Source organism: Achromobacter arsenitoxydans SY8 (genome assembly GCF_000236785.1).
Taxonomy (GTDB): Bacteria; Pseudomonadota; Gammaproteobacteria; order Burkholderiales; family Burkholderiaceae_B; genus Achromobacter; species Achromobacter arsenitoxydans.
Genome location: NZ_AGUF01000040.1, coordinates 1 through 56,948 on the forward strand (window position 1 = coordinate 1; position 56,948 = coordinate 56,948).

Below are 56,948 nucleotides of genomic sequence, written 5' to 3' on the forward strand. Positions count from 1 at the left end.
CCATGAAGTAGGCAATGCCCTTGCCGTCGAACTTGTAATCGCCCTTGGCCTCGGCCTTGCTTTCAGGCGTGCCGCGCACCATCAGCATGCCGATCAACGAGACCACGGCGGAGATGATGAAGATCCAGCGCCAGCCGACATTCGAGGCCATGAACCCGCCGAACAGCGCCGCAAAGCCCGATCCGCCCCAGGATCCCATCGACCACAGCGATACGGCGCGCTGGCGGCCGGCGCCATCCCAATAGGCTTTCACCAGCGCCAGGGAGGCCGGCATGATGAAAGCGGCGGATATCCCCTGCGCAATGCGCCCGGCCATGAGAAAAGGGGCGCCCATGGATCCGGTGGGCGCAAGGCCGATCAGCAATCCCCCGATGATGCTCAGGACAAAGCCCCACATGACGACCCTTACCCGTCCGACGCGATCGGCAAGGCCGCCCATGATGACGATGAAAATCCCCGAAAACAGCGCGGTGATCGACACCGCGATGTTCATGAAGCTCTGGTCCAGGCCGAGATCGGCGGCCATGATGGGAGACGTGTTGAGTGTGGTCTGGGCGAAGAGCCAGAAGGCCAGGACGCCCAGGATGATGCCATAGAGCAGCTTGTCGCTTCCCTGGTAGTGTGTTGCGGGTGTGTCAGTCATTTCTGCGTTCCTTATATCCGGCGCAGATGCGCCTATGCAAAGCAAGCAACGAAGACGGCCCTGGATTGCCGTGAAGATTCTTCGGGCCGTCTGACAACAAATACCTGACAACAACAGTTGCATGCAGCAACTGTTTCCAACAGTCTCGCCCGCGTAGTTCCGCCTGGTTACAGAGTTTGTAATGAGCGCTGATCTGATATCCAGCAATGCCAAGCAATGACGCTCAATGCTTCAATAAAAAATTTCGACCGCCGGATTGGCGGTCGCGACATAAAGGGCATCGGGTGGAAAAGCTCTTCAATAAGGAAAGGCTGACTTTCCGCCTCAATCTTCTCGCCAGCGAAGCGATCGAAGTCAACGACGAGACATTCAATCTGTTCCTGGGCCTGGCCATTCGCGACGTCCGGGTGCTTCGCATCATTGACGACAGGCCGGGAATCACGTTTGTCACGCTCACGCGCCTGGCCAATCTGGAGCGCAGCAGGACATCCCGCATCATCCAGAAGCTGATCAAGCAGAACCTGATCCGCCGCGAAAACGATGCCGGAGACGCACGCCGGTTTCAGCTGTTCGCCACGGACGCCGGCGCGATCATGCGCAAGCGAGCAGACCGGCTTTCGGACGCGCTTGAGGCCTTGCTGCTCGCGCCATTGACCGCCGCCGAGACGCGCGTCCTGAACGAGCTGCTGGCGCGGCTCAACGGCTGGATTCTGTCGAACGACTATCGCAGCCAGCTTGATGATTTTGATAAGGGAACGCACAGCGCGCCGGCATTGGAAGGCACGCGGCCAGCGCCCAGCAGCGCGGACGCGCACTCGGAATGAGCGCGCCCGCCGACCTGCCGGCCAGAGGCGCGGGCCATTGCGGCCCGCCCTCCGGATTCTCAGATATGCAGCGCGTGCCCCAGCGCCTTCAGCGCCGCTTCCTGCACGGCCTCGCCCAGCGTGGGGTGCGCGTGGATGGTGCCCGCCACGTCTTCCAGCGTAGCGCCCATCTCCAGCGACTGGCCGAAGGCCGTCGATAGTTCCGACACCCCGCGCCCCACCGCCTGCCAGCCGACGATCAGGTGGTTGTCGCGCCGGGCCACCACGCGGACGAAGCCGTCGGTGGATTCCAGCGTCATGGCGCGGCCGTTGGCGGCGAAGGGGAAGGACGCCGTCAGGCAGTCCAGCCCGGCGCTCTCTGCCTCCGGCGGAGACATTCCCGCCACCACGACCTCGGGGTCGGTAAAGCACACGGCGGGAATGGCGGCCGGCTGGAAGTGGCGGCGCTTGCCGGCCACCAGTTCGGCCACCATCTCGCCCTGCGCCATCGCGCGGTGCGCCAGCATGGGTTCGCCCGCGATGTCGCCGATGGCCCAGACGTCGCGCATGGACGTGCGGCACTGGTCGTCGATGCGCAGCGCGTTGCCTTTGCGGTCGAGTTGCAGGTTTTCCAGCCCCCAGCCCTGGGTGCGCGGACGGCGTCCCACCGAAATGAGCACGCGGTCGGCCGGCAGCAGGGTTTCGGCGCCACTGGCGTCCTGCACCCGCACCGCGTTGCCCGCGCCGTTCAGCCCCATCACCTTGCGTCCCAGGTGCAGCGCCACGCCCATTTTGGCCAGCGCGGCCGCAACGGGCTTGGTGAGTTCGGCATCGTAGGTCGGCAGGATACGGTCCTGGGCCTCCACCACGGCCACGTCGGCGCCCAGCTTGCGGTACACGGAGCCCAGTTCCAGGCCGATGTAGCCGCCGCCCACCACCACGAGCTGCTTCGGGATGCTGACGGGCGACAGGGCCTCGGTGGACGACACCACCATCCCGCCGAAAGGCATGGACGGCAGCGGCGTGGGCTCGGAGCCGGCCGCCAGCAACAGGTGCTCGCACTGGATGCGGACGCGGCCCGCGTCGGGCGTTTCCACTTCCGCGGTCTTGCCGTCCAGCAGGGTGGCCCAGCCGCGCACCACTTCCACGCCGTTCTTCTTGAGCAGCGCACCCACGCCGCCCGTGAGCTTGCCGACGATGCCGTCCTTCCACGCCACGGTTTTGGCGATGTCGATGCGCGGCGCGTCCACCGCGATGCCCAGCGCGGACTCGCCCGCATAATGGCGCGCCTTGTCGAATTCCTCGGCTGCGTGGATCAGGGCCTTGGAAGGAATGCAACCGATATTCAGGCAGGTGCCGCCCAGCTGCGCGCCTTCGACCAGGATGGTCGGCACGCCCAGCTGCCCGGCACGGATGGCGGCCACGTAGCCGCCGGGGCCGCCGCCGATCACCAGCAGCGTCGTTGTCTTTGTGGTCTGGCTCATGCTTACTCCACGAAAAGCAGCGCGGGTTGTTCCAGCAGCGCGCGCACCGCCTGGATGAAGCGCGCCGCGTCCATGCCGTCCACCACGCGGTGGTCGAAGGACGAGGACAGGTTCATCAGCTTGCGCGCCACCACGGCGCCATTGCGGATCGCGGGCCGCTCGACGATGCGGTTCACGCCCACGATGCCGACCTCGGGATGGTTGATGACCGGCGTCGTGACGATGCCGCCCAGGGGCCCCAGGCTGGTGATGGTGATGGTGGAACCGGACAGCTCGTCGCGCCCGGCCGAGCCATTGCGCACCGCCTGCGCCAGCCGCCCGATCTCGGCCGCCATGGACCAGAGGTCGCGGGCTTCGGCGTGGCGCATCACCGGCACCATCAGCCCGCCGTCGCTCTGCGTGGCGATGCCGATGTGCACGGCGCCGTAGCGCGTGACCACGCCGGCTTCGTCGTCGTAGCGCGCGTTGATCTGCGGAAAATCGCGCAGCGCCACCACCATGGCGCGCGCCAGCAGCGGCAGCAGCGTGAGCTTGCCGCGCGACTCGCCCCACTTGGCGTTGAGCTGAACGCGCAGGTCCTCCAGTTCAGTCACGTCGATTTCCTCGACGTAGCTGAAGTGCGGGATGCGGCGCTTGGATTCGGCCATCTTCTGCGCGATCTTCCTGCGCAGCCCGATGACGGGCACGGCTTCTTCGTCGTTGCGTTCGGCATAGGCCGAACCGGTGCGCGCGCCGCTGGTTCCACCCTGCCCCTGCAGATAGGCGTCCAGGTCTTCGTGCATGATGCGCCCGGCCGGGCCGCTGCCCTGCACAAAGCGCAATTCAATCCCCAGGTCCCAGGCGCGCTTGCGCACGGCCGGCGACGCCAGCGGCTTCTCGCCGGGCTGGCGGGCGGCTGCGGGCGCGCCGCTGGCATGGCGTGCGGCCGGCTGTCTGGACTGCGCCGCTGGCGCTGCGGACGCCGCGGCCTTCTCGGGCGCGGGCTTTTCTGGCGCGGGCTTGGCAGGCGCGGCGGCAGCAGGCGCCTCGGCTGCAGGCGCGGCCGCCTTCTGCGCGGGGGCCGGCGCGGCGGCACCCGCCTTCACGTTGCCCTCGCCTTCGACTTCCAGGCGGATCAGTTCACCGCCCACGGCCATCACCTGGCCCACGTCCCCGCCCAGCGCAACCACCTTGCCGACCACCGGTGACGGGATCTCGACCGTGGCCTTGTCCGTCATTACGTCGGCCAGCGGCTGGTCTTCGGCGACCGTGTCGCCGACCTTGACGTGCCAGCCCACCAGTTCGACTTCTGCGATGCCTTCGCCGATATCGGGCATCTTGATGATGTGAATCCCCATGTCATGCCTCCATCGCGCGTTTGAACGCTTCGCCGACCCGGCGCGGGCCGGGGAAGTACGCCCATTCCTGCGCGTGCGGATAGGGAGTGTCCCAACCGGTCACGCGCTCGACGGGCGCCTCCAGATGATGGAAGCAGTGTTCCTGCACCAGGGAAATCAGTTCCGCGCCAAAGCCGCAGGTGCGCGTGGCCTCGTGCACCACCACGCAGCGGCCCGTCTTCTTGACGGAATTGACGATGGCGTCCAGGTCCAGCGGCCACAGGCTGCGCAGGTCGATGATCTCGGCGTCGATGCCGGTTTCCTCGGCCGCGGTCAGCGACACGTGCACGGTGGTGCCGTAGGTCAGCACGGTGAGTTCCGTCCCCGGCCGCACGATGGCGGCGGATTCCAGCGGGACGGTGTAATAGCCCGTGGGCACCACGCTGCCCGGACGGCCCGTCCAGGGCGTCACGGGGCGGTCGTGGTGGCCGTCGAAGGGGCCGTTGTAGAGCCGCTTGGGCTCCAGGAAGATCACCGGGTCGTCATTCTCGATGGCCGCGATCAGCAGCCCCTTCGCGTCGTACGGGTTGGACGGCATCACCGTGCGCAGCCCGCAGACCTGCGTGAACATCGCCTCGGGGCTCTGGCTGTGCGTCTGCCCGCCGTAGATGCCGCCGCCGCAAGGCATGCGGATGGTCATGGGCGCGATGAATTCACCCACCGACCGGTAGCGCAGGCGCGCGGCCTCGGACACGATCTGGTCCGAAGCCGGATAGAAGTAGTCGGCGAACTGGATTTCGCACACCGGGCGCAGGCCGTAGGCGCCCATGCCCACCGCCACGCCGACGATGCCGCCCTCGGAGATCGGCGTGTCGAACACGCGCGAGCTGCCGTACTTGGCCTGCAGACCCTCGGTGCAGCGGAACACGCCGCCGAAATAGCCGACGTCCTGCCCGAACACCACCACGTTGTTGTCGCGCTCCAGCATCACATCCATGGCCGAGCGCAATGCCTGGATCATGGTCATCGGCGCCGAGGCCGGACCAGCGTTGTTATCAATTGCCATGGTCACACTCCGAGCTGCTGGCGCTGCCGGCGCAGATGTTCCGGCATGTCCTTGTAGACGTCTTCAAAAATGCTGGCGGCGCTGGGGACGTGGCCGTCCACCAGGGTGCCGTAGCTTTCCGCTTCCTTTTGGGCCGCCAGGATCTCGGCGTCGAGTTCGGCGCGGACCGCGTCGTGTTCGGCGTCGGACCAGATGCCCAACTGGATCAGGTGCTTCTTGAAGCGTTCTATCGGATCGCCCAGCGGGAAGTGGCTCCAGTCGTCGCCGGGGCGGTACTTCGTGGGATCGTCGGAGGTGGAATGCGGACCGGCGCGGTACGTCACCCACTCGATCAGCGTGGGACCGAGGTTGCGGCGCGCGCGCTCGGCGGCCCAGCACGAGGCGGAATAGACCGCCAGGAAATCGTTGCCGTCCACCCGCAGCGACGCGATGCCGCAGCCCACGCCGCGTCCCGCGAAGGTCGCGCCTTCGCCGCCGGCGATCGCCTGGAAGGTGGAGATGGCCCACTGGTTGTTGACCACGTTCAGGATGACGGGCGCGCGGTACACGTGCGCGAAGGTCAGCGCGGTGTGGAAGTCCGCTTCGGCGGTGGCGCCGTCGCCGATCCAGGCCGAGGCGATGCGGGTGTCGCCCTTGATGGCCGACGCCATCGCCCAGCCCACCGCCTGGATGAACTGCGTGGCAAGGTTGCCCGAAATGGTGAAAAAGCCGTTTTCGCGGTCGGAGTACATGACCGGAAGCTGGCGGCCCTTGAGCGGGTCGCGCTCATTGGACATGAGCTGGCACATCATGGTCACCAGCGACACGTCGCGCGACAGCAGGATGCTCTGCTGGCGATAGGTGGGGAAACACATGTCTCCCTTTTCCAGCGCCATGGCGTGCGCGGTGCCGATGGCTTCCTCGCCCAGGCTCTGCATGTAGAACGAGATCTTCTTCTTGCGTTGCGCCGTCAGCATGCGCCCATCGAAGATGCGCGTCTTGAGCATCGCCCGCATGCCGGCGCGCAGCATGTCGTTGCTGATCTGCGGCGCCCAGGGCCCGACGGCGCGGCCGTCTTCGTCGATCACCCGGACCAGGCTGTACGCCAGCGGGCCGGTATCAACGGCGGCAACATCAATGGGGGGTTTGGGCACCTCGCCGGGCGGCGAAAGATGCAGATAGGAGAAGTCGGTCTTGCAACCCGGGCGCCCTGTCGGCTCCGGGACGTGCAACTTCAGCGGCCCATATTGGCTCATGTATTGTCTCCACGCTTGATCGTGTCATGCGTTTTCTTCCTACCAGGGCGTTGCCAAAGGCGTGTGGCCTTGGGCGCTGCCGTCGTCGGTCCGCGCATTCGGATACGGATGCGCGGCCGTTGACGAGATTAGCACAGGGGACAGGGCGGATGAGCGGAGCCGGCGGCCTGGGGGGCCGCCTTTGGACTACGGGTTTTCCAGCGTTGCGCGCGTTGGGCCGAGCGCTTTACCAGCGGTAGCTCAGGGTCGCGTACAAGGTGCGCGGATCGCCGTAGCGGCAGCCGGTGCTGCCGGCGCACGCCAGGTAGCCGCGGTTGAAAAGGTTGCGCGCGTTCAGCGTGAGCGACAGGCCGGACATGGACGGATCCAGTGCGCCAAAGTCGTAGGCCGCCATGGCGTCCACCAGGAACTGGCCCGGCACGTTGGCGGGATAGCCAGGCAGGTTGGTCGAGCTGGCGTAGCGCACCCCCGCCCCCACGGTCAGACCGCTTACGCCCGCCCCCGTCAGGTTGTAGTCGGCCCATACCGACGCGCTGTGCAGCGGCACCAGCGCGATGCGCTGGTCCACCAGGGCCGGCGTATTGCTGCGCGTGGTGCGCGCATCGGTATAGGCGTAGCTGGCGGTCAGGTTCAGCGCGCCCAGGCGGGCCTTGGCCTCCAGTTCCAGGCCGCGCGACCTGGCCTTGCCGGTCTGCACCGAGTACGTGGCGTCGGCGGGATCGCTGGTCAGCGCATTGGTCTGCGTCAGGTCGTAGACCGCCGCGCTGAACAGCATATTGCCGCCGGGCGGCTCATAGCGCAGCCCCAGTTCGTACTGCGTGCCCTTGGTCGGCTTGAACGCATTGCCGGCGCGATCCACGCCGACCGTGGGCGCGAATGACTGGCTGGCGCTGAGGTAAGGCGCCAGGCCGTTGTCGGCCAGGTAAAGCAGGCCGGCGCGGCCGGTCGTGGCGGTGTCGCGCAGCCGGGTGGTTACGCCGCTGGCGTAGTTCTTCTGGTCGGTGTCGGCCCAGTCCTGGCGCCCGCCCAGCACCACCACCCACTTGTCCCGGATCTTGATCTGGTCCTGCACGTAGAGACCCAGCGCGCTGGAGCGCGTGTTGATGCCGTAGTCGGCGGCCTTGTTGATCACCGGCACGGCGCCGTAGACCGGGTTGTAGATATCGGCCAGCGGGGCCACCGTGCCGGAGTGGCGATGGGAGTCGTAGCCGCTGCGGTAATAGTCCAGCCCGGCCAGCACGGTGTGCTGCAAGGGGCCGCCGTCCAGCTTCAGTTCCAGCGAGGTGTCGGTCGCCACGCCATAGGAATGCTCGCTGCGGCTGACGACGCCGCGGCGCAGCGTGCGGCCATTGGGCTGCAGCGCGCCGAACGACAGGTAGTCCCAGTTGCCGTCGGCGGTGAAGTAGCGCGCGCTCTGGCGCAGCTTCACACGCTCATTGAAGGCGTGCTCGAAGGCGTAGCCCACGGTGTAGGTGTCGGTGTCGTAGCGGTCGAAATCCGGCTCGCCAATGAAAAGGTCGCGCGGAATCTGTCCGTTCAGCGTATTGGCGGCGGGCATGGGCGCGGCGAACTTCGTGCGGATGCGCTGATAGGTCGCCAGCAGCGTCAGGGATGTGGCTGCCGATGGCTGCCACGTCAATGCCGGCGCCAGATAGGTGCGGTCGTCGGGCACGTGGTCCACCCAGTTGTCGGCGTTGCGGGCCAGACCCGTCAGACGGTAGGTCCACGCGCCGCCCTCGGTCAGCGCGCCGGCGAAATCGCCCGACACCTGCCGGCGGTTGTAGCTGCCCGTCTCCAGGTTCAGTTCGCGCAGCGAGTCCGCAGTGGGCCGCTTGCTGACGGTGTTGACCACGCCGCCCGGACTCAATTGCCCGTACAGCACGGACGACGCGCCGCGCAGCACTTCCACGCGCTCCAGGCCGTACGGTTCCTGGCCGCCGTCGTAAACGCTGGACTGCAGCTTCAGGCCGTCGCGCAATTGCCCGGAATTGCCCGCGGCCACGTTGAACCCGCGCAGCATCAGGTCATCGACCATGCGGCTGAACGCCGGCGACTGCGACGCAACGCCCGGCGTATAGCCTAGCGCGTCGGCAACGGACGCCGCCTTCACCACGCGGATCTGGTCGCTGGTGACGACCGACACCGATTGCGGTGTTTCGATCAGGGGCGTGTCCGTCTTCATGCCCGACATGGCGCGCTGCGCGACATAGCCGTCGACATGGCCAGTGGGCGACTCGACTGCCCCCGTCACGCGCACGGGATCCAGCATCGTGGCGTTCTCTGCGGCGCGCCGCGCGCTCAGCGTGCCGTTAGCCGTCACCGCCAGTTCCAGCCCGCTGCCCGCCAGCGCCCGGCGCACGGCCTCCTCGGCGCTGAACTCGCCCGCAACGGCCGGCGCCCTGCGTCCCGCCACCAGGGCCGGATCCACCGAGACCGCGCGCCCGCTCTGGCGCGCGATGCGGGTCAGGGTGTCGCCCAATGGCGCGGCCGGCAGGTCGTAGCGCGCCGCCGCTGCGGACGGGGCCGGGGATTGCGCATGGACCGCAGGCGCGGTCAGTGCGATGAGCAGCGCGGCCGCCAGCGGCGCGACCGGATAACGTTGAAACATGGGATCTCCTGCAAACAGTTTGGCGTTTCAGGAGGTATGTCCAGCGAGGCCGGCAAAAGTGATCATCTTTTTTTGGCGCCGTCCGCACGCAGGTCGATGCCGACCAGCCAGCCGCCCAGCGAACTGACGTCGATGGGCAGCGTCTGGCGCAGGGATTCGAGCGTCTTGTCCGTATCGTCCAGCGGAAACGCGCCCAGTACGCGCAGCCGGGCGGCGGCCGGGGTAATCCTGATGACGCCGCGCCGGTAGGGGCGCAACGCATCCACCACCGCGCCCAGCGGTTCGTCATGCACGACCAGCATTCCGCTTTGCCAGGCGGCTGCGTCGCCAAGCAGCGCATCCGGCTGCCCCAGCCCCCCTGCGCCAAAGCGCACGCCCTCGCCTGCATGCAGGATCCTGCGCTGGCCGTCCGCGCGCACCTCGACGCTGTGCTCGATCACACTGGCAACGCTGGCGCCGCCTTCGCGCGCCACGCCGAACACGGTGCCCAGCGCCTGAACCTCGCCATCGGCGCTCGCCACCACGAATGGCCGGCTGGCGTCGGACGCCACCCGCACGTACACGGCGCCGCTGCGCAGCAGCACCCGGCGTGCGCCCAGGCTGAAATCCAGGTCCACGGCGGACCGCGCATTCAGGGTCAGCTCGCTGCCGTCCGGCAAGGTGTATACCCGGCGCTCCGCCGTGCCCGTGCGCAAATCGGCGGTCAGCGTGCGCAACGGCGTCTGGCGGTCGGCCAGCGCCGCCAGGCCGCCGGCGGCGAGCGCCAGCGCCAGCATCTTGCGCAACGCGCGGCGGCGGGCGGGCGGCGCCTGCAGCACCGCTCCCGCGGCGCGCCGCTGCCCGCCCTGGCCCAGGGCATCGAAGGAATTCTTGACGGCGGCGTTTACCGTTTCCCACGCCTCGGCATGACGCGGATCCGACTGGCGCCAGCGCTCGAAGCCAACCCGGTCCGCGGCGGCGACGCTGCCCGAGGACAGCAGCACCATCCAGTCCACCGCCGACTCGAGCTCGGGCGTCAACAAAGGCGCCGTCATAGCGCCAGCCGCGCGGCCACGCACAGCGTAATGGCCTGCTTCATGTAGCGCCGCACGGTGATGACGGACACGCCGATGCGCGCGGCGATCTCGGCATAGCTGAGTTCGTCAAGCTGGCTATAGAGAAAAGCCTGGCGCGCCTTGCCCGGCAGGCGCTGCAAGACCCGGTCGATGTGCATCAGCGCCTCGACCACCAGCGCCCGGCTTTCTTCGCTGGGCGCGCTGGCCTGCGGCAAGGCCTGCAGGCTTTCGATATAGGCGCGCTCCAGGTCGCGGCGGCGCCAGAAGGTGAAGAGCGCGCGTTGCGCCAGCGTCGTCAGGAAAGCGCGCGGCTCACGGATCGCTTCGGCTTGGCGTCCCGAAAGGAGCCGCACGAAGGTATCGTGAGCGAGGTCGGCAGCGTCGTGGCGGCAGCCCAGCCTGCGCCGCAGCCACTCCTGCAACCAGGAGTGATGAGCTTCATACAGCTCTGCCGCAGCGTGCTGCGTGGGCTGCGCGGATGAGGACATAACAAGGCGCCAAGCTAATTAACAATAAGAATTATTGTCATTTATTGCCTTGCGCGCAAGCGCGGACGTTCGCCCGCGCCCACCCCTCAGACCGGGCCGGTCCACTCCGTGACGAAATCGCGGTAATCCGGGCGGTTGGCCGGCGGCACCGCGCACGCCGGCGTGCCGATGGCCAAAAAGCCCAGGAAGCGGTAATCCAGCGAATCCAGCCCCAGCGCATTCTGGACGTCTTCGACGTAGGTGCCCACGCCGGTGCTCCAGAAGGCGCCGTAGCCCAGCATGTGCACTGCGTTCAGGATGTTCATGACGGAGCAGCCCGTGGCCAGCAGTTGCTCCTGCTCCGGAATCTTGGTGTTGTCGTGCGCGATCTTCTGCGCCACACCGATGAACAGCGGCACGTCGGCCATCCATGCCCGCACCGACTTTTCTTTTTCCGGCGTCATACGGGGATCGCCGCTGCGTTTGACGGCCTCAAGCGCCACGTCCGCCAGCTTGCCGATGGCCTCGCCCTGGATCACGACGAAGCGCCACGGGCGCAGCGCGCCGTGATCGGGGGCCGACATGGCGGCCTGCAGGATCTGCTGGAGTTCGTCGGGCTTGGGTGCGGGCGCGCGCAGGAACTTGGTGGAACGGCGCGTGGTCAGGGCGTGCAGCGGCGTGGCGGTCTGGGTTACGGTCATTGATTCGGGCGTAAATGGGAAAGAAACAGATTCTCATAGTACGCCAATCATCAACCCGCCTCCTCCATCCCCACGCCGGGCCAGAGGTCATTCGATCTGGATGTTCACTTCCTTGATGACCGCTCCCCAGCGCGCCAGCTCCGCGTTGACGAACTGGCCAAGCTCCGCGGGGCTGCTGGCGCCGGGCGTCGCGCCCTCGCCCTTGAACCGCGTCTGCAGGGCCGGAATCGCCAGGGCCCGCGCCACCGCCTTGTTCAGCACGTCGACGACCGCGTCGGGCGTACCCTTGGGCGCCATCAGCGCGTTCCACGTGTTGATTTCATAGCCCTTGAACATGGCCGTTTCCGCCACCGTGGGCACATCGGGCAGTTCGGTGGAACGATCCCGGGTGGTCACGGCAAGCGCGCGCAGGCTGCCGGCCTTGACCTGCGGCAGCGCCGCCGGCAGCGTCGCGAAGCTGAATTGCGTTTCGCCGCTCATGACGGACGAATTGGCCAGCGCGCCGCCGCGGTACGGCACGTGCTGGATCTGCACATGCGCCTCCGACGCGAACATGGCGCCCGCGACATGCACCGGCGAACCGTTGCCGCTGGACGAATAGTTCAGGTCGCCCGGTTTGGAACGCGCCAGCTCGACCAGCTCGGTCACGGACTTGACCGGCAGCTTGGGGTTGGCGACCAGCACCAGCGGGATCGACGCGATCATGCTGACCGGCGCGAAGCCGCCGACGGGGTCATAGCCCAGGGACTTGCGGTACACGGCCGGATTGATGCCGTGGCTGGACACCGTGGCCATGAACAGGGTGTAGCCATCGGGCGCGGCCTGCTGCACTGCGGCTGCGGCGATGTTGCCGGCGGCGCCCGCCTTGTTCTCGATGATGACGGGCTGCTTGAGCTCCTTGCTGAGCTGTTCGCCCAGCGCCCGCGCCAGGATGTCGGTCGTGCCGCCCGCGGCATAGCCGACGACGATGCGGATCGGCTGGCTGGGAAAGCTGTTCTGGGCCAGCACCGGCGCTGCCGCGCATGCCCAGGCAAGACCCGCCGCCGCCAATTTCAGGGTAGTCGTTTTCATCGTTGTCTCCTCGTCGCCGCGCTTTTCTGCGCGATCTGTGGCTCCGCCTTCCGGGGAATCGGGGCGAAGGCCGGGGGAACCGGTACGGCGCCGGATTCGGGACGCAGCCGTCCCCGGGGCCGCGCCCGGAAGGCGCGGTCCTGGAAGCTGCGGGGGGAATCCGGCGCCGCGCCGGAATCAGGTGCCGGTGAACACCGGCGCTCTCTTCTCCGCGAACGCCTTGCGGCCTTCGCGATAGTCATTGCTTTCGAAGCACTCCATCACCAGCTGGCGCATGCCTTCGATGTCGACCTCGGGGCCCAGCTGCTGCATCTGGCGGATCATCCGTTTTCCGGCGCGCAGCGTCAGCGGCGCATTGGCCTGGATCTGGGACAGCATCTTCTCCAGCACGGCTGGCAGTTCTTCCGTGGACGCCACCTTGCTCAACAGGCCCAGTTCCTTGGCCTCCTGCGCCGTATAGCGCGCCGCGGTCAGAAAGATTTCCAGCGCGTTGGCCGGACCGACCGCCGTGACCAGGTTGCGGATCGCGGTCAGGCGATAGCCCAGGCCCAGCTTGCCCGCCGGAATCGCGAACGAGCTGCCTTCCGATGCCAGCCGGATGTCGCAGCACAGGGCGATGTTCAGGCCGCCGCCGATGCAATAGCCCTGGATATAGGCTAGCGTCGGCTTGTCGTAGTCATACAGCGCCAGCTGCGCCGCTTCGGCCACGCGCTCGTAGGCCTCAACCGCCTCTTCGCCGCTGCGCAAGGTGTCGAACTGCGAGATGTTCGCGCCGCTGACAAAGGCCTTGCCGCCCGCCCCCTGCAGCACCACCGCGCGGATATCCGGATCCGCGGCGAACGCCTGAAGCACGACCGGAATGGCTTCCCACATGGCATACGACACGGCGTTGTGGCGTTGCGGATCGTTGAACGTCAGCCAGCCCGCCGAACCGCGCTTTTCAGCCACGATGTGATCGGTGATCTCGCCCTGCAGGATGCGTTGGATGTTCACGGTTGCTTTCCTTGTATGACTGTCTGGTGTCTTTGAATGCCGTTGGTCAGGTGGTCGCGCATAGCCTGGCGCGCCCCGTCGCTGTCGCCCGCGACGATCGCATCGAAGATGCGGTGGTGTTCGCGCTCGATCTCGGCCACGCGTTCAGTGCCCGCGCTGGTGTAGCGCAACGTGCGCACGGCGCCGCGGAACACATGCCGCAAGTGCGCAAGCAGCCGAACGAAATACGGATTGTTGGTCGCCTCGCCCACCGCCATGTGGAAGTCCAGGGCCTGGTCCGCGCCCGCCTGCCAGTCGTTGCCAGCGGCGTCGACCCGCTGCAGCGCCTGGCGCAGCGTCTCGATCTGCTCGGGCGTCCGATGCAGCGCCGCTTGCGCTGCCGCCCCCGATTCCAGCTCGACCCGCAGACAGAACACGTGCGCCAGCGGTTCCGGCTGCAGCAGGTCTTCGGGCGCGATCTCGAAATTGCGCGTGCCCACGTCCAGCGCCACGAACGTGCCGACCCCGCGCCGCGTGTCCACGTAGCCCGACAGCTTCAGCCGCGCGATCGCTTCGCGCACGACGTTCCGGCTGACCGCGAACATCTGGGCCAGCTCGAATTCCGTGGGCAGCCGCTGTCCCGGCTCGAACTCGCCCGAGACGATCTTCTGGCGTATCTGCGCGGCGATCTCGTCGGGCAGATTGTCAGGACGTCCCAGGCTGGAAAAAACCTGGTCGGCAGCGGTGGATGGGGCGTTCATCATGGGGCGGTCTCCGTCGGGGCCGCCCTGTTTCCGGCGGCCATGGCGGCGATATTAGCCTTGCGCGTCAGATCACGCCGTCCTCGGCCAGCTGCTTGAGGTCGGCCGCGGCCAGGCCCAGCATGCCACCGTAGACGTCGCCATTGTGCTCGCCGCGTTCCGGAGCAGGCGCCATGTCGCCCGGGCCGGTACGGCTCAGGATCATCGGCTGGCCCACGACCGAGATCGGCCCCAGCCCCGGATGCTGGATCTGGCGGCTGAGGTTCAGGTGCCGCACCTGCGGATCCTCGAAGGTCTGGTCCATGCCCAGGATCGGACCGCAGGGCACGCCCTCTTTGTTCATCAGCGCGATCCACTCGGCGGTGTCGCGCGTGGCGGTGCGTTCGCCGATGGCGGCGTTCAGCGCCGCGCGGTTGCGCGCGCGCAGCGGCACCGTCAGGAACCTTTCATCTTCGATCAGCGCGGGTATTTCCAGCACGCGGCACAGCCGGGCGTAGATGTCGTTGCCCATGGCCGCGATGTTCATATAGCCGTCGCGGGTGGGGAACACGCCCGTCGGGCTGCTGGTGGGATGGTCGTTGCCGCTCTGGCCGGGGACCTCGCCGTTCATCAGCCAGCGCATCGCCTGGAAATCCATCATCCAGACCTGCGACTGCAGGAGCGACGTCTGCACCCACTGCCCCTGCCCCGAGACCTCGCGTTCCAGCAGTGCGATGAAAATACCGATGGCGCAGAACAGGCCCGCCGTCAGGTCCGCGATGGGAATCCCCGCCCGCATCGGGCCCCGGCCGGGTTCGCCGGTCACGGACATCAGGCCGCCGATACCCTGTGCGATCTGGTCCAGCCCGGGACGTGCTGCGTACGGACCGTCCTGGCCGAAGCCCGAGACGCTGGCGTAGACGATGCGCGGATTGACCTTGCGCAGCGACTCGTAGTCGATGCCCAGCTTGAACTTGACGTTGGGACGATAGTTTTCAACCACCACATCGGCCTGGCGCACCAGGTCCAGGAACAGCGCGCGCCCCTGCGGATGCTTCAGGTTGAGGGTCACGCTGCGCTTGTTGCGGTGGGTGTTCTGGTAGTCCGCGAACTGCGCGGAGCCGCCCGGCTTGTCGTCCTGCTCGTCGCCGGGCTCTTCGATCTTAATGACCGTTGCGCCCCAATCGGCGAACTGCCGCACTGCCGCCGGCCCGGAACGCACCCGGGTCAGGTCCAGAACCGTGAATCGGCTCAGGGGTTTTGCGTCCATGTTTGTCTGCCTCGCATCTTCTTGACTGGATCGGTCGCGGGAAATCGCGCCTTCCGTCATTTGTTGGATGTTGGACATCTTACATGCCGCTTTGAGGCAAAACAATCCCGGATCCGCCCCTGGCAGACCCGGGATTTCCCTGAATCAAAACATGGTTGGTAGCGGCCTCACCCCAGGTGCGTGTGCCGTTCCTGCCGCTCTTCGACCTGCATTTCGCTCAGGCCGTGCAGGATGCCGCAGGCGTCGGTGTCGGGCTGGGCCGACAGGCAGCGTTGGCGCAGTTCGCCCAATTGGGCCTTCAGCTGCATCAGTTCGGCGATGCGTTCGTCGACGTGCGAGATGTGCTCGTCGAACAGTTTGTTAATGGGGCCGCAACCAGTCCGGTGGTTGTCGGCCAGGGACAGGATGGCGCGGATTTCGTCCTGCGTCATATCCAGCGCCCTGCAATTGCGGATCAGCCGCAGCCGCTCCAGGTGGGGCTGCCCATAGCTGCGGTAATTGTTCAGCCCCCGTTCCGGCGCGGGCAGCAGCCCTTCTTTCTCGTAATACCTGACGGTTTCGACCGTGGTGCCGGCCGCCGTGGCCAATTCGCCGATACGCATCCTTGCCTCCCGGATCACATCCGAATGTTTAGGGGGTTGACCCTATAGTAACTCCAAGGTGTGCAATTGCGTCATCAGCTTATTTGAAGGTCCAAGACGATGTCTTTACCTCCGATCAAACAACACGAACATGCGTCCGCCGGGCACGGCGGCACCTGCTGCGGCGGTCAACGCGCGCAGGAACTGAAGACGCAGGAGCGGAGCAGCCACGATCACCATGGGCACGATCATGGGCACGACCATGGGCACGCCCACGACCACAGCCACGACCGCGACGCCCATCCCTCCCCCGAGATCGGCGCGGTCTGCTGCGGCCACGACCATGCCGCCGACGTGCGGCCGTCCGGCGCGGCGGCCGCCACGCTGGCCGCCGGCCCCGGCCAGGCGCTGGCGCGACTGCGCATCGGCCAGATGGACTGCCCCACGGAAGAAACGCTGATCCGCAAGAAGCTGGGCAACCTGGACGGCGTGCATGCGCTGGACTTCAACCTGATGCAGCGCATCCTGACCGTGGTGCACGCCGAAGGCGCACTGGACCGCATCATCGCCGCCATCAAGTCCCTGGACATGACGCCCGAGCCGCTGGCGCAGGGCGAGGCGGGCCATCCCGGGGCGCCCGCGCCCGCCGCCCAGCGCGTGAACTGGTGGCTCATCGGCGGCGCGGGCGTGCTGGCCGCGCTGTCCGAGTTCTCGCATTTCGCGGGCGGCCCGCTGGCGCTGACCGCGGCGCTGGCCGTGGCCGCCATCCTGGCCTGCGGCGTGACCACCTACCGCAAGGGCTGGATCGCGGTGCGCAACGGCAATCTGAACATCAACGCGCTGATGAGCATTGCCGTCACCGGCGCAGTGCTCATCGGCCAGTGGCCCGAGGCCGCGATGGTGATGTTCCTGTTCAACGTGGCCGAGCTCATCGAGGCCCGCTCGCTGGACCGCGCGCGCAACGCCGTGCGCGGCCTGCTGGACCTTGCGCCCGAAACCGCCACCGTGCGCCAGGCCGATGGCACCTGGATCGAAGCGCCGGCCGCCGCGCTGCAGCCGGGCGACATGGTGCGCGTACGCCCGGGTGAACGCATCGCCGCAGACGGCATCATCGTCAGCGGCAGTTCGGCCGTGGACCAGTCCCCGATCACGGGCGAAAGCCTGCCCGTCGAGAAAGCGCAGGACGACCCCGTCTTTGCCGCCACCGTCAACACGGCCGGCTCCTTTGAGTACCGCGTGACGGCTGCGGCCGGCAACACGACGCTGGCCCGCATCATCCACGCCGTGGAGCAGGCGCAGGGCGCGCGCGCGCCGACCCAGCGCTTCATCGACCGCTTCTCGCGCATCTACACCCCCGCCGTGGTGGGCATCGCCGTGCTGGTCGCCGTTCTGCCGCCGCTGCTGTGGGGCCAGCCCTGGTTCGACGCCATCTACCGCGCGCTGGCGCTGCTGATCATCGCCTGCCCGTGCGCGCTGGTGATCTCTACCCCCGTCAGCATCGTCAGCGGCCTGACCGCGGCCTCGCGCCGGGGCATCCTGGTCAAGGGCGGCGTGTACCTGGAAGAAGGCCGCAACCTGAAATGGCTGGCGCTGGACAAGACCGGCACGCTGACCCACGGCAAGCCGGTGCAGACCGATATGCAGGACTGGGACGCGCCCGGACAGGCGCGCCATCCCGCCGCCCTGATCGCGGCCAGCCTGGCCGCCCGGTCGGACCATCCGGTATCGCTCGCCGTTGCCAATGCCGCGCGCGAAGCGGGCAGCGCCCTGCTGGACGTGGACGCCTTCACCGCCCTGCCCGGGCGCGGCGTCAGCGCGCAGCTCGACGGCGTGACGTACCGGCTGGGCAACCGCCGCCTGATGCGCGAACTGGGCGTCTCCAGCGACAAGCTGGAAGCGCGCCTGGATGAACTGGAAAGCCAGGGCAAGAGCGCCATCGCGCTGACCGACGGCAGCCGGGTACTGGCGCTGGCGGCGGTGGCGGATACGGTCAAGCCCACCAGCGCCCAGGCCGTCGCGGACCTGCATTCGCTGGGTGTGCGCACCCTGATGCTGACGGGCGACAACACGCCGACCGCCCGCGCCATCGCGCAACAGGTGGGCATCGACGAAGCCCGGGGCGATCAATTGCCCGAAGACAAACTGGCCGCCATCGAAAGCAAGCTGGCGCCGGGCGCGCGGGTCGGCATGGTGGGCGACGGCATCAACGACGCGCCCGCGCTGGCCCGTGCCGATATCGGCTTTGCGATGGGCGCGGCCGGCACGGGCACCGCCATCGAAACGGCCGACGTGGCCCTCATGGACGACGACCTGCGCAAGATCGGCACGTTCCTGCGCCTGTCGCGCGCCACCCACCGCGTACTGGTGCAGAACATCGTGCTGGCCCTGGGCATCAAGGCGGTGTTCCTGGCCCTGGCCATGACGGGCAATGCGACCCTGTGGATGGCGGTGTTCGCCGACGTGGGCGCCAGCCTGCTGGTGGTGGCCAACGGATTGCGCCTGCTGCGGGCGGCGCCGGCGCACGGCTGATCTGGCCCCCCCTCCGCCGGGCGCCCGGCTAGGGATGCCCGGCCAGGGGCGCCCCTGGCGGCCCGGCCGGCTTTTGCCCTTATCATGGCAAAAAATCGAGCCGCCGCGTGCGCGCCGCCAAGGAGACTCCCGCTTGTCCGCAGGCACGAATTCGCCCTTTCAGGAACCGTTTCCCACCTTCGAATCTTCCGATTTCTCGGGAGAGGGCTCGTTCTACTTCGACCTGGTGCGCCTGGAAGATCGCGACGACATCCCGCGCGGCTTTCTGCACCGGCACCGCTATTACCACCTGCTCTGGATGAGCCAGGCGCGCGGCACGCACATGCTGGACTTCGAGCAGCACGAGGTCCGCGACCACTCCGTATTCTTCCTGTCGCCCGGCCAGATCCACGCCTGGACGTCCTCGGTCAAGCCGCGCGGCTATGTGCTGAACATCAGCACGGACTTCTTTGCGCACATGTTCCCGCGCGCGGACGACATCGCCAAGTTTCCCTTCTTCCACCTGGCGGGCGGCTCGCCGGCCATCTACCTCTCGCGCGAACAGCATGACGGCATGCTGCCGCTGCTGGGCGAAATCGAACGCGAAACGCGCGACCGCCAGACGGGGCGCTTCGACGTCGTGCGCTCGTACCTGCTGATCCTGCTGACGCAATTGCGCCGCCTCTATCCGGCCGATGAGCGCGAAACGGTGGCCGGCCCCAGCTATTCGCTGGCCAAGCGCTTCACCCTGCTGATCGAAGAGCGCTATCTGGAATTCAACGCCGTCCGGCAGTACGCCGACGCCCTCTGCGTCAGCGAACGCCAGCTCAACGACGCGGTCAAGCGCAGCGTGGGCCGCACCGCCAGCCAGCTGGTGCAGGAGCGCATCGCGCTGGAGGCCAAGCGCCTGCTCAGCAATACGGCCATGGGCATCGCCGAAATCGCGTTCCAGCTGAATTTCGAGGATCCGGCCTACTTTGCCCGCTTCTTCAAGAAGCACGCCGGCTGCACGCCCGGCGATTTCCGCCGCAAACACTGCCGCCCCCTCGAATAAGGTCCGCCCGCCACAGATCCGCGGAAAAGTGCAACACAAGCACTGATCTGTCCTAACGCGCCCGCCGCCGGGCTGCGTAAAGTTCATCGGGGCTCACCCCCGTTGCAATGCGGACTGCCTAAAGCGCCCCGCCTGACGCGACTGCGCGACAGCGCACGCTGCCGCGTCCTGGCGCGCACATAAAAAACCGATATTGGAGAGAGACATGACTACCCCCCTGCCCCCGCTGCGGCGGATGAGAGCGGCCGCGTTCCTGACGCTGGCGACCCTGTGCGCAGTCGCCGCCGCCCCCGCATCGGCCGCCGCTACCGGCTACCCCGAGCGCCCCCTGCGCATCATCGTGCCCTTCGCTGCGGGCGGGGCCACCGACGTCATCGCGCGGACCGTGGCGCAATCCATGTCCGTGCGCCTGGGCCAGCCCGTGGTGGTGGAGAACAAGGCGGGCGCCAACGGCAACATCGGCGCCGTCATGGCGGCGCGGTCCGAGCCCGACGGCTACACCCTGCTGATGGCCACGTCCAGCCACGCGATCAACGCCACGCTCTATCACAAGCTGGACTACAGCCTGACGCGCGACTTCGCGGGCCTGTCTAACCTGGCGTCGGTGCCCCTGCTGCTGGTGGTGAATCCGTCGGTGCCGGCAAAGACGCCCCAAGAGCTGGCGGCCTACGCCAAAGCCAACGGCAACCGCGTGAACTACGCCTCGGGCGGCACCGGCACCGCGTCGCATCTGGCCGGCGCCCAATTCAGTTCGCTGGCCGGGGCGCAGATGACGCACGTTCCCTACAAAGGCGGAGCGCAGGCGCTCAACGACGTCATGGGCGGCCAGGTCCAGATCATGTTCGCCAACCTGCCCGAAGTGCTGTCGCAGGTGCAAGCGGGCCGGCTGACGCCCATCGCCGTGACGGGTGCGCAGCGCCACGCGGCCCTGCCCGACGTGCCGGCGTTCGCCGAAACGCCCTACACGGCGATGAACGCCCGTTCGTGGTTTGGCCTTTTCGTACCCGCCGCCACGCCGGCGCCCGTGGTGGAAAAGCTGTCGCAAGCCATCACCCAGGGCGTGTCGGACCCGGCGGTGCAGGACAAGCTGAAAGGACTGGGCGCCGATCCGGTCGGCAACGGCCACGCCGCCTTCCAGCAATACGTGAACCAGGAAGTCGAACGCTGGAGCGCGCTGGTCAGGCAGTCCGGCGCCACGGCCGACTAGAGAATTTTCGCAACACCCATCAAGAAGGATGCACCATGCTTTACGACGTACGTACCTACACCTGCCGCGCCGGCACCATCAGGAAACACCTGGCGCTTTATGCCGAACACGGCTATGAGGTGCAAAGCCGCCATCTGGGCAAGCCCCTGGCCTACATGCAGACCGAGACGGGCAACGTCAACAGCTACATGCACATCTGGGTCTACGCCAGCGCCGCCGACCGCGAGGCCAGGCGCCAGGCCCTGCAGAAGGATCCCGCCTGGGCCGCCTACCTTGCCAGGAGCGCGGACGCCGGCTATCTGATCAGCCAGGAAAACCGGCTGATGACGCCCACGGCGTTCTTCACGCCCTGATCCGGCGCGGCGGGCCTCCCGGGGCGGGAGGCCTCAGCCCGCCTGCTCTTCCTGCGGCCAGTCGCGCAGCACCGGCGCGTCTGGAGCGCCCGGCCCGACGTCGCGCAGGTGGTCGTGCTGCAGCAGGGCCATGCGGTAGGCGTCGCGATAGGCGCCGTTGGAAAAGAATTCTTCCTTCAGCAGGCCTTCGATCTTGAAGCCGCAGCGCTCGTACACATGCACGGCGGCCGCGTTGTCCTTGTCCACCACCAGATAGACCTTGTGCAGATTCAGCACGCGGAACGCATAGCCGACGGCAATGCGGGTCGCGGCCTTGGCGTAGCCCCTGCCCTGGTAGCTGGGCGCGATGATGATCTGGAATTCGGCGCGGCGGTGGATGTAGTCGATCTCCACCAGTTCGACCAGGCCGGCCGGCTGCCCGGTGTCGTGCTCGATGATGAAGCGCCGCTCGTTCTGGTCGTGCAAGTGGCGGTCGTACAGGGCGGCCAACTCGTCGTAGGCCTCGTAGGGCTCTTCGAACCAGTACCGCATGATGACGTCGTTATTGTTGATCTTGTGCACAAAGTGCAGGTCGCCGCGTTCCAGAGGGCGTATTTTGATATCGGATATGACCGACATGATTTACCTCCGCAAGTCTGGCCATTGTATGCCGCGCGGCCTGCGTTCCGTCAGGCGCTGGCGAACGCCGGCAGGCGCTGCTCGATCCTGCGTATCACCTCGTCGGCGGCCGACGACAGTGGCCGCCCCAGGCGCAGCAGGGCCTGGCATTCCGGCGCGCTCAGGATGGGATGGGCGATCTCCAGCGCCACAAGCTCGCCGCTGGCAAGTTCGCGGTGCACGCCCAGGTTGGGCATCAGCGTAACGCCGGCGCCGCCCAGCGCGTATTGCTTGAGCACTCGCAGCGAATTCGTGGTGAGGCTGGGGGTCAGGTGGATGCGCTCGGTGAATTCCAGCAGGTCCACCGCCTGGCGCAGGCCGTAGGGCGCGGACATCAGCGCAAACGGGTACGGCAGTATGTCCGCGATGGTGAGCGGCGCGCGCCGCTTCGCCAGTTCGTGGCCGGGCGCGGCCAGCAGGCAGACCGGATGCTTGCGGCTGACGCGGCAGCGCAGCCGCGGATCCACGGGCGGGTTATAGGCCAGCCCGATATGCGCGGCGTCGGTCGCCACGGCTTCCACCACTTCGTTCACCGACCCCACGTTGACGCTGATGTTGATCTGCGGATATTCGACGCAGAACGGGGCGATCACGTGCTCCATCAGGCTGTCGATGAAGCCCTCGCTGATCATCAGGTGCACGTTGCCGCGCTGCATGCCGCGCAGTTCCTGCAGGCGCGCGTTCAGGTGCTCATGCTGGGCGCGGCAGCCCCGGTGGTATTCCAGCAGCATGTCCGCCGCCTCGGTGGGCGCCAGCCCGCGCGCGCGGCGCTCGAAGAGCTGCACGCCGAGCTGCTTTTCCAGGAGCTGAATCTGGCGGCTGATGACCGAGGCCGCCGTATCGAGCTTGTCGGCCGCGCCGCGGATCGAGCCGCAGGCCATGACCTCGTGGAAGTACTTCAGGCGGACCTGGCTGATTTCCTGCATTCCCTTGTTCCTGTCGCGCGGCGCGCATTGGCCGTTGATTGACGCATCGCCTTAAGCATCGCCTTGAGCGTTGCCCTGAGCGTTGCCCGCAAGGCAACGATAATTATCACCCAGGTCATTGTCTGGAACGCGGCTGTCTCCCAATATGGGCGCCGCCGGCAACGCCGGCGCCATCCCATGCCACCGCGGGCGCAAGAACCGCCAGAGGAGACAAGCAATGCCGAATCCAACCATGCCGGGCGCAGACCCGCGCCTGGCCCCGCTATACCGCAAGATCACGTGGCGCCTGCTGCCGTTCCTGCTGCTGTGCTACGTCTTTGCCTACCTGGACCGCATCAACATCGGCTTCGCCAAGCTGCAGATGCAGCAGGACGTGGGGATATCCGACGCCGTCTACGGACTGGGCGCGGGCATCTTCTTCCTGGGCTACGTGATGTTCGAAGTGCCCAGCAACCTGCTGCTGACGCGCATCGGCGCGCGCCGCACCATCAGCCGCATCATGGTGCTGTGGGGCCTGACGTCGGCATCAATGCTGTTCGTGCAGGGCGAATGGAGCTTCTACATCCTGCGCTTCATGCTGGGCGTGTTCGAGGCGGGCTTCGCGCCGGGCATGATTTTCTACCTGACCTACTGGTATTCGCAGTCGCGCATGGCGGGCGTCATGGCGGTGGTGATGCTGGCCGGCCCCATCGGCGGCATCATCGGCGGGCCGGCGTCCGCCTGGATCATGACGGCCTTCTCGGGCGCGCACGGCCTGGAAGGCTGGCAGTGGATGTTCCTGCTGGAAGGCCTGCCCTGCGTGCTGCTGGGCGTGGTCGCGTTCTACTTCCTGGACGACAAGCCCGCCGAGGCGCGCTGGCTCAGCGCCGACGAAAAGGCGCTGCTGGCGGCCGACCTGGAATCGCGCGGCGCGCAGAAAAAGCACGCCTTCGCGCAGGTCCTGCGCGACCCGGCCATCTACGGCATGGCCCTCACCTACTTCTGTCTGATCTGCGGCATCTATGCGGTCAGCTTCTGGCTGCCGACCCTGCTCAAGATCGCCGGCGTGCAGGACACGATGGAGATCGGCCTGTATTCCGCAATCCCGTATCTGTGCGCCGCCGCCTTCATGCTGTGGTTCGCGCGCAGTTCCGACCGGATGCAGGAGCGGCGCTGGCACACCCTGGCGCCAGCCCTGCTGGCCGGCATCTCGCTGTGCGTGGCGACCGCCGCGCCCACGCAGTTCGCCCTGTCGCTGTCGGCCATCACCCTGGCCACGGGATTCATGTGGGCCGCCTACACCGTGTTCTGGGCCATCCCGTCGCAGTACCTGAAAGGCGAGGCGGCGGCCGGCGGCATCGCGCTCATCAACAGCATCGGCCTGTTGGGCGGTTTTCTCAGTCCGTCTATCATCGGCTGGTCCAAGCAGGCCACCGGATCCCTGTCCGGCGGCCTGTATGTGATTTCGGCCCTGCTGGTGGCGGGCGCCCTGCTCCTCCTGGTCAACCGCCCGCCCCAGGCCACGCCCGACAAACCCGCGCCCGCGCGCGCCTGAAGTCCAACTCGACAGGAATCAATCATGCATATTCTGGTTGCTGGCTTCCAGCATGAAACGAATACCTTCGCGCCGTCCAAGGCCGGATACGAAAACTTCATCCGCGGCGAAGGCTTTCCGGCAATGGTGCGGGGCGCGGACATGCTGGCGCTGCGCGAGGTCAACATCCCGGCGGGCGGATTCATCAATGCCGTGATGGCCGAGGGCCACACAGTGCAGACCGTGATCTGGGCGGGCGCCAGCCCGTCGGCCCACGTGACGCAAGACGCCTACGAACGCATCGCTGGCGAGATCCTGGACGCGGTCCGTGCAGGCGGCCATGACGCCGTCTACCTGGATCTGCACGGCGCGATGGTTACCGAACACCTGGACGACGGCGAAGGCGAACTGCTGGCCCGCGTGCGCGACATCGTGGGCCCTGACGTGCCCGTCGTGGCCAGCCTGGACCTGCACGCGAACGTCACCGCCCGCATGCTGGAAATGGCCGACGGCCTGGTGGCGTTCCGCACCTACCCGCATGTGGACATGGCCGACACCGGCGTACAGGCCGCACGCCTGCTGCTTGCGCGCCTCCAGGCCGGCACGCAATGGAAGCGCAGCGAACGCCGCCTGCCCTTCCTGATCCCGATCAACGGCATGTGCACGATGCTGCAACCCTCGCAGGGCGTGTACGAAATGCTCGGGCGGCTGGAGCAGACGCCGGGAGTGGCTTCGATCTCGTTCGCGCCGGGCTTTCCCGCCGCGGACTTCCCGGAATGCGGTCCGGTCGTGTGGGCCTACGGCACGGACGCCGCCGCAGTGGAGCAAGTGACCGAAACGCTCTATGCGCGCGTGCTGGCGCTGGAACCGGAATGGTCGCCCGATTTCCTGGCGCCGGCCGACGCCGTGCGCCGCGCGCAAACGCTGGCGGCGGATGCGTCGCGCCCCGTGGTGATTGCCGACACGCAGGACAACCCGGGCGCGGGCGGCGACGCCAACACGACCGGCATGCTGCGTGCGCTGGTGCAGGCCGACGCGCAGAATGCGGCGCTGGGCCTTTTCTATGATCCGGACGCGGTGCGCCAGGCGACGAGCGCGGGCGTGGGCGCCACTGTAAAGCTGAGCCTGGGCGGACAGTCCGGCGTGGCGGGCGATGCCGCCTTCGAAGGCGAATTCGTGGTCGAAATGCTGTCGCCCGGCAAGCTGCGCTTTGACGGGCCGATGATGAACGGCATGGACGTGGACCTGGGCGCGGTCGCCACCCTGCGGATCGGCGGCGTGCGCGTGGTGGCCAGCGCCGGCAAGGCGCAGATGCTGGACCGCAACCTGTTCCGCGTGGGCGGCGTGCAGCCCGAGGAAATGGGCATCCTGGTGGTGAAGAGTTCGGTGCACTTCCGGGCGGACTTCCAGCCCATCGCGCACGAGGTGCTGGTGGCCAAGGCGCCGGGGCCGATGCAGGCCGATCCGGCCGACCTGCCCTGGACGCGCCTGGCGCCGGGCATGCGGGTGCGGCCGCTGGGACGGCCGTTCGCGGCAAACTAAGCCGCCAGGCCAGCGGGCGCGCCAGTGGCGCCCCGCCAGGCGCGGGCGGCCATGCCTACTTCAGCTTGCCCTGCGGGCTGACGAAATCTTCCAGCGTCAGCCCCTTTTCCTTCAAGATGGCTTCCAGCAGCGGCTGCAGCCGGCCCAGGCTTTCCTGGACGGTTTCGCGCACGGTGTCGACCACGACCTGCGTGCTGCGCTCGATCTCGATATTGACCAGATCGCCCGCCTGCTTGTCCTCGAAGACCGTCATGCGGCGCGTTTCGGGGATCAGCCATACCTCGAACCAGCCTTCGGCGCGATTCACTTCCGACACGGTCAGGCTGGCGCCGTTGATGGCGATATAGCCCTTGGCAAACACGTACTTGCGGAAAGCTTCGGGAATGCTGAAGCGCATCAAGCGGTTGGTGTCCGACGACTTCACCATCAGCACTTCCGACGTGAAGTCCACATGCCCCGACAGCGGATGGCCGCCGATCTCGGCGCCGTCCTTGGCCGCGCGCTCGACGTTGGCGCGGTCGCCTTCGGCGTAGCCGCCCAGCGTGGTGATCGCCAGGCTTTGCAGCATGACGTCGAAGGTGGCCTGGTTCTCGGACAGGATTTCAGTAACGGTCAGGCAGACACCGTCGGTCGACACGCTGGCGCCGATGGCCAGGTCAACGCAGAAACCAGGGGGGAAATCCAGCGTGAAGGTGCGCAGGCCTTCGCGATCCGCGATCTTGGCGATCTTCGCGGTGCCTTGAACAATACCGGTGAACATACGGATCCTGAATGCGGGGCGGCAAGCCCCGGAAGCAAAACATCAACGTTAACCGATATTTTGCCCGGGGCCGCCGCCCGCACGCGGATCAGTGGCGGATGGCGATGGTCTTCAGGGTGGTGAAGCCGTACAGCGCCTCGAAGCCCTTTTCACGGCCGTAGCCCGACTGGCGCGAACCGCCGAACGGCAGTTCCACGCCGCCGCCCGCGCCGTAGTTGTTGATGAACACCTGCCCGGCGCGCAGCTTGCGGGCCAGGCGCAGCTGGCGGCCGCCGTCGCGCGTCCAGACGCCGGCCACCAGGCCATACAGCGTGCCATTGGCGATTTCCAGCGCCTCTTCCTCGGTGTCGAACACCATGGCGGCCAGCACCGGACCAAAGACTTCTTCCTGCGCCAGGCGGCTGTCCGGCGGCACGTCGCGGAACAGCACGGGCGGCTGGTAGAAGCCCGCGTCCGGCGTGCCGTCCTTGAGCTTGCCGCGCGCGGCGACCTTCATGCCTTGCGCTTCCGCTTCCGCCAGGAAGCCGCGCACGCGGTCCTGCTGGCGGGCGTTGATCAGCGGGCCCACGTCCAGGTCGGCGGCGGCCGGGCCGGTGACGGTGGCCGAGAACGCGTCGGACAGGCGCTTGAGCACGGTCTCGTACACGCCGCGCTGGATCAGCACGCGGCTGCCGGCCGAGCAGGTCTGGCCGGCGTTCTGGATGATGGCGGCCAGCAGCACCGGCATTGCTGCGTCCAGGTCGGCGTCGTCAAACACGATCTGCGGCGACTTGCCGCCCAGTTCCAGCGTGACGGGCACGTGGTTTTCGGCGGCGGCGTGCGCAACCATCTTGCCCGTCTGCGGCGAACCGGTGAACGAGATGTGGTCGATGCCGGGATGCGCGGACAGCGCGGCGCCCGCTTCGTGGCCGTAGCCCGTGACGATGTTCAGCGCGCCGGCGGGCAGGCCCACTTCGGCGGCGATCTCAGCCAGCTTCAGCAGCGACAGGCAGGCGTCCTCGGCGGGCTTGACCACGCAGGCGTTGCCCGCGGCCAGCGCGGCGCCGACACTGCGGCCGAAAATTTGCAGCGGGTAGTTCCAGGGCACGATGTGGCCGGTCACGCCATGCGCTTCGCGCACGGTCAGCACGGTGAAGCCCGGGGTGTACGGAATGGTCTCGCCGTGCAGCTTGTCCACCGCGCCGGCGTAGAACTCGAAATAGCGCGCCACGGCGGCGGCGTCGGCGCGGGCCTGCTTGATGGGCTTGCCGGTGTCGGCCGACTCCAGCTGCGCCAGTTCTTCCTGGCGGTCCAGCAGGGCAAAGGCGATGCGCATCAACAGGCGGCTGCGCGCCGCCGGCGCCATCTGCCCCCACTCGCCTTCGAAGGCGGCGCGGGCGGCCTGCACGGCGCTGTCCACGTCGGCTTCGTTCGAACGGGCGATTGCCTCGAAAGGCTTGCCATCGGACGGGTTCAGGACGGGAATGGTTTCACCGGTGGCCGCGGCCACCCATTGGTTGGCGATAAAGTTCTTCTGAGTCACGATGTGCGGAGTAAAGTAGCGGCCGGACGGCCGGTTGCGGGAATTGGGGTGGTCTCCAGGCGCTCGCGGCGGCTGGGCCGGTTGCGCCGCCGGCGCGTCGTGCGCGCGGGCGTTGTGGTTTGCCTGCCAAGGTACGGGAGCCCGCCAGAACTTGTCAATTGGATTGACAGCTTTTGTCCCAAGCTTCAGGATATTTTTTTGAATGATGGGGTTATCCCTAATATTTCAGGGGCTTATTGCCCCGCCGGGTTTGTACGGTCTGATGACAACCCTGCCCATAATGACTAGGAGCGCGCCTCATGAGCAATGTGCGTGACCCGCAGCTTGAATCGCTGCTGGCCGCGGCCACCCGCCCCCGTCCGGAACTGGACGTGCTGGCCGAGGTGGCTTCCGGCCTGGGCTATGTGCGCGCCGAGCGCTTCGCCGAGCGCGTCTACGAAAGCCTGTTCTACGCCATCGCCACCGGCAAGATCGCCCCGGGCAACAAGCTGCCGACGGAACTGGAACTGGCCGCGCTGTTCGAGGTGTCGCGCCCCGTCGTGCGCCAGGCGCTGGACCGCCTGCGCGAAGACCAACTGGTGGATTCCATCCGCGGCTCCGGCACCTACGTCAAATCCAAGCCCGACCTGATGGGCGGCATGCCGGCGGTGGACCCCGCGCGCCGGGTCGGCCACATCCTGGAAGGCCTGGAATTGCGGATGGTGATCGAACCCGAATGCGCACACCTGGCCGCCCTGCGCCGCAGCAGCGACGACCTGCAGGAAATGGACCGCATGCTCACCGGCTACGAAGAGGCCGACGCGTCCGGCGCCATCGCGCATCACCACGACTACGGCTTTCACCGCGCCATCGCCGCCGCCACCGGCAACCAGCGCTTCGTCCAGGTGCTCAAGTCGCTGGAATACGACGTCAGCCACGCCGTGAACGTCATGCGCCACCTGGTCCACAGCGAACCCTGGAAACGCACGCGCGCCGCCATCGACGAACACCGCCATATCTACAGACTGATCCGCGATCAGGACGCCGAGGGCGCGCGCAACGTCATGCGCGCCCACATCGAGAAAGCCCGCAGCCGCATGCTCAACAGCGGCACGGAACACTAAGCAGGAAGCCGTACCCTCATGTCTACGCAACGCCCCCAACTGAACCTGGACCAGCAGCTCGTCATCGTCACCGGCGCCAGCCGCGGCCTGGGCGCCGCCATCGCGCGGGCCTTTCTGCGCGAAGGCGCGAAGGTCGTCGTCAACTACCTGAACAGCGCCGACCGCGCAGAGGCGCTGGCCGCCGCCGCCCCGGACCGCGCGCTGGCCGTGCAGGCCGACGTGCGCGACCCCGCCGCCGTCGCCGCCATGGTCGCCCGCGCCAGCCAGCACTTCGGCCAGCCGGTAAGCACCATCGTCAACAACGCCCTGCCCGCCTTCCAGTTCAACGGCGACGCCCGCCCCCACGCCGACACGCTCGACTGGGCCCAGATGAACGCCCAGATCGAAGGCAGCGTGCGCGCGGCGCTCAACACCACGCAAGCCGCCCTGCCCGGCATGCGCGCCGCCGGCGGCGGCCGCATCATCAACGTGGGCACCAACCTGGTCCAGAACCCCGTGGTGCCCTACCACGACTACACCGCCGCCAAGGCCGCACTGCTGGCCTTCACCCGCACCCTGTCGCACGAACTGGGCGCGGACGGCATCACCGTCAACATGGTGTCGGGCGGCCTGCTGCGCACCACCGACGCGTCGGCGGCCACGCCCGACGCGGTCTTCGACATGATCGCCGCCGGCACGCCGCTGCGCGAAGTCACCACCCCGGAACAGTTCGCCGACGCGGTGCTGTTCTTCGCCTGCCCCTGGTCGCGCGCCGTGACGGGGCAGAACCTGATCGTGGATGGGGGGCTGGTCAAAGGCTGACCTGCTCATCAGCATTAAGCCCGGCATAAACGACCAGCCTCTCGTGTTACGGTTGAAAAGCGGATCGACCGCAAGTCAGGAGGCATGATGAAGACGCACATCACCTACCGTAAGCTCGACGGCAGCGAAGGCGTGGCGCTCGTCGATGGCGGAATTTCGGACACGCTGCAAGCCAAGCGCGAACTGGCAAACTGGCTGGATCTGCCCGAAGTGAATGATCCCGCCGCCGACCGCGAGGATATCGACGGCAGATTGCGGCACGGCGGCATCGTGCCGGATTCTGTCGAGTTCAATCACATCAGCGAATAGCTCGGCAGGAAGGCCCCGACGGTTATGTCGGGGCCTTTGCTATTGCGGCAAGCCCGGAGCAACTAACGAACCAGCCTCTTGCGCCCGCGCAGCCAGCGCATCAAAATCCAGACCAATGCGGTCGCCACCACCATAGTCAACGCCGCGGCGGTAAATACCACCAGGTACTCCACGTCGGCGGCATGTTCACAACAGCGAACCTCTACTCGCTGGTTCACCTGCTTCCAAACCCATTGCGGAATGGGGGCCCAGGCACTTGTGTCGCGGATCCAATAGAGGGTCAAACCAAGGCTGGACATAATGAGCCAGATGACCAGCACACAGCAGCGAAAAAGCCTGCGCATCATGAAGCCCTGGCGCATCGCACATTCACTATGCCATAGGCTTTGAGGGAAGACCCCGGAATCGAAGCGCCTTCACTTTTCAGCAAAATCTTGCGCACCGCCGTGAAGTCTGACTCACGCTCTACAGTGATGCAGCCCTCACTGATGCCCCTTCGACCTTTGGGATGCAGTCGAAAATTTCCCCTTTCGACTTCGCGGCAAAAGACCCAATCGTCCACCTTGCTGTCTTGGGCAAAGAGAGCAAACCAATCCCACCGGCCACCCACCCAGGTGTTGACGGCGCCCCGCAGCCCACCCGACGGACGGTCCACGATGTAGTACTTGCCGGCCGGTATTGGCCCGACGTTACGCAAACATGCAGACTCGCACTCATTGAAGTGCCCCTCCCTGCCGGAAAATGCGTCGACAGAAAGCCCGCGACCTTTCAGCTTGCTCATAGGTTGGCTGTTGAGCAAAAAGTCCCATTCAAACATCACCAGCTCCGTCAGATATTCGGAAGAGCCAGGATGCGCTTCGAATCCTGATACGGAAATAGGTTTGGTCCGATATTCAGTATGGAAAATATCATCCGTCTTGGAATGATCCAGATCTGAGGCGCCCCCACCCTGCCAGGAACAACCCAAGATTGCTGAAGCGCCGCAAAAAAAAGGCCGTGTTGGAACACGGCCTTCCTGGATATCGCCGGACGAAGTCATCGTCCCCGAGGCTTCTCGCGAAATGAGGCTGCCGGCGGTCCCCAATATCGCAGATGCCGCTCAAAGACGAACTTACCCAGACATTAAAACTCCAGCGGAGCTATGAAAGCCCCCGTGATCACAATGCCGGGGCCGCCAGTAGGGGAAGGCCCACCGAGTTGAAACGAAGTTCCGTCACCTGTCCCGGAAAGCGTCAGGCTGAAAGGCTGCGATCCAGTATTGAATACGCTGTTTGCGTTCCTGACATACGCCCGGACTGAGAGCAGTGCAGTCATGCTGGCTGGAACGCTCGGATCGGATCCCGTAACTCCGTAGGTCCCGCTATAGATCATCTGATCATCACCACCTCGAATCACGCCATCGTCCAATACGACGATACCTCCGGCGCCGGGTAGACTTGCCGCGAAATCGACTTTGTAAAAACCATTTTTCAACATGACTTACTCCTCTTTAGCGTTCGTGGGTGCAAGCTGATGAGGAGTATTGATACTGTCCGCAGGTCTGTCTCTGCGATTGCGCAAGTCCAGATCACTTGATGCACTGCGCTCTCGGGTTCCGATAACCCAGGCAAAGCAGGCGGGCAAAAGGTTCTGCCACCCCATAGATCCCAACGCAAGCAGGTATCATCAGGCCTTGCCCTCCGCGCCAGCTGCCTGTGCCCCGGATCGTAGCCATATGTGCAGCTAGACCGGGTTTTGAAAGGCGCTGGAAGCAGCACCAATCACCGGTCTACGAAAAAACATGAAATTAGCCACCTGGAACGTCAACTCCCTGAACGTGCGCCTGCAACAAGTCCTGGACTGGCTGGCCGCCAATCCCGTCGACGTGCTGTGTATCCAGGAGCTCAAGCTCACCGACGACAAGTTCCCCGAGGCCGCCTTCAAGGAAGCCGGCTATCACGCCGTCTGGGCCGGCCAGAAGACCTACAACGGCGTGGCCATCATCTCGCGCGTGCCGGGCACGACCATGGTGCGCAACATTCCCGGTTACGAAGACCCCCAGCAGCGCGTGCTGGCCCTGACCTTCCCCAGCCCCGAGGGCGATGTGCGCGTCGTGTGCGCGTACTGTCCCAACGGCCAGTCGGTGGGGTCGGACAAGTACGCCTACAAGCTGGAGTGGTTCGAGGCCATGCGCAAGTGGCTGGCCGAAGAGATCAAGCAGTACCCCCGGCTGGCGGTGCTGGGCGACTATAACGTCGCCCCCGCCGACGAAGACGTGCACAATCCCGAAAAATGGGAAGGCCAGGTGCTGGTGTCCGAGCCCGAGCGCCGCGCCCTGCGCGACCTGATCGACCTGGGCCTGACCGACTCTTTCCGCCTGTTCGAGCAGCCCGAGAAGTCCTTCAGCTGGTGGGACTACCGCCAGTTCGCGTTCCGCCGCAACGCCGGCCTGCGCATCGACCATGTCCTGCTGTCCGCCCCGCTGGTCAAGCGCTGCGTGGCCTGCGTGATCGACAAGGAACCGCGCCGCAACGAGCAGCCCTCGGACCACGCGCCGGTCATCGCCACCCTGGAATTCGCCTGAAAAAATATTGCGGCCAGACGTGTTGCGCGGACCGGGCGGATTCTGTATATTTGCGGTCTTGCTTGATTTGGGGCGGTAGCTCAGCTGGGAGAGCGTCGCGTTCGCAATGCGAAGGTCGGGAGTTCGATCCTCCTCCGCTCCACCAAATTCCAGACGGAAAAGCCTTGGACCACGAAAGTGCTCCAAGGCTTTTTTGTTTCTGCGGGCCTGCGAACAGGCCCGCGCCCCGCGTCAAACCCGCTCCTGATCCAGCCTGCGCACCGCGGTGCTCAAGGTCGAAAAGTCGAATTCCTGCCTGCCCCGCATGACGCACCGGATCAGCACCGTCGTCACGACCGGCACAAACGCCGCCAGCAGGAAGGATTCCAGCAGGTAGGTCGGCTTGTCGCCCGGCGCGGGGAAGAAGAACAGGCCGGCGATGAGGCCCGAAATTGTGGCGGCAGTGGCGGTGAAGCCGTCGTGCTTGCGGCTGAAGAGGCCGTAGAACACCGGGAAGGCGGCTGCCGAGCACAGCAGGTCGGCAAGCAGGAACAGATACAGCACGCTGTAGCCCTGCGAGGCCACGATCATGACCGGGATCGCCATCAGCAGCACCAGCCAGCGCGCCAGGCGCTTCATGGTCACGGCCCGGGCGTCGGGCATCAGGCGGCGCAGGTCGACCGCGATGATGCTGGTCACTGCGCTGATCGCGGTGTCGGCGGTGCTCATAACCAGGGACAGGCCCAGCGGGATCAGGGCGATCACGAACCAGGCGGGCGCATGCGGCATGATGACGCCGAACAGCGCGATCGAGCTATCGCCCCCGGGCGCCAGCGCGACAAAAGCCAGGCCGAACAGCCCCATCAGGAAAATGAATGGCGCCACCAGCGCGCCTCCCAGCAAAAAGCCGTTGCGCATGGTGCGCGCATCGCGCGCGGCGTAGATGCGTTGCCAGTTGCCCTGGTGGAAGATGCCGGTCAAGAGGATGGCCACGAAGAAGGTCAGCCCCGCCTTCACCCCGACCGGATCGGTCAGGTCCAGGAGCTGCGGCGCCTTGGCCTGCAGCGCCTCGACGGTGGGCAGCACGCCGCCGGTCGCCTGCCAGCCGACGAAGCACAGCACCACCAGCAGCGGCACGATGATCATCATCTGCACCTGGTCCGTGAAAATGGACGAACGCAGCCCGCCGTAGGTGGTGTAGAGCAGGGTCGTGCCCATCACGATGGCGGCGGTAGCCCACAGCGGCACGGGCGCCAGCATGGCGACCAGCTTGGCGATGGCGGTGATTTCGGCCGACAGCGCAATGAACAGATAGAACAGCATGATGAAGAGCGCCAGCCCGTACATGGGCCGACCGTAGCGCGCCATCAGGAACTCGGTCAGCGTGTGTCCATGCGGAATCAGTTCGCGCATGCGCCGTCCCAGCGGAATCATGACCAGGCGCGGCGACATCGAGCCCAGCGCGTAGCCGATCACGGCCGCCAGGCCGCCCCAGGTGGCGGCCTGCGCGGGCGAGAACAGGATCCATGCGCCCAGCGTGGACGCCATCAGGGTCAGGATCGTGCCGATCGAGCCCTGGCTGTTGCGCGCCACGATGTAGTCTTCCAGCGTGCTGCGCTTGCGCCGCGTGTAGAACACGCTGGCTGCGGCGAACCCGCCGGAAAACAGCAGCAGCCATATCAGGGCGGTGGATTGGGTCAGCATGCGGGTCGGTCCTCCCGCGTACGGCATGCGGCCGGACGCGCTACGCGGCGGCCCCGGTCTTGGGGCCGCAAGATGAATGAAATCCAGGGAGGTCGCGCGAGACTTGCGTTGTCCTTCCCTTCGCCGGCATTACCCGGATCAGGTTCAAAGGGTTACCGCGGCGGTGCGGAATCTCAGCCCGTAAAGGGCTCCCCCAGGAATTGCCGCAAGGTTAGGAGAGCGGCGCGCCAATGTCAACGCGCGGCGGATCGGGGCCGCCGCGCCGGTTTATGCTAAGTTCGCCCGCTTCCGGCACCCGAGTACGTGCCCGCTGTCGCAACTCTTGAGGCAACCGACGAGCTGATCGCCATGATGCACCTGAACCTGTTCATTTTCGGCTGCGGCCACCACCGCGCCGCCTGGCGCCATCCACTGTCGGCGGCCGAGCGCCTGGGCGACATCGGCTACTACGAGGAACTGGCCCGCACCGCCGAACGCGGCAAGCTCGACGCCATCTTCTTTGCCGACGGCCAGTCGATGGACAACATCGGCGACGGGCCGCGCTGGCATCTGGAGCCGCTGACCACCATGGCGGCGATCGCGCGCGCCACCACCCGCATCGGCCTGATCAGCACGGTTTCCAGCACGTTCTTCACGCCCTTCCACGCGGCGCGCATGGTCGCCTCGCTGGACCACATCTCGGGCGGCCGCATGGGTTGGAACGTGGTCACGTCGATGTTCGACGCCGAGGCGCGCAATCACGGCTACGAGGCCATGCCCGGCCACGACTGGCGCTACGCCCGCGCCGAGGAATTCGTCGACGTCGCGCTGCGGCTGTTCGATTCCTGGGAAGACGACGCGCTGGCCATCGACCGCGGCGGCTTCTACGGCGTCCCCGAGCGTCTGCACAAGATCAACCACCACGGCGACCACTTCCTGGTGGACGGCCCCCTGACGGTGCCCCGCCCTCCACAGGGCCATCCGGTGCTGTTCCAGGCCGGCGCCTCGGACCAGGGCCGCGACCTGGCGGCCCGGCGCGCCGAGGCCATTTACGCGGTGGCCTACGACCTGGCCGCGGCGCAGTCCTATTACCGCGACATCAAGCAGCGCGTGCGCGCCGCCGGCCGCGACGCCTTCGTGCCCATCATGCCGGGGCTGGTCACGTATGTGGGATCGACCGAAGCCGAAGCCCGCGCCAAGCAGCGCGAACTGGACGAACTGCTGCCCAGCGACGCTTCGCTGCGGCAATTGGGGATGTTCGTGCTGCAGGACTGCTCGGGCTGGGACCTGGACGCGCCCGTGCCGCCCCTGCCCCCCTTGTCCGAGTTCACCGGCCCCAAGGGCCGGTACGCGACCATTCTGCGCATCATCGAAACCGAGCAGCCCACCGTGCGCCAGCTGCTGGGCCGGCTGGCCGCGGGCGGCGGCCATTGCACGATGGTCGGAACGCCCGGGCAGATCGCGGACCGGATGGAGCACTGGTTCAGGAACGAAGGCGCCGACGGCTTCAACCTGATGCCGCCGTCGTTGCCCGGCGGAATCGACGACTTCGTCGAGCACGTGATTCCGGTGCTGCAAAAGCGCGGGCTGTTTCGCACAGACTACGAGCATCACACCTTGCGCGGCCATCTGGGACTGGAAAGACCGAGGCGCTAAGCCGGCCGCCAGGGCTGCATTGTTGCCATTCCAGCAATAGACCTACCCGGCCTGCCGGGTATTTGTATCGCCGCGCGCCCCCTAGAATCGTCCGGGCGGCGACGCGGGGTTCGGCCCAGGCGTTGCGTCCGCTACGTCTACAGTCGTATCCCGGTTTTTTTGAATGCAACCCTTCCTGGAATTTCTTGCGCACGGCCTGTTTCACTTCAGCATCTGGCAGATCGTCCTGATCACGCTGGCCGCCACGCACATCACCATCGCCGGCACCACCCTTTACCTGCATCGCAGCCAGACCCACCGCGGGGTGGATTTCCATCCCGCCGTGGCCCATTTCTTCCGCTTCTGGCTCTGGCTGACCAGCGGCATGAAGACGCGCGAATGGGTGGCGGTGCACCGCAAGCACCACGCCAAATGCGAACGCGAAGGCGATCCGCATTCGCCGGCCGTCTATGGCGTGATGCGCGTGTTCCTGCGCGGCGCCGACCTGTACCGCATCGAGGCGTCGATGGCGGACACGCTGGAACGCTATGGCCGCGGCACGCCCGACGATTGGCTGGAGCGCAAGGTGTACACCCCGCACAGCACCTGGGGCATCCTGATCATGCTGGTCGTGGACGTGCTGGCGTTCGGCGCGCTGGGCCTGACCGTGTGGGCCATACAGATGGCGTGGATTCCCTTCTGGGCGGCCGGCGTCGTCAATGGGCTGGGGCACTTCGTGGGCTACCGCAATTTTTCGAGTCCTGACGCCAGCACCAATCTGTCCCCCCTGGGCCTGGTGATCGGCGGCGAAGAGCTGCACAACAACCACCACGCGCACGCGACATCAGCCAAGTTTTCGAGCAAATGGTACGAATTCGACCTGGGCTGGCTGTATATCCGCGTGCTGCAGACGCTGGGCCTGGCCAAGGTGCGCCGCGTGGCGCCCAAGCGCGTGCTGCGCGACCGCGCGCACGCTGGCCGACCGGCGGACCTGCGCACCCTGGAAGCGGTGCAAACCCATCGCTACGACGTCATGCGCCGTTTTGGCGCCCTGCTCAAGCAGACCGCCTTGCGCGAACTGCGCGCACGCAAGGCCGTGGAAAAGCGCGCCACGCTGAAATGGCGGCGGTCGGTGCTGCGCAAGTTCCTGTTGCGCCAGGACGCCCTGCTTAGCGAACCCCAGCGCAGTCAGCTCAACTCCGCCCTGAACGGGATGGAACAAGTGCAGCGCCTGGTGGACATGCGGCAGGCCCTGGCCCGCCTGTGGGAAAGCTCGTCCGACAGCAGCGAACAGCTATTGCAGCAATTGCGCGCCTGGCTGGCGCAGGCCAGCGGGAGCGGCATCAATGGCCTGTCCCGCTTTGCGCGGGATCTGGCGCGCTACGCCTGAACGCCGCCGCGGCCGGGCGAAGATCCGCCCGCCGCGGCAGACGGACGCGGACATCAGCCGAACTGGTTGGCGGGCTGGTGCTTCTTTTCCGCACGCGGTTTCATGGATGTCGGCGCCGGTGTGCGGGCGCGTGTTGCCAGCCAGTCGTAGAGCACCGCGCCGGGGTGTCGCATCAGCACCGTGACAACACCCGCAACCGCCAGCGCGACGAAGCTCCAGATCAGCCAGGTAATCATGCCGACCTCCCGCGCCCGCGGCCAGGTCCACCGCCGAACACGGCAGCCAATATGGCGCGGCAAGGGAGCAACCCGGACGAATTCGCCAAGTCGGAGGGCAACGCCGGCCAGGGGCTGGACCCCGTGCGCGACTGATCCAGGTAATCGGTCATAGCTTGGTGATACGCAAAAACTGAAACGCGGGGCCGGGATTCCTAGCACCCGCGCGTCGAATATTCAATAGTGTAATGTACTCTACATTACATTGTTACAACAGACTACATTAAGCCCCTTGGACTGGAAATAAGACCATTCGCAAAGGAGAGCCGAGTTGACCGATTCCGCCGATCCGACGCCGCGGCCGCTGACGCACAAGGGAGAGGCCCGGCGGCTGCGGCTGCTCGACGCGGCGACCCAATCGCTGCTGGAGCACGGGTATGCGCAGACTTCGATCCAGCGCATCGTGCAGCAGGCCGGCGGTTCGGCGGCCACGGCCTATCAACTGTTCGGCAACAAGGAAGGCCTGCTGGCGGCGGTGCTGCAGCACGAATTGGACAAGATGCAGGCGGCGGTGTTTCCCGCCGCCCTGCCCGATCAGCCGGTCGGCCCCGCCCTGCACGATCTGGCCGTGCGGCTGCTGACGTATGCGGTCCAGCCCCAAGCCGTCGCGCTGCACCGCCTGCTGGTGGCCGAGTGCCATCGCATGCCGCAGCTTGCGGCATCCCTGCAGCAGGCGGTGGACAAGCAGGTGCACGAGCCCCTGGAACAATGCCTGCGGCAGGCCTGCGACCGGGGCGAACTGAAAATCGACGACCTGCGCCAGGCCGCGCTGACGCTGGGCCACCTGATCAACGGCGCCGCGTTCCAGGCGCGCCTGGACGGCGGTCATGCCGGCCCCGCGCCGGCCAGCCTGCTGGCCACCTGCCGCTATGGTGTGGACATGCTGCTGCGCGCCTACGCGGCTTGATGTTCAGAGATTCGGGTACTTGCCGATGAGTTCGAACACGCCGTTGATGACGAACTGCACGCCCATGCACACCAGCAAAAAGCCCATGACGCGCGCGATCGCCTCGACGCCGCTCTTGCCGATCACGGCCACGATGCGGCCCGCCCAGTGCAGGCACACCCAGAACAGCACGCCCAGCAGCGAAAACACAATGACCGGCGCCACGGCCACGACCCAGCGCGCGTAGTCAGGTTCGATCGCGCTATCCACCGACGCCGCGCCGCTGATGATCATCGCGATCGTGCCCGGCCCCGCCGTGCCCGGCAGCGCCAGGGGCACGAAGGCGATATTCGGGCTCTCGCGCTCCAGCGCGTCGGCTGTCGCCTCCGCCTCCAGCGCGCGCGGCTGGTCCGATGGAAACAGCATGCTGAAGCCGATGGTCACCACGATAAGGCCGCCCGCGATGCGCAGCCCGGGAATCGAGATGCCGAAGGTATGCATCAGCAGCGCGCCGGCGTAATAGGTCACCAGCATGATGCCGACCACATAGAACGCGGCCTGGGTTACCTGGCGCTGCCGTTCCCGGAATGGAATCTGCTGGCCCAGCGACAGCAGCAGCGTCATGGACGTCAGCGGATTGGCCAGCGGCAGCATCAAGGCCAGGCCCAGGCTGACTAGCTTGCCCAGTTGGATCAATTCGTCGGTCATGGAGGCTCGCTAGAGGGGTCGCGGCAGGCGGCCCGCACAGAGGGACCTGCCTGAAGCGCCGGTCGGTCGCCGGCCCGCGCAAGGCACTCTACCTTACCAAGCTTTGCGGTTCATGCCCTGCTGGCGGCGGCGCAGAGGCCGCTTGAACCCGCAAGACACGCCGTTGAGCCGCCCGATGATTGCCCGGGCCGAAGCCGGAGACTGACGGCTTACCACACGGAAATCGTAGAGGACAAGGCGTAACCGTCTGGTGGGTAGCCACCGAGATTGTGTGGGCACTGCTTGCGCGCTGGTATCCAAAGCTCAAGCGTCCGAACCGCATCAAACCCCTCCGAAACTATTAGGGCAAGTCCTAGCAATCGCTCGATAGATCGGGACCAGTCCCATATACGAGAAGCCAGCGATTGCGCAGGATTGAGCGCTATTCGCCGGCCACCTCTGGCTACTGCATAGCGACGAGGCCCGCGTCCTCCTTAACGACCTCACAGAGTCCCCTCAGGCCCGCCTTCGCAAGTTGGAAGCGCTGGCGCGGGAGAAGGAATCTTCCAATGGCTAAAGCAAGTGCTGGCAGTGCAACGTCGACACCGGCATGCAGTCCGCGCGTTCCCATCCTGCCCATCCGCTACGCGGTCGTGCCCAACGCGGGCGGCGCGCCGCTGTACCGGTATGCCGAGTCCGGCTTCAAGCTGGAGCAGGGCTTACCCAGGATCGAGCTCTCCTCCTACACCTTGCGGGCGCTTCGGCCTGGGTACGTCTACGTCTTCATGAAGGGCTCCAAGGGCGAAAAGTTTGTCATCCATGAATACGACGGCGAGGGCCACTACAAGGAACTGACCTACCTGGGTCTGGAACAGTATCACCGCAGGGATCGTTACCGGACCGTAAGCAGCCGGGGTTGGGTTTGGGCCGATACGAGCCCCGACACCGCCAGCGAAGTCTGGATCGGCTTCAGCCCGCACCTATGGACCAATGCCGTCACAGCCAGGATGGCGGCGGACCCGTCTGCGCGCAAACGCCATATGCGCCAGATCGACATGGCTGAGTTGACCTCTGGCGAGAAAACCCCCTCAAGCCAGCCGCACGTGTTGCCCGCCAGCGCATTGAGCCATTGGGTCGAGGACTTCAAGCCCAGGGACCAGCGCATGGACCTGGATTGGAGCAGCCATTCCAGCAAGGACGATCTGCCCATCAGCACCTTTCTGGCCCAGGGGCAGCACTATCGCTACACGCAGCCGCGGGTGCCGGTGGTAGTCGTACTTAATGATGCGGAGGGCTTGAGCCTGGATCTCGGCCTTTCGGTCGCTGCCTACCAGCACCAACTGCGCGACATCTTGCCAAGCCAACAGCATGAGGCCATTGCAAAACAAGGCAAAGCGGAGTTCGCCGTACCCGCCTGCTTCAGCCAGGATGTCGAAAAGCTGAGTGTCCAAAGCCAGCGCTATCACCATAAGAATCTGGTTGCGATACTGCTGGAGCAGACGCTGCAATCCATGTACCCGGCGGACCAGACGCCGCCGGACACCCTGGCCAGGTTGCGCGACGAATACCAGCGCAAGCAAGTTGGCGGTAGGCGCCGGGCGACGCTTTCCGAATTGCGCTATCAGGTTCTTACCGATAGCCGCATCTCGCCGATGGGCCGACGCCTCGCTGAGCGCATTGATACCGCCAAATATCACGCCTTCCTGGCCGAACGCGACCAGCGCGAGGCGCACCTGCGATCCTGCCTCGACACCGCCCTGAAGGCTTGCCGTGACCATGACCGATGGCTGGCCACGGCAGAGTCTGAGCACCGGGACGTTCCCACCAGCCTGGCCGCCGCGCTGGCCGCCTACGACCGTGACGAGCGCCTGTCGGCCGGGGGGCTGGAAGTGTCTCTGGCCCTGATGATCCACCCCATGAGCCAGGCCCTGCCGGGCACCGAAGACGACGACGCGCGATTCCAGCGGCTGTCCGCCTGGCTGGACAGGCAGGACAGTCCGCTTTACATGGCGCTGGCGCCATTCAACCCTTTCAAGGAAAAGGCAGATTCGGTCGGCACGCTGTTGGGGGCCGCCGACAACGCCATCGAAGGGCTGGCCGGCCGCTTCCCCGCCATGACCGGAATCACCGACTTGACGGCTGAGGCGGTGACGACCGTGGTGCTCACGCGTCTGCCAGGCAAGACGCGCTGGACCGCCAGCGACAGTTTGCGGCAGCGGGTGCTGGCCGCCGTCCAAGAGGCCAATGGGGAGAAAGCCTTGGGATTGATTGGCGCGCGCTACCGCGTCACCGACCAGGCAGTGCTGAACGATGCCTACAGCAAGGAAGTGAACAATTTTCTTCAGTCCGGGATGGCCGAAGTCACCGAGAATAAGCGTGTCCGAATCACCGGTACCCGTACCGTCACCGTCGAGCAGGCCCTTACCCGGCGCGTGCGCCCGAACGTCTCGGCGTTGCTGACCACTGCCGGGGGTGGGGGGCTGAATGTGGGCATGCTTTGGTTCAATGTGATCAGCCTCAAGTCCGCGTATGCGAGCTTGGAGAAGGACGCCGACGTTGCCGCTTCCGCCGCTTTTGCGTCCGCAATCTTCGGCGTGGCAGGGGCCACGGCCGCCGTTTTGGTCAGCGCCCGCGCAACGCAGAAGGTGCTTGTGCTGCGCTATGCGGCAGCGGCGCCGGGTATGGAATTTGGCAATGGGTTCATGCGGTTCATTGCGGGAAATTTGTTCGCGCGGTTGGCGGGGTATCCCGCGATATTGGCCGGTTTAGCTTCTGATGGAGCGTCCTTTTTCCGAAAGCGGCAGCATGGCGATGGCGTAGCCGCTGACTATACGGTCGGCGGCGGCGTTCTGGTCGGGCTTGGTTCTGCTGTCGTACTTGAAGGCGCCTTAGCCATTGCAGGCCCAACAGTGGTAATTCCATACGCCGGGTGGGCTGCCGCGGCGATCGTGCTTGTGGGCGCTGGGATTCTTGCCGGTGGCGTATGGCTTCACTCCCTAGCGGCGGCACGCGTTCACAGCCCCCTCGAACTCTGGGCGGCTCGCGGCATCTTTGGCACGCGCAAGAACGACGGCGAAATCCGCACTGGCATCGCGTTAGACGCAGACAAGATGCTTCCCCCCTTTGACGACGTGGCCGAGGAAATCAAGGCCTGGTATGCCGCGTACTACGCGCCGCAACTCCTGGAAAAGCACGAGGCCGAGGTGCTGGGTGTCAAGGATGTCGACAGCCGGTGGCAAAGCGCATCCTCATGGTCAATCACGAGGAGTGCCACTCCAAGCGTCGTGGAGTTCACCGTTTTGTGTCGGGGATACCTCATCGGGCAAAGCGCTTGGTCCGAAATACTCGAACAAGACAAAGTGTGCGTTCCCGCCACCCCTGCCTGCTACGACACCGCGGCAGGGCTGGTCCTGCATTACAGGAAGGAAATCACGGATGCTCATCAAATGATATTGACGGTCAATTACAGCCCAAATCAGGGCATGGATGAAAGTGCCGTGGCCACCGTGCAGTTCAAGTTGGAGGGCTGAGGAAGTGGCTATATCGTGGCAGTTTTCAAGACAGGGCAGAACGGGCTTGGCGCCAGCTATCGGCGATCAATTGGTCAGCGTTGATCGGCATGTTCTCTGCCTGCGGAATCCATGGATAGCGGATTCAGTGTTCATGGGGAAAATGTACACGTCATCCATGCTATTTCTCTTCTTGCTGTTTATTTGGCTTGGGTGGGACTCTGGAATTTGGCGTATATCAAATGCCTCCGACCTTCTGTCACTCCTATTGGCTCAAGTAGTAGCTCCATTCTTCGCTGCCCCTCTTTTGTGGTACCGAATTTTCTACATAAAACGCCTATCCAACTTCTACTTCAACCGCAAAACCCAGCGCATTTACTACCAGCGCAACAAGACGCTGATAGCCTTCGATTGGGCCGAGACTGAGGGCGGCGTATTCGTGCGTAACGAGTTTGGCGGCAGCTCGTTCAGCACGAATTTTGCCTTGGCCTTCGGCCCGCGGCCGGCGCCGGGCGAAGAGAAGAAACGCATCGCCCTCTGGGTCGACAGCAACGCATCCACCAATCCCGACCCGCGCCACGTTGCCCAGGTTTGGGAGTACATCCGTCAGTTCATGGAAAAAGGCCCCGACCGGTTGCCCGAGCCAGGCGAGCCGAACTGGTGGTATGTGCCGCTACACAGCATCTGTCTGACACCGGCCGCAGCTTGGCGCCATTACGCCCCATGGCGTACCGGCGAGCCGGGCGAGCGGCAGGGTAAGAAGAACTGGCTGTTGCCGATGTGGCTGGTGCTGTTCCCCTACAACCTGTTTTCGGCATTGTGCTGGTGCGCAGTCTGCCGCCTGTTCAACGTGCGAGCCGCGCCGCCGCCCGCGCAAGCTTTGGAAGGTTGAGGCTGGGATTTGGTGGCGCAGCGGGGATTTGATGAAAGCGCCGTGGCCACCGTGCAGTTCAAGTTGGAGGAGTAAGGCAGTGGCTATATCGTGGCAGTTTTCAAGACAAGGCAGAACTAGCTTGGTGGCGGCTAGCGGACAAGGCCAAGTATGCCGGCGAGAATGCCCCCGTAAGTGGCAGCGCAACGCTCATCCCCAACTACTTCGAATCCATGAAGGCGCAGGCTGCAGCCCCTCCGGAACTGTCCAAGGTCCTCGCTAGGCAGGTATTTTCGTGAGCTACGCCGGGGCAATGTCATTTCCCGACATCTACAGCAAGAGGATCAAAGAGTTTGAAAAAATCATATCCACCACGGTGAACGATTCAATCGCCTGGGTGATGCTCATCGGGCCCCACCGGCCTGTTGGGAAAGTCGCTCACTTGCTTTGATCTGACTTCGCTTCACAACGCTCGGGAATGCATGGTTACACCACTAGGAGGCACGGAAACGGAATTTGGCCGGTCAATTCAAATGCATGAAGACACTCAAGTGGAGTTGGAGTATTTGTACTTCCCTGATCCCGTTCAACAGCCCGGCTTAGCACTACAAAAGCCCGATGCGCCAGCTCCATTGATATTCACTTCTGGCGGGTGGTTCATTGCCCCCATTGATCCGAGCAAGCTCGAACCTGTTGCACGGCCTAAATGATGTCAGAAATCAAGCGTTTGCCTCGCAATTTGCGCGTCGGTGGTACGCAACTTAGCAGAGTTATCCACGCCGGCGTTCCTCCCTTCCCTGATGGGATACGGCAAGTTAACGATCAGTGTGCAGAAATTTTTTGCTATGCGAATTTCACCCAAAGTGGTGCTGCCGGCTTCATTGGAAGTATGTTCGTCGTAGCGGTAGCCGGCATGTTCTTTGCCCTTGGCATAATGGGTTCAGAGCATATGACGTATCGTGTCGCTGGAGATATGCTTTTTTCCGTATTAATTGCTGTAGCAATAGCACTTCTCTTCTATTTCGGGAGCGGCGCTCACCGGAGTAGAGGCGGGTTTATCCGAATCCATCGGGGCACGCGAAAACTCTACTTCATATACCCGCGCCAAAAGCGCCTACACATACTCGACTGGGACCAACTCGAAGCCCTGGCAGGCTACATTCCCATCGTATCTGCAAGTGGCTATGCCAGCCGACACCCGCTTTATCTTATTGGCGTCGACTACAGCATGGATCCTCCAACCGAGATCTGCGTGGCGTGCGGCAATCTCGGACTGTTCGATGGCGACCGGTCGGCCAAGGCTCTCTGGTCGTATCTTCAAGTCTTCATGGAACGGGGGCCAGAGGGCCTGCCCGAGCCCCCAGTGGTTCCGCCACGACAGAGCCGCTGGCAAGAGACCCTGCAACCCTACCGCGACTGGTATGCAGGGCTGCGAGGCAGGTTGACGCGGCGCTACGGCCTGCTCAAGGCGCCCATCACCATTCCACTCTGGCTGGGTTGGCTGCTGATCAACGCATTTCCCGACAGCGTCGAGGCTTTCATCCAATACAACGTGCCGTACACGCAGTTTCCGAAAGAGATTGATCGACTGTGCGGTTTTGAGAAGAAGCGCAAGCCGGTAATTCGTGTCAACGGGAAGCGTATTGATCCATAGAACTTTTTTCGTCGATGAGCATGTCGTGTCTGGCACGCCGTCTCACACCCTAACGCCAAAGCGGCCCGGGCCAGGTTTTACCGGAGAACTGGCTCTGCCCGATGGCGCCAGACGGATCAATGGGCGGTGTATCAAGCTTGAAACATACGCAAAGTCGAACGGCTTGCGCACCCTGGACCCATCGCGTGCGCCCGCCTGACGCGTAGTGCGAAGCCGCAACGGAAATGGACGGCAACCTGCCGGACGGTTCCGCTTGCATCACCAATGTTGATTTTCAATATCCACTAAACTGATGCAAAACCTGCGGCGGGCCGCGCTGCCTAGCATACAAGCGCCCGCCGCCCGCGGCATTGCCGCGGCGCATTGCCTTTGCCTTCCGGAGTTTCCCTTGAGCGACATCTATCACTTCAGCCGCGGCACCGCCCCGCTGCTGATCTCCATCCCCCATCTCGGCAGCCAGATCCCCGACGCTCAGCGCGCGCAAATGACGCCGCTGGCCCTTGAATCCGGCGACACGGACTGGCATCTGGACACGCTGTACCAGTTTGCCCAGGCGCTGGGCGCGTCCGTGCTGGGCGCGCGCTATTCGCGCTACGTGGTGGACCTGAACCGCCCGCCCAACGACGAAAGCCTCTACCCGGGCCAGACCAAGACCGGCCTGTGCCCCACCCAGGCCTTCCGCGGCGACGCGCTCTATCAGAACGACGCCGTGCTCACGGACGACGAGCGCGCCCACCGCCTGCAGATGTACTGGCAGCCCTATCACGCCCAACTGCGCGCCGAGCTGGACCGCATCAAGGCGGAACACGGCACCGTGCTGCTGTGGGAAGCCCATTCGATCGCCAGCGTCCTGCCGCGCCTGTTCGAGGGCAAGCTGCCCGACCTGAACATCGGCACCTCCGACGGCGCCGCCTGCGCGCCCGACATCCTGGCGGCGGTCCAGGCGCAGCTGGACGACTGCAAGGATTACACCTGGGCCGTCAACGGCCGCTTCAAGGGCGGCTACATCACGCGCCACTACGGCTCGCCGGCGGACAACATCCACGCCATCCAGCTTGAAATGTGCCAGTCGACCTACATGGACGAAACCCGTCCGTACGGCTATCGCCCCGACCTGGCCGACAAGGTCATTCCGGTGGTCGAAGCCATGGTGACGGCCGCCCTGCGCCGGACCGTCGCTCGCCAGGGCTGACAGCCAGAAGCCGCCTGCCGCCATGAACCGCTTTTCGTTCAGCACCACGGAAAACTACCCCGAATGGAGCCTGCTGCTGACCTGGGTGGCGGTGGTAGAGGCCGCGTCGGTCTCCGGGGCGGCGCGGCTGCTCGGCTTTTCGCAAGCGGCGGTGTCGCAGCGGATCAAGCAGCTTGAGGCCGCCATGTCGACCGAACTGCTGGACCGCAGCACCCGCCCGGCGCGGCCCACGCCCGCTGGCGAGCTGCTGTTCGAGCATGCCGCGCGCCTGTTGGCGCAGGCCGGCGACATGACGGAAAGCGTGCGCAACCTCAGCCGGGCCAAGCGCAACATCGTGCGCTTCGGCTGCGTGGATTCGTTCGCCGGGACGTTGGGGCCGACGCTGATTCACGGCCTGTCCGGCGCATCGCGCCAGATCCGGCTGTGGTCGGGCATCACGCCGGTGCTGGACAAGCAGCTTGAAGACCGGCAGCTCGATCTGGTGGTCACCACCAGCGCGTCGGCCGGCAAGCCCACCATACGCAAGTACAGCCTCTTCAGCGAACCCTACGTGCTGATCGTCCCTCGCGCCATGAACATGGACCGGATCGACTCGCTGAAGGAACTGGGCAAGCGCGCCCAGTTCATCCGCTACAGTGCGCGCTCGTTCATCGGCGCCGAGATCGACCGTCTGGTCGAATCGCACGACGTGATGATCGAGCGCACCTACGAATTCGACAACACCGATCCGCTGCTCAGCCTGGTCACGGCCGGCCTGGGATTTGGCATCAGCACGCCGCTGTGCATCTGGCAGTCGCGCCATTTCCTGGACCAATTGCGCGTGCTGCCGCTGGCGCCCTACCTGGGCGTGACGCGCGCCGACGATCCCGCCCTGTCGCGCACGCTGTACCTGGCCGCGCGCCAGCAGGAAGTGGGCAAACTGCCCGCCGAGGCGCGCGACGTGATCCTGATGGCGATGGAGCGCCTGATCCAGAAGGAACTGGCCCCGGCGCTGGGGCTGCCTCCGGCCACGCTCTGGCGCAGCCTGCGGCGCTAGCGCCGGGCCAGCCAAGCCCTCAGGGCAGCGCGGCCGTCAGGGCAGGCACGGCCTCGAACAGGTCGCCCACCAGGCCGTAGTCCGCCACGCCGAAGATCGGCGCGTCGCCGTCCTTGTTGATGGCGACGATGACCTTGGAATCCTTCATGCCCGCCAGATGCTGGATGGCCCCCGAGATCCCGACCGCGATGTAGACCTCGGGCGCGACGATCTTGCCGGTCTGGCCGACCTGCCAGTCGTTGGGCGCATAGCCCGCATCCACCGCAGCGCGCGAGGCGCCCAGCGCCGCGCCGAATTTTTCGGCCAGCGGATCCAGCAGCTTGAAGTTCTCGGCGCTGCCCAGGCCGCGCCCGCCCGACACCACGGCCCGCGCGCTGCCCAGATCGGGACGCTCGGACACCGCGATCTCGCGGCTCACGAAGCGCGACAGCGCCACGCCCGCCACCGCCTCGACCGTCTCGACCGGCGCGGTGCCGCCTTCCGCTGGCGCGGCGTCGAACGCCGTCGGACGGATCGTTGCCACCACCACCGGATAGCCGCTCTTGACCGTGGCGATCGCGTTGCCCGCGTAGATGGGCCGCTTGAATGTGTCGGGCGCCAGCACCTCGATCACGTCCGACACCTGCGCCACGTCCAGCAGGGCCGCGATGCGCGGCGCGACGCTCTTGCCGTGGGCCGTAGCGGCCACGAACAGGTGCGAATAGCCGGCGGACACCGCCACCGCCTGCGCTGCCAGGTTTTCCGCCAGGCCGTCCGCAAGCTGCGGCGCTTGCGCCAGCAGCACTTTGTCGACGCCGGCGACCCGGGCCGCGGCGGCGGCCACGGCCTGCGCGTCGCCGCCCGCCACCAGCACGTGCACCGGCATGCCCAGTTTCGCGGCTGCGGCAATCGCGTTGAGCGTGGCGCCGTTGAGCGCCTGTTTATCGTGTTCGGCAATAACTAGGACGGTCATCAGATCACCTTGGCTTCGTTCTTCAGTTTGTCGACCAGCGCAGCCACGTCGGCGACCTTGACGCCGGGCGCGCGGCCGGCGGGTTCCTCGACGCGCAGCGTCTGCAGGCGGGACGCGGGATCCACGCCCAGGCCTTCCGGCGTCTCGGTGTCCAGCGGCTTTTTCTTGGCCTTCATGATGTTGGGCAGGGTGACGTAGCGCGGCTCGTTCAGGCGCAGGTCGGCCGTGACAATGGCCGGCAGCGTCAGTTCCACGACCTCCAGGCCGCCGTCCACCTCGCGGGTGACGCGTGCAGTCCCGGCGCCGATCTCGATGGCGCTGGCGTTGGTGGCCTGCGGCCAGCCCAGCAGGGCCGCCAGCATCTGTCCGGTCTGGCAGGCGTCGTCGTCGATGGCCTGCTTGCCCAGGATCACCAGCGAGGGCGACTCCTTGCGCACCACGGCGCACAGCAGCTTGGCCACTTCCAGCGGCTGCAGCGCGACGTCCGTCTGCACCAGCACGCCACGGTCGGCGCCGATGGCCAGCGCGGTGCGCAGCGTCTCCTGCGACTGCGCCGTGCCGCAAGACACGGCCACCACTTCGGCGGCGGCGCCCTGCTCTTTCAGGCGCACGGCCGCCTCGACGGCGATCTCGTCGAACGGATTCATGGACATCTTCACGTTGCCGATGTCCACGCCGCTCTGGTCGGCCTTCACGCGCACGTTGACGTTGTAGTCAACCACGCGCTTGACCGCGGCAATTACCTTCATGGAAACACTCCTGAATAAAAGGGATCAACGGCCGCCCAAGCGCCGGCGCGGCGCGTGGACGGAGGTAATGCGATCAGCGCAAGCCCGGCGCCTGCACGCTGATGTCCAGGCTTACGGCAAAGCCATTGGCCGGGGCCGGGACGAATGCGCCGGGCGATGATGCGCCCCGCGTCGAGTCCTCCGGCGCAGCGGCGTCCGCCTGCAAAAGCACGAATTCGCCCGCCGCCAGCGTCAACTGCATGCCGGGTTCAGGACCGGCATACACGCCCGCTTCCACGGCCACGATCAGCCGCGCGGCCAGGTATTGCCCAGGCGCGTCCGTCAACGATCCGGCGTCGCAAGCCCCGCCTTGCGCGCCCAAACAGGCCACGCGGGCCCGCGCCCGGCCGCGCTGGACAAAGAGATTCAGCACACGCACCGGCCCATCCTCCAGCCGGGACTGCAGCGCCACGTCTCCGGCGAACAAGGCGGGTTCGCGGGGACGCAGGGCAACGGCCACGCCGTCCCCGCGCAACGCCACGCCCGCCCCCGACAGCACGACGGACACCCGGTCCTGGCCGGGAAAGCAGGAATATGGGCCGTCGCGGTCGATATCCGCGATGCTGACGCGCCAGTGTCCCGCCGGATCGGCCGCCAGCGTGCGCGTGACGCCCCCGCCGTTCTTCCACGGTTCGGGCGGCAGCGCCAGCCAGCTGGCGCGCACGTCAGGAGACCGCGCCAAGGCCGTACTTCCCGGTCAGCAGCGCGCCGCTCTGGAAGCGGCCCAGGTCATAGGGCTTGAGCGACACGTCGGTCGCCAGTCCCAGCGCCTCCTGGGCCAGCACGCGGCCCACGGTGGGCGACAGCTTGAAGCCGTGGCCCGAGAATCCGAAGCCCACGATCAGCCCCTCGACGCCGGCCACGCGGCCCAGCACGGGATTCCAATCGGGCGTGACGTCGTACACGCCGGTCCAGGACGAGGCCAGGCCCGCCGTCTCATAGGCGGGGAAGCGCTCGGCCACCTGCGCGCCGACTTCGGCCACGTAGTCCAGCGGAATGTCGCCCTGCTCGGCGTCGCTCTTTTGCAGCGCTTCGCCGACCACGCCTTCGCTCACCAGCATCTGGTTGCCGCCGTAGCTGCGGCAATACAGCATGCCGGGCGAGGCCAGGTCCTTGAAGACGGGCATCGAATAGGTATAGGGCGCCGCATCGCACTCCAGCGCCAGCACGGCGTGACGTTCGGGGACGACGGGCATCGTCACGCCGGTCCAGCCGGCCAGTTCGGGGGTCCAGATGTTTTGCGTGCTGATGACCAGCGGGCTGGCGTAGTCGCCTTCCGATGTGGACACGCCCGTCACACGGCCGTTTTCCACCAGCAGGCGCTGGACGTTGACGTTTTCGCGGATGGTGACGCCGCGGCGGCGGGCGCCGCGCGCAAAGCTGGTCGCGACTAGATAGGCGTCGGCAAAGCCGGCTTCGGGCTCGTAGCCTATCAGGGCGGCGTTGTCGAACGATGCGATGGGAAGCAGTTCGCGCGCCTGCGCGGGATTCAGCAGTTCCAGCGCGATCCCCTGCGCCTGCTGCTGCGCCAGCGCGCCGCGCAGGGGTTCCAGCTTGTCGTCGTCGGCCGCCGTGATGAGGTAGCCGCATTTGACCAGGCCGCAGGAGGCCTCGTCGTCGCCCAGATAGCTGGCGAAATTGTTGAACACGCTCCAGGAGCGCTGCGCCAGCTCCACGTTTTCGCGCACCGAATAGTGGGTGCGCAGGATGCCGGAAGACTGCGAAGTGGTGCCTGCGCCGATCGTCTCCCGATCCAGCACCAGCACATTCTTCGCGCCCAGCTCGGCCAGGTGAAAGGCCACCGAACTGCCGATCACGCCGGCGCCAATCACGATCACGTCATAACTATTCACGACAAGGCTCCAAGGACAAGTGCCGCGAAGTGTGGGCCCGGCGTTTCGGGGCCGCCGCAATATAAGCGGCACGAATAATTAATAAAAGCGGCGCGCGCGGATCAACGCGGATTGCTTAAGCGCGGCGAATGTTGACCATCGCCGCTCCTTATATTCATGCCGCCGCCAGGCGCTCGGGCGAAAGTCTCGTCTGCCGCACCCCAGAGTGCCGGCGACATGGAATCTATCGGTCAATCTACATTCAAGTAGGGGAAAAATATGAACATGAATCGCCGCGCCATGCTGGTGCGCACCGCTGCGCTCGCGGGCGCAAGCGCCCTGGGCTTTCCGATGATCGGCCGCGCAGCGGGCGCGTCCTACACCTACGGCGGCTCCGCCTGGCTGGGCCATTACTCGGCCTACATCGCGATGAAGACGGGCCTGTTCGCCAAGCAGGGCCTGGACATCAAGTGGCAGAGCTTCGCCACGTCGTCCGACCGCATGAGCGCCGTGATGGCCGGCAACATCGACCTGGCGGGCACCGGCGTGGTGTCGTCGCTGGCGCTGATGGCCGCGGGCGCACGCCAGTTCCAGGTCATCGCCACCCCCAACAACTTTGGCCGCGCCGAAGGCGTGCTGGTGCGCGACAACGTGAAATCGGTTGCGGACCTGAAGGGCAAGAAGATCGGCGTCACCTACGCCTCCAGCGCCCACGTGCTGCTGCTGGACGTGCTGCGCCAGGCGGGCCTGAACCCGGACCGCGACGTGTCCATCATCAACCTGCCGGCCACCAACCTGCTGTCCGCCTACCAGGGCGCCCAGATCGACGCGGCCGTGGCCTGGACGCCGGCGTTCGACCGCATCAAGGCAGTTCCTGGCACGCGCGTCCTGCTGGATGACACCGCGTTCTCGCTTTACAAGGAATACGCCATCACGCCGGGACCGGACGTGCTCCTGACCCACGCGAAGCTGGGCAAGGACAATCCCGAAGCGGTGCGCAAGTTCCTGCAGGCGGTGTTCCAGGCCAACGCGATGCTGAGCAATCAGCCCGAGGAAGCCGCGGGCGTACTGCTGGAGCTGACGGGCCTGTCCCGCGAAGAGCAGCTGGCCGTCATCAAGCAGACGCAGTGGTATTCGGGCGAAGACCAGAAGGCCCTGATGGTCGATCCGGGCAACTTCGTCAACGGCATGCAGAAGCTTGCCGAAATGCTTGTGTCGCTCAAGCAGATCGACCGCGCGCCCACCGTCAAGGACTGGGTCCAGTCCTCGTACCTGTAAGCCCGGGACAGCCTGCCTATGTCCACCCGTTCGTCTTCCAGGGAAACACGCCTGCTCTGGGTCAGCGTGTTTTCGCTTCTGAGTTTCCTGCTGCTGTGGGAAGGCCTGTGCCGCGCCGGCGCGGTCGATCCCATTTTCCTGCCCGCGCCATCCCAGGTCCTGGCGCGCGCGCTATCCATGTCCGATCAAGGCACACTGTTCTACAACGTGCTGGCCTCCACCCGCCGCGTCATGGTGGGCTTTCTGGCCGCGGTGATCGTCGCGATCCCGCTGGGCATCCTGCTGGGCACGTCGAAGGTGGCGCGCGCCGTCTTCGATCCCATCATCTCGTTCCTGCGCCCGCTGCCGTCCATGAGCTGGATTCCGCTGTCGCTGCTGTGGTTCGGCATCACCGAAACGCAGAAGTACAGCATCGTGTTCATGGGGTCCTTCGTGCCCGCCCTGCTTTACGTGATGGAGGCGTCGCGCAGCATCGACCCTGTCCTGGTGCGCGCCGCGCGCAACCTGGGCGCCAACCGCTGGCAGGTCATGCGCGAAGTGCTGTTTCCGGGCTGTCTGCCGCAGATCCTGTCGGGCATGAAGATCATCCTGGGCTTGTCGTGGACCTGCGTCATCTCGGCCGAGCTGGTGGCGTCCAAGGAAGGCCTGGGCTTCATGATCATGAATGGCAAGGAATTCTTCCAGACCGACACCGTGGTGCTGGGCATGGTCCTGATCAGCTTCACCGTGCTGGTGACCGATCTGTGTTTGCGGCTTCTTGAACGATGGGTGCTGGCATGGCAGCGATGAACGATACGATGATCCGGCTGACGGACGTTTCCAAGGCCTACGGCGACGTCACCGTGCTGGACAAGGTCAATCTTGAAGTCAGGCGCGGGGAATTCCTGGTGCTGCTGGGCGCCTCGGGCTGCGGCAAGTCGACACTGCTGAACCTGATGGCGGGCTTCATCACCCCCAACACCGGCTCGGTGGAGATCAACGGCAAAAAGGTCACCGACGTTACCGCCGCCTGCGGCATGGTGTTCCAGCAATATGCGCTGTTTCCCTGGCGCACGGTGCAGGAAAACGTGGAATTCGGCCTGAAGATGCGCGGCATGTCGCGGCAGGAACGCGCGCCCATCGCCCGCAAGTTCATCGAGATGGTGGGCCTGAAGCACGCGGCGGACAAGTACCCGCACGCCCTGTCGGGCGGCATGAAGCAGCGCGTTTCGATCGCCCGCGTGCTGGCCAACGACCCGGACGTGATGCTGTTCGACGAGCCCTTCGCCGCGCTGGACGCCATGACGCGCCAGGTGCTGCAGGACCAGCTCCTGTCGATCTACGAGCAGAGCGGCAAGACCATCGTCTTCATCACACACTCCATCGACGAGGCGCTGACCCTGTCGACCCGCATGGCCGTCATGGGCTCCAAGCCCGGGCGCATCGTGCAGGACATCCAGAACGACCTGCCGCACCCGCGCAGCGCGGACGTGCAGCTGTCGCCGCGTTTCGTCGAGTTGAAGCGGGCCATCTGGGAGCGCGTGCAGGAAGAGGTGACGCGCAGCATGGAACTGGCCGCCGACTAGGGGAACGGTCGGTTACGTTCAGGCCCGGGCGCTAGGCGCGGCGCCCTTCTTCGGCCAGGAACTCCACCAGCGCGGGCAAGGACGGGTCCATCGGCCGGTTGGCGTGGATGCGCATGACATAGCCCCAGGAACCGGGCATGCGCAGATGGGGCATCAGCGGCACCAGCCGGCCGCTGGCCAGGTCCTCGTCGATCAGGGGCGCGCGGCCCAGCGCGATCCCCACCCCCGCCGCCGCTGCGGCGACCACGGTGCTAAGGCCGCTCAGCACCATCGGATCCTGCCAGTCCGATTCCGCCAGGCCCAGCCTGGGGCTCCAGGTGCGCCAATCGGTTTCCGGGCTGTCGATGTGCTTTTCTTCCAGCCAGCGGTGGCGCACGAACACGCGGGGATCGTCCCGGTCCGCCGCGCCGATCAGCGTCGGGCTGCACACGGGCACGACCGTCTCGGTCATGAGCGGGATGTCGCCCGGTTCCGCGTTGTGCGGCCCCATCGCCCGCACGTGCAGGAAGGCCAGGTCGATGTCCTGGCTTTTCCAGGCCGGATCCTGGCTGGCGTGCAGGTAGACCTGGATGTCGATATCCGGGTGCAATTCAATGAAGCGGCCGATCCGCGGCGCCAGCCACAGGGCGGCCAGCGACGGGTTGGCCGACACGTTCAGCGTATAGCGGCGTTTGCCGCGCGCGCTGGCCCGGACATTGCGGCAGGCGGTCTCCAATAGGGTCAAGGCCTGTTGTACCGAAGCCAGCAGCCCCGCGCCGGCCTCGGTGGTTTCGGCGCGGCGCACCGTGCCGCCCCGGCGCAGCAGCGCCACGCCCAGGTCGGCCTCCAGGGCGCGCAACTGGTGGCTGACGGCGCTCTTGGTAACGTTCAGCTCAACCGCCGCGCGGCTCAGGCTGCCCAGGCGGGCGACGGCTTCGAAGGCGCGCAGGGCGGCCAGGGGCGGAGTACGGTTGGCTGGGTCGGACATCGGTTGAGTTTATCTCAACCCTAGATTGAAAAATCATCGCTTTCGCGCGCGCCCCGGATCGGGGACCATGCAGGCTCTGGATGGAGTAATGCTATGTATTTCGATTCGAGGCTCTGGCAGCTTACGCTGGGCATGCGCGCCGGCATGGCGGGCGGCATCTTCCTGGGGCTGCTGGCCCTGGCGGCGGGCATTGCGCGCTATGTGTTCCTGGGCCAGCTGCTGGCCCGGGTGTTCGACGGCGCGCCCTGGCAGGATTGGATCGTCCCGGCTGTATGCGTCGCGGCGATGGTGCTGATTCGGGCGGGCTTCGATCACTGGCGCACCGTGCAGGCGAACCGCACATCGGCCGCGATCCAGCAGACCCTGCGCGCCCGCCTGTACGACCGCATCGTCGCGCTGGGCCCGGCCTGGTTCGCCAACCAGCGCACCGGCGGCGTCATGCTGACCGTCGTGGACGGCGTCGAGCAGTTGCAGACCTTCTTCGGACAATACCTGCCGCAGGTGGCGATCGCCGCCGCCGCGCCCTTCGCGATTTTCGCCGTGATCGCCTTCTGGGACGTGCCCACCGCGCTGGTCTTCCTGGCCGCGGCCCTGTTCGCGCTGTTCGGGCCGATGGCGGTGCACATGCTGGACCGCCGCGCCAGCCTGGCGCGCAGCCGTTCGCTCAATGAATTCGGCGAAGAGTTCCTGGATGCGGTGCAGGGCCTGCCCACCCTCAAGTCCTATGGCCAGGGCAAGGCCTGGGGCAAGCGGCTTGCCGACCGCGCCCGCAGTCTGTCGGACAACACGTTCTGGGTGCTGTCTGTCAGCCTGCTGACGCGCGGCATCAGCGACCTGGGCGTCGCGCTGGGCGCGGCGCTGGCGCTGACCCTGGGCGCCTGGCGCGTGGCCGCCGGCGACATGAGCGTGGAGGCGCTGCTGATCGTGCTGATGGCCGGCACCGAGATCTTCCGTCCGCTGCGCGACCTGCGCGCGGTGCTGCACCGGGGCATGCTGGGCCAGTCGGCCGCCGCCAGCATCCACGCGCTGATGGACGCGCAGCCGCTGACGCCCGCCCCGGAAGCCCGCACGGACGGCGCGGCCCCTGCCCGCCTGGCGCCCACCATCGAATTCGACGATGTCGCGTTTGCCTACACGCCCGAGCGCCCCGCCCACCAGGGCCTGTCCTTCCGTATCGCGGCGGGCGAACGGGTCGGCGTGGTCGGCCCGAGCGGCGCGGGCAAGTCCACCATCGTGCGGCTGCTGCTGCGCGAATGCCTGCCGCAGGCGGGCGCCGTGCGCGTCGGCGGCCGCGACGTCAACACGCTCGACACGCAGGCGCTGCTGTCGCACTTTGCGCTGGTCAGCCAGGACATCACGCTGTTCCACGGCACCATCGACGACAACCTGCGGCTGGGCCGCCCCGACGCCACCCACGAACAAGTGCGCGCCGCCGCCCGCGCCGCCAACATCGACGACTTCATCATGGCGCTGCCCGACGGCTACGCCACGCGCATCGGCGAACGCGGCCTGCAGCTCTCGGGCGGCCAGCGCCAGCGTGTGGCGATCGCCCGCGCCCTGCTGCGCGATGCGCCCATCCTGATCCTGGACGAGGCGCTGTCGTCCGTGGACACCGAAAACGAAGCGCTGATCCAGCAGGCGCTGGACCGCCTGATGGCTGGCCGCACAACGCTGATCCTGGCCCACCGCCTGGCCAGCGTGATCGGCGCCGACCGCATCCTGGTGCTGGAGCAGGGACGCGTGGCCGAAAGCGGTCCGCACGCGGACCTGATGGCGCAGCGGGGCCTGTACTACCGCCTGATGCACGAACAGGCGGCCGCGCACGAGAATCCGTCCGCGGGATCGCTGCCGCAAGCGTCTCAGTCCGCAAGCGCCAACGCGGCCGCGACGGCCGACGGCAGCGGCGGCCAGGGCCCCGCCTTGCGCCCGCTGGACGCCG

Annotated in this window: 52 protein-coding genes, 1 tRNA gene and 1 riboswitch (1 of these 54 running past the window's edge); of the genes, 24 read left to right on the top strand and 29 right to left on the bottom strand. The window is 66.1% G+C overall.

Annotated features, from left to right (window positions below):
* Positions 1–643 (bottom strand): MFS transporter (locus KYC_RS09515; protein WP_008161403.1); only part of this gene is annotated, 643 nt, incomplete at its 3' end.
* Between the two features lie 284 nt (positions 644–927).
* Here KYC_RS09515 and KYC_RS09520 point away from each other — a divergent pair.
* Entirely contained in the window at positions 928–1,467 is a 540-nt protein-coding gene (locus KYC_RS09520; protein WP_008161406.1) for a MarR family winged helix-turn-helix transcriptional regulator, read from the top strand.
* A gap of 59 nt (positions 1,468–1,526) precedes the next feature.
* Here the strand turns inward: KYC_RS09520 and lpdA are convergent, their stop codons facing one another.
* The 13 genes from lpdA to cadR form a co-directional block, all read right to left on the bottom strand.
* Positions 1,527–2,930 (bottom strand): dihydrolipoyl dehydrogenase, encoded by a 1,404-nt coding sequence (lpdA, locus tag KYC_RS09525; RefSeq protein ID WP_008161408.1) that lies wholly within the window; start codon positions 2,928–2,930, stop codon positions 1,527–1,529.
* Between the two features lie 2 nt (positions 2,931–2,932).
* Complete coding sequence (locus KYC_RS09530) at positions 2,933–4,267, bottom strand: dihydrolipoamide acetyltransferase family protein (protein ID WP_008161410.1); 1,335 nt, start codon at positions 4,265–4,267, stop codon at positions 2,933–2,935.
* Position 4,268: 1 nt separating this feature from the next.
* Positions 4,269–5,312: an alpha-ketoacid dehydrogenase subunit beta gene (locus tag KYC_RS09535; RefSeq protein WP_008161412.1), complete on the bottom strand. Its 1,044-nt coding sequence runs from the start codon at positions 5,310–5,312 to the stop codon at positions 4,269–4,271.
* A gap of 2 nt (positions 5,313–5,314) precedes the next feature.
* Positions 5,315–6,547 carry a 3-methyl-2-oxobutanoate dehydrogenase (2-methylpropanoyl-transferring) subunit alpha gene (locus tag KYC_RS09540; protein ID WP_008161414.1) on the bottom strand — a complete coding sequence of 411 codons (1,233 nt, stop codon included), beginning with the start codon at positions 6,545–6,547 and terminating at the stop codon, positions 5,315–5,317.
* A 226-nt stretch (positions 6,548–6,773) separates the two neighbouring features.
* Positions 6,774–9,155 carry a TonB-dependent siderophore receptor gene (locus KYC_RS09545; RefSeq protein ID WP_008161416.1) on the bottom strand — a complete coding sequence of 794 codons (2,382 nt, stop codon included), beginning with the start codon at positions 9,153–9,155 and terminating at the stop codon, positions 6,774–6,776.
* A 62-nt stretch (positions 9,156–9,217) separates the two neighbouring features.
* Positions 9,218–10,189, bottom strand: coding sequence for a FecR family protein (locus KYC_RS09550; RefSeq protein ID WP_008161418.1), 972 nt, complete (start codon positions 10,187–10,189; stop codon positions 9,218–9,220).
* Positions 10,186–10,698, bottom strand: a complete 513-nt coding sequence (locus KYC_RS09555) for a sigma-70 family RNA polymerase sigma factor (protein ID WP_043518025.1) — start codon at positions 10,696–10,698, stop codon at positions 10,186–10,188. The genes KYC_RS09550 and KYC_RS09555 overlap by 4 nt, the downstream gene beginning before the upstream one ends.
* An 86-nt stretch (positions 10,699–10,784) precedes the next feature.
* A complete protein-coding gene (locus KYC_RS09560; RefSeq protein ID WP_008161422.1) occupies positions 10,785–11,378 on the bottom strand; it encodes a nitroreductase family protein in 594 nt (197 codons plus the stop codon).
* An 87-nt stretch (positions 11,379–11,465) separates the two neighbouring features.
* Complete coding sequence (locus tag KYC_RS09565) at positions 11,466–12,449, bottom strand: tripartite tricarboxylate transporter substrate binding protein (RefSeq protein WP_008161424.1); 984 nt, start codon at positions 12,447–12,449, stop codon at positions 11,466–11,468.
* A gap of 177 nt (positions 12,450–12,626) precedes the next feature.
* Positions 12,627–13,442: an enoyl-CoA hydratase gene (locus KYC_RS09570; RefSeq protein WP_008161426.1), complete on the bottom strand. Its 816-nt coding sequence runs from the start codon at positions 13,440–13,442 to the stop codon at positions 12,627–12,629.
* Complete coding sequence (locus KYC_RS09575) at positions 13,439–14,182, bottom strand: FadR/GntR family transcriptional regulator (protein WP_043518059.1); 744 nt, start codon at positions 14,180–14,182, stop codon at positions 13,439–13,441. Before KYC_RS09575 ends, KYC_RS09570 begins: the two co-directional genes overlap by 4 nt.
* 67 nt (positions 14,183–14,249) lie before the next feature.
* Positions 14,250–15,431 (bottom strand): CaiB/BaiF CoA transferase family protein, encoded by a 1,182-nt coding sequence (locus KYC_RS09580; protein WP_008161430.1) that lies wholly within the window; start codon positions 15,429–15,431, stop codon positions 14,250–14,252.
* A 167-nt stretch (positions 15,432–15,598) separates the two neighbouring features.
* Positions 15,599–16,033: a Cd(II)/Pb(II)-responsive transcriptional regulator gene (gene cadR / locus KYC_RS09585; RefSeq protein ID WP_008161433.1), complete on the bottom strand. Its 435-nt coding sequence runs from the start codon at positions 16,031–16,033 to the stop codon at positions 15,599–15,601.
* A 99-nt stretch (positions 16,034–16,132) separates the two neighbouring features.
* Here cadR and KYC_RS09590 point away from each other — a divergent pair, with 99 nt between their 5' ends.
* The 4 genes from KYC_RS09590 (at position 16,133) to KYC_RS09605 (ending at position 21,134) form a co-directional block, all read left to right on the top strand.
* On the top strand, positions 16,133–18,541 hold the full coding sequence (locus KYC_RS09590) for a heavy metal translocating P-type ATPase (RefSeq protein WP_337999272.1): 2,409 nt from the start codon (positions 16,133–16,135) through the stop codon (positions 18,539–18,541).
* A 133-nt stretch (positions 18,542–18,674) separates the two neighbouring features.
* Positions 18,675–19,574 carry a helix-turn-helix domain-containing protein gene (locus KYC_RS09595; protein WP_008161437.1) on the top strand — a complete coding sequence of 300 codons (900 nt, stop codon included), beginning with the start codon at positions 18,675–18,677 and terminating at the stop codon, positions 19,572–19,574.
* A 205-nt stretch (positions 19,575–19,779) separates the two neighbouring features.
* Positions 19,780–20,781 carry a Bug family tripartite tricarboxylate transporter substrate binding protein gene (locus KYC_RS09600; protein ID WP_008161439.1) on the top strand — a complete coding sequence of 334 codons (1,002 nt, stop codon included), beginning with the start codon at positions 19,780–19,782 and terminating at the stop codon, positions 20,779–20,781.
* 35 nt (positions 20,782–20,816) lie between these two features.
* Positions 20,817–21,134, top strand: a complete 318-nt coding sequence (locus KYC_RS09605) for an NIPSNAP family protein (protein ID WP_008161441.1) — start codon at positions 20,817–20,819, stop codon at positions 21,132–21,134.
* Between the two features lie 33 nt (positions 21,135–21,167).
* Here KYC_RS09605 and speG read toward each other — a convergent pair whose 3' ends face one another.
* Positions 21,168–21,752: a spermidine N1-acetyltransferase gene (gene speG / locus KYC_RS09610; RefSeq protein WP_008161443.1), complete on the bottom strand. Its 585-nt coding sequence runs from the start codon at positions 21,750–21,752 to the stop codon at positions 21,168–21,170.
* 50 nt (positions 21,753–21,802) lie between these two features.
* Positions 21,803–22,717, bottom strand: coding sequence for a LysR family transcriptional regulator (locus KYC_RS09615; RefSeq protein ID WP_008161444.1), 915 nt, complete (start codon positions 22,715–22,717; stop codon positions 21,803–21,805).
* A 217-nt stretch (positions 22,718–22,934) separates the two neighbouring features.
* Between KYC_RS09615 and KYC_RS09620 the strand changes: the two genes are divergently transcribed.
* Entirely contained in the window at positions 22,935–24,251 is a 1,317-nt protein-coding gene (locus KYC_RS09620; RefSeq protein ID WP_008161445.1) for an MFS transporter, read from the top strand.
* Positions 24,252–24,275: 24 nt separating this feature from the next.
* Entirely contained in the window at positions 24,276–25,772 is a 1,497-nt protein-coding gene (locus KYC_RS09625) for a M81 family metallopeptidase (RefSeq protein WP_008161446.1), read from the top strand.
* 55 nt (positions 25,773–25,827) lie between these two features.
* Here the strand turns inward: KYC_RS09625 and KYC_RS09630 are convergent, their stop codons facing one another.
* Positions 25,828–26,532, bottom strand: coding sequence for a riboflavin synthase (locus KYC_RS09630; protein WP_008161447.1), 705 nt, complete (start codon positions 26,530–26,532; stop codon positions 25,828–25,830).
* Positions 26,533–26,620: 88 nt separating this feature from the next.
* Positions 26,621–28,057, bottom strand: coding sequence for an aldehyde dehydrogenase family protein (locus KYC_RS09635; RefSeq protein WP_167310243.1), 1,437 nt, complete (start codon positions 28,055–28,057; stop codon positions 26,621–26,623).
* A gap of 296 nt (positions 28,058–28,353) precedes the next feature.
* Here KYC_RS09635 and KYC_RS09640 point away from each other — a divergent pair, with 296 nt between their 5' ends.
* From KYC_RS09640 to KYC_RS09650, 3 genes are all read left to right on the top strand, one after another.
* Positions 28,354–29,157: a FadR/GntR family transcriptional regulator gene (locus KYC_RS09640; RefSeq protein WP_008161449.1), complete on the top strand. Its 804-nt coding sequence runs from the start codon at positions 28,354–28,356 to the stop codon at positions 29,155–29,157.
* Between the two features lie 18 nt (positions 29,158–29,175).
* Entirely contained in the window at positions 29,176–29,958 is a 783-nt protein-coding gene (locus tag KYC_RS09645; RefSeq protein ID WP_008161450.1) for a 3-oxoacyl-ACP reductase, read from the top strand.
* 84 nt (positions 29,959–30,042) lie between these two features.
* Positions 30,043–30,267, top strand: a complete 225-nt coding sequence (locus KYC_RS09650; protein ID WP_008161451.1) for a hypothetical protein — start codon at positions 30,043–30,045, stop codon at positions 30,265–30,267.
* A gap of 62 nt (positions 30,268–30,329) precedes the next feature.
* Here the strand turns inward: KYC_RS09650 and KYC_RS09655 are convergent, their stop codons facing one another.
* From KYC_RS09655 to KYC_RS28630, 3 genes are all read right to left on the bottom strand, one after another.
* Positions 30,330–30,629 carry a hypothetical protein gene (locus KYC_RS09655; RefSeq protein ID WP_008161452.1) on the bottom strand — a complete coding sequence of 100 codons (300 nt, stop codon included), beginning with the start codon at positions 30,627–30,629 and terminating at the stop codon, positions 30,330–30,332.
* Entirely contained in the window at positions 30,611–31,306 is a 696-nt protein-coding gene (locus KYC_RS28625; RefSeq protein WP_238531906.1) for a DUF2778 domain-containing protein, read from the bottom strand. The genes KYC_RS09655 and KYC_RS28625 overlap by 19 nt, the downstream gene beginning before the upstream one ends.
* An 83-nt stretch (positions 31,307–31,389) precedes the next feature.
* Positions 31,390–31,743, bottom strand: coding sequence for a GrlR family regulatory protein (locus KYC_RS28630; protein ID WP_081478011.1), 354 nt, complete (start codon positions 31,741–31,743; stop codon positions 31,390–31,392).
* Between the two features lie 304 nt (positions 31,744–32,047).
* Here KYC_RS28630 and xth point away from each other — a divergent pair, with 304 nt between their 5' ends.
* A complete protein-coding gene (gene xth, locus KYC_RS09660) occupies positions 32,048–32,830 on the top strand; it encodes an exodeoxyribonuclease III (RefSeq protein ID WP_008161454.1) in 783 nt (260 codons plus the stop codon).
* Positions 32,831–32,899: 69 nt separating this feature from the next.
* Positions 32,900–32,975 (top strand) — tRNA-Ala (locus tag KYC_RS09665).
* 86 nt (positions 32,976–33,061) lie between these two features.
* Here KYC_RS09665 and KYC_RS09670 read toward each other — a convergent pair.
* Entirely contained in the window at positions 33,062–34,513 is a 1,452-nt protein-coding gene (locus KYC_RS09670) for a sodium:solute symporter family protein (RefSeq protein ID WP_008161455.1), read from the bottom strand.
* A gap of 98 nt (positions 34,514–34,611) precedes the next feature.
* A riboswitch (TPP riboswitch) is annotated at positions 34,612–34,718 on the bottom strand.
* Between the two features lie 143 nt (positions 34,719–34,861).
* Between KYC_RS09670 and KYC_RS09675 the strand changes: the two genes are divergently transcribed.
* Positions 34,862–36,148 carry an LLM class flavin-dependent oxidoreductase gene (locus KYC_RS09675; protein ID WP_008161456.1) on the top strand — a complete coding sequence of 429 codons (1,287 nt, stop codon included), beginning with the start codon at positions 34,862–34,864 and terminating at the stop codon, positions 36,146–36,148.
* A 163-nt stretch (positions 36,149–36,311) separates the two neighbouring features.
* Positions 36,312–37,517: a DesA family fatty acid desaturase gene (locus tag KYC_RS09680; RefSeq protein ID WP_008161457.1), complete on the top strand. Its 1,206-nt coding sequence runs from the start codon at positions 36,312–36,314 to the stop codon at positions 37,515–37,517.
* 53 nt (positions 37,518–37,570) lie between these two features.
* Here KYC_RS09680 and KYC_RS09685 read toward each other — a convergent pair whose 3' ends face one another.
* The gene (locus KYC_RS09685) at positions 37,571–37,753 is read right to left on the bottom strand and encodes a hypothetical protein (protein WP_008161458.1); all 183 of its coding nucleotides are present in this window, start codon (positions 37,751–37,753) and stop codon (positions 37,571–37,573) included.
* A gap of 310 nt (positions 37,754–38,063) precedes the next feature.
* Between KYC_RS09685 and KYC_RS09690 the strand changes: the two genes are divergently transcribed.
* Positions 38,064–38,699 (top strand): TetR/AcrR family transcriptional regulator, encoded by a 636-nt coding sequence (locus tag KYC_RS09690; RefSeq protein WP_008161459.1) that lies wholly within the window; start codon positions 38,064–38,066, stop codon positions 38,697–38,699.
* Positions 38,700–38,702: 3 nt separating this feature from the next.
* On the opposite strand, the gene KYC_RS09695 is transcribed toward KYC_RS09690, so the two are convergent.
* On the bottom strand, positions 38,703–39,386 hold the full coding sequence (locus KYC_RS09695; RefSeq protein WP_008161460.1) for a MarC family NAAT transporter: 684 nt from the start codon (positions 39,384–39,386) through the stop codon (positions 38,703–38,705).
* Between the two features lie 548 nt (positions 39,387–39,934).
* Here KYC_RS09695 and KYC_RS09700 point away from each other — a divergent pair.
* The 5 genes from KYC_RS09700 (at position 39,935) to KYC_RS09720 (ending at position 47,627) form a co-directional block, all read left to right on the top strand.
* Positions 39,935–42,895, top strand: coding sequence for a T6SS effector BTH_I2691 family protein (locus tag KYC_RS09700; protein WP_008161461.1), 2,961 nt, complete (start codon positions 39,935–39,937; stop codon positions 42,893–42,895).
* Between the two features lie 157 nt (positions 42,896–43,052).
* Positions 43,053–43,766 carry a DUF6708 domain-containing protein gene (locus tag KYC_RS09705; protein ID WP_337999273.1) on the top strand — a complete coding sequence of 238 codons (714 nt, stop codon included), beginning with the start codon at positions 43,053–43,055 and terminating at the stop codon, positions 43,764–43,766.
* 685 nt (positions 43,767–44,451) lie between these two features.
* Positions 44,452–45,399, top strand: coding sequence for a DUF6708 domain-containing protein (locus tag KYC_RS09710; RefSeq protein ID WP_139026505.1), 948 nt, complete (start codon positions 44,452–44,454; stop codon positions 45,397–45,399).
* Between the two features lie 388 nt (positions 45,400–45,787).
* Positions 45,788–46,591 (top strand): N-formylglutamate deformylase, encoded by an 804-nt coding sequence (gene hutG, locus KYC_RS09715; RefSeq protein WP_008161466.1) that lies wholly within the window; start codon positions 45,788–45,790, stop codon positions 46,589–46,591.
* Between the two features lie 22 nt (positions 46,592–46,613).
* The gene (locus tag KYC_RS09720) at positions 46,614–47,627 is read left to right on the top strand and encodes a LysR family transcriptional regulator (protein ID WP_008161467.1); all 1,014 of its coding nucleotides are present in this window, start codon (positions 46,614–46,616) and stop codon (positions 47,625–47,627) included.
* A 19-nt stretch (positions 47,628–47,646) separates the two neighbouring features.
* Here KYC_RS09720 and KYC_RS09725 read toward each other — a convergent pair whose 3' ends face one another.
* The 4 genes from KYC_RS09725 to KYC_RS09740 form a co-directional block, all read right to left on the bottom strand.
* Entirely contained in the window at positions 47,647–48,579 is a 933-nt protein-coding gene (locus tag KYC_RS09725) for an electron transfer flavoprotein subunit alpha/FixB family protein (RefSeq protein WP_008161468.1), read from the bottom strand.
* Positions 48,579–49,328: an electron transfer flavoprotein subunit beta/FixA family protein gene (locus KYC_RS09730; protein ID WP_008161469.1), complete on the bottom strand. Its 750-nt coding sequence runs from the start codon at positions 49,326–49,328 to the stop codon at positions 48,579–48,581. The genes KYC_RS09725 and KYC_RS09730 overlap by 1 nt, the downstream gene beginning before the upstream one ends.
* Before the next feature lie 73 nt (positions 49,329–49,401).
* Positions 49,402–50,049, bottom strand: a complete 648-nt coding sequence (locus KYC_RS09735; protein WP_008161470.1) for a HutD/Ves family protein — start codon at positions 50,047–50,049, stop codon at positions 49,402–49,404.
* Complete coding sequence (locus KYC_RS09740; protein ID WP_008161471.1) at positions 50,033–51,220, bottom strand: NAD(P)/FAD-dependent oxidoreductase; 1,188 nt, start codon at positions 51,218–51,220, stop codon at positions 50,033–50,035. The genes KYC_RS09735 and KYC_RS09740 overlap by 17 nt, the downstream gene beginning before the upstream one ends.
* 258 nt (positions 51,221–51,478) lie before the next feature.
* Here KYC_RS09740 and KYC_RS09745 point away from each other — a divergent pair, with 258 nt between their 5' ends.
* Genes KYC_RS09745 through KYC_RS09755 form a run of 3 tightly spaced genes read left to right on the top strand, consistent with a single transcriptional unit; the run spans position 51,479 to position 54,042 of the window.
* Entirely contained in the window at positions 51,479–52,477 is a 999-nt protein-coding gene (locus KYC_RS09745) for an aliphatic sulfonate ABC transporter substrate-binding protein (RefSeq protein WP_008161472.1), read from the top strand.
* An 18-nt stretch (positions 52,478–52,495) separates the two neighbouring features.
* Positions 52,496–53,266 carry an ABC transporter permease gene (locus tag KYC_RS09750; RefSeq protein ID WP_008161473.1) on the top strand — a complete coding sequence of 257 codons (771 nt, stop codon included), beginning with the start codon at positions 52,496–52,498 and terminating at the stop codon, positions 53,264–53,266.
* Positions 53,254–54,042 carry an ABC transporter ATP-binding protein gene (locus KYC_RS09755; protein ID WP_043518029.1) on the top strand — a complete coding sequence of 263 codons (789 nt, stop codon included), beginning with the start codon at positions 53,254–53,256 and terminating at the stop codon, positions 54,040–54,042. The genes KYC_RS09750 and KYC_RS09755 overlap by 13 nt, the downstream gene beginning before the upstream one ends.
* A 31-nt stretch (positions 54,043–54,073) precedes the next feature.
* Here KYC_RS09755 and KYC_RS09760 read toward each other — a convergent pair whose 3' ends face one another.
* The gene (locus KYC_RS09760; protein WP_008161476.1) at positions 54,074–55,009 is read right to left on the bottom strand and encodes a LysR substrate-binding domain-containing protein; all 936 of its coding nucleotides are present in this window, start codon (positions 55,007–55,009) and stop codon (positions 54,074–54,076) included.
* A gap of 93 nt (positions 55,010–55,102) precedes the next feature.
* Here KYC_RS09760 and cydC point away from each other — a divergent pair, with 93 nt between their 5' ends.
* Positions 55,103–56,948, top strand: the 5' portion of a protein-coding gene (cydC, locus tag KYC_RS09765; protein ID WP_008161478.1) for a thiol reductant ABC exporter subunit CydC. Its footprint extends 1,766 nt past the window's final position; only the first 1,846 of its 3,612 coding nucleotides appear in the window; it begins with the start codon at positions 55,103–55,105; its stop codon lies off the right edge, out of view.

Excerpts from the sequence above, each read along its gene's own strand:
- lpdA (WP_008161408.1), bottom strand. The coding sequence starts at position 2,930 with ATGAGCCAGACCACAAAGACAACGACGCTGCTGGTGATCGGCGGCGGC.
- KYC_RS09530 (WP_008161410.1), bottom strand. The coding sequence starts at position 4,267 with ATGGGGATTCACATCATCAAGATGCCCGATATCGGCGAAGGCATCGCA.
- KYC_RS09535 (WP_008161412.1), bottom strand. The coding sequence starts at position 5,312 with ATGGCAATTGATAACAACGCTGGTCCGGCCTCGGCGCCGATGACCATG.
- KYC_RS09540 (WP_008161414.1), bottom strand. The coding sequence starts at position 6,547 with ATGAGCCAATATGGGCCGCTGAAGTTGCACGTCCCGGAGCCGACAGGG.
- KYC_RS09545 (WP_008161416.1), bottom strand. The coding sequence starts at position 9,155 with ATGTTTCAACGTTATCCGGTCGCGCCGCTGGCGGCCGCGCTGCTCATC.
- KYC_RS09550 (WP_008161418.1), bottom strand. The coding sequence starts at position 10,189 with ATGACGGCGCCTTTGTTGACGCCCGAGCTCGAGTCGGCGGTGGACTGG.
- KYC_RS09555 (WP_043518025.1), bottom strand. The coding sequence starts at position 10,698 with ATGTCCTCATCCGCGCAGCCCACGCAGCACGCTGCGGCAGAGCTGTAT.
- KYC_RS09560 (WP_008161422.1), bottom strand. The coding sequence starts at position 11,378 with ATGACCGTAACCCAGACCGCCACGCCGCTGCACGCCCTGACCACGCGC.
- KYC_RS09565 (WP_008161424.1), bottom strand. The coding sequence starts at position 12,449 with ATGAAAACGACTACCCTGAAATTGGCGGCGGCGGGTCTTGCCTGGGCA.
- KYC_RS09575 (WP_043518059.1), bottom strand. The coding sequence starts at position 14,182 with ATGAACGCCCCATCCACCGCTGCCGACCAGGTTTTTTCCAGCCTGGGA.
- KYC_RS09580 (WP_008161430.1), bottom strand. The coding sequence starts at position 15,431 with ATGGACGCAAAACCCCTGAGCCGATTCACGGTTCTGGACCTGACCCGG.
- cadR (WP_008161433.1), bottom strand. The coding sequence starts at position 16,033 with ATGCGTATCGGCGAATTGGCCACGGCGGCCGGCACCACGGTCGAAACC.
- KYC_RS09590 (WP_337999272.1), top strand. The coding sequence starts at position 16,133 with ATGTCTTTACCTCCGATCAAACAACACGAACATGCGTCCGCCGGGCAC.
- KYC_RS09600 (WP_008161439.1), top strand. The coding sequence starts at position 19,780 with ATGACTACCCCCCTGCCCCCGCTGCGGCGGATGAGAGCGGCCGCGTTC.
- KYC_RS09605 (WP_008161441.1), top strand. The coding sequence starts at position 20,817 with ATGCTTTACGACGTACGTACCTACACCTGCCGCGCCGGCACCATCAGG.
- speG (WP_008161443.1), bottom strand. The coding sequence starts at position 21,752 with ATGTCGGTCATATCCGATATCAAAATACGCCCTCTGGAACGCGGCGAC.
- KYC_RS09615 (WP_008161444.1), bottom strand. The coding sequence starts at position 22,717 with ATGCAGGAAATCAGCCAGGTCCGCCTGAAGTACTTCCACGAGGTCATG.
- KYC_RS09620 (WP_008161445.1), top strand. The coding sequence starts at position 22,935 with ATGCCGAATCCAACCATGCCGGGCGCAGACCCGCGCCTGGCCCCGCTA.
- KYC_RS09625 (WP_008161446.1), top strand. The coding sequence starts at position 24,276 with ATGCATATTCTGGTTGCTGGCTTCCAGCATGAAACGAATACCTTCGCG.
- KYC_RS09630 (WP_008161447.1), bottom strand. The coding sequence starts at position 26,532 with ATGTTCACCGGTATTGTTCAAGGCACCGCGAAGATCGCCAAGATCGCG.
- KYC_RS09640 (WP_008161449.1), top strand. The coding sequence starts at position 28,354 with ATGAGCAATGTGCGTGACCCGCAGCTTGAATCGCTGCTGGCCGCGGCC.
- KYC_RS09645 (WP_008161450.1), top strand. The coding sequence starts at position 29,176 with ATGTCTACGCAACGCCCCCAACTGAACCTGGACCAGCAGCTCGTCATC.
- KYC_RS09650 (WP_008161451.1), top strand. The coding sequence starts at position 30,043 with ATGATGAAGACGCACATCACCTACCGTAAGCTCGACGGCAGCGAAGGC.
- KYC_RS09655 (WP_008161452.1), bottom strand. The coding sequence starts at position 30,629 with ATGCGCCAGGGCTTCATGATGCGCAGGCTTTTTCGCTGCTGTGTGCTG.
- KYC_RS28625 (WP_238531906.1), bottom strand. The coding sequence starts at position 31,306 with ATGACTTCGTCCGGCGATATCCAGGAAGGCCGTGTTCCAACACGGCCT.
- KYC_RS28630 (WP_081478011.1), bottom strand. The coding sequence starts at position 31,743 with ATGTTGAAAAATGGTTTTTACAAAGTCGATTTCGCGGCAAGTCTACCC.
- xth (WP_008161454.1), top strand. The coding sequence starts at position 32,048 with ATGAAATTAGCCACCTGGAACGTCAACTCCCTGAACGTGCGCCTGCAA.
- KYC_RS09670 (WP_008161455.1), bottom strand. The coding sequence starts at position 34,513 with ATGCTGACCCAATCCACCGCCCTGATATGGCTGCTGCTGTTTTCCGGC.
- KYC_RS09675 (WP_008161456.1), top strand. The coding sequence starts at position 34,862 with ATGATGCACCTGAACCTGTTCATTTTCGGCTGCGGCCACCACCGCGCC.
- KYC_RS09680 (WP_008161457.1), top strand. The coding sequence starts at position 36,312 with ATGCAACCCTTCCTGGAATTTCTTGCGCACGGCCTGTTTCACTTCAGC.
- KYC_RS09685 (WP_008161458.1), bottom strand. The coding sequence starts at position 37,753 with ATGATTACCTGGCTGATCTGGAGCTTCGTCGCGCTGGCGGTTGCGGGT.
- KYC_RS09695 (WP_008161460.1), bottom strand. The coding sequence starts at position 39,386 with ATGACCGACGAATTGATCCAACTGGGCAAGCTAGTCAGCCTGGGCCTG.
- KYC_RS09700 (WP_008161461.1), top strand. The coding sequence starts at position 39,935 with ATGGCTAAAGCAAGTGCTGGCAGTGCAACGTCGACACCGGCATGCAGT.
- KYC_RS09705 (WP_337999273.1), top strand. The coding sequence starts at position 43,053 with ATGCTATTTCTCTTCTTGCTGTTTATTTGGCTTGGGTGGGACTCTGGA.
- KYC_RS09710 (WP_139026505.1), top strand. The coding sequence starts at position 44,452 with ATGATGTCAGAAATCAAGCGTTTGCCTCGCAATTTGCGCGTCGGTGGT.
- KYC_RS09720 (WP_008161467.1), top strand. The coding sequence starts at position 46,614 with ATGAACCGCTTTTCGTTCAGCACCACGGAAAACTACCCCGAATGGAGC.
- KYC_RS09725 (WP_008161468.1), bottom strand. The coding sequence starts at position 48,579 with ATGACCGTCCTAGTTATTGCCGAACACGATAAACAGGCGCTCAACGGC.
- KYC_RS09730 (WP_008161469.1), bottom strand. The coding sequence starts at position 49,328 with ATGAAGGTAATTGCCGCGGTCAAGCGCGTGGTTGACTACAACGTCAAC.
- KYC_RS09745 (WP_008161472.1), top strand. The coding sequence starts at position 51,479 with ATGAACATGAATCGCCGCGCCATGCTGGTGCGCACCGCTGCGCTCGCG.
- KYC_RS09750 (WP_008161473.1), top strand. The coding sequence starts at position 52,496 with ATGTCCACCCGTTCGTCTTCCAGGGAAACACGCCTGCTCTGGGTCAGC.
- KYC_RS09755 (WP_043518029.1), top strand. The coding sequence starts at position 53,254 with ATGGCAGCGATGAACGATACGATGATCCGGCTGACGGACGTTTCCAAG.
- KYC_RS09760 (WP_008161476.1), bottom strand. The coding sequence starts at position 55,009 with ATGTCCGACCCAGCCAACCGTACTCCGCCCCTGGCCGCCCTGCGCGCC.